Raw genomic sequence first — 57,671 nt, forward strand, 5'->3', positions numbered from 1 at the left:
TGTGGGCGACTGGCTTTATTTTAAACCTGACGGGCAGGTAAAAGGGCAATGTCATTATAAAGAAGGAGTTGGAGAATACACGGAGGTTTATCCGAATGGTAACCTCAAAGTCAAAGGGAGCCTCGTCAATGGGGTGAAAAGTGGGGTTTGGGTGATGTATGCCGAAGATGCCTCAGTGATTGGCTATCATCAGGCGTCTGCCAACGAACCTTTGCAACAGGCACTGACCGTGGAGGAATTCACCAATGCCCAGCCGCAGCAAACTGCCGCACCTGCCCGGGTGAGCCACAAACCGGATTACCGATACAAGAAAAAAAGTTCCCGCTACTTTTTGCCACGGCTGAATGAGTTCCGGGGTTTTATCGTCAGCATTGCCCCCATTAATACTTTTGCAGGAGAACTTCCCCTGAGTATGGAGTATTATATTCAGGAGCGACATGGTATTGAAATGAGTGTCAGTTTACTTCGAGAACCATTTTTCAGTACGCATAGCCAACTGCCAAGAGGAACACTCTTTGATCTGGGCTATGCAATTAGCCTTCGGCAGAAGTTTTATCAGCGGAATAAACCATACGGTATGCTGTATTTTGGGCATGAGATTCGGTACTGTGAGAATTTGCATGCGGTGGAGGTACTGGATGATGCCGGTGCCCCACTGGAACTTCAGGTACAGGAACGGAAAGTGCAATATGCCCTCTTATTGGGCGACCGCCTGATCGTCAGTCCGCAATCCACAAGAAAAAATCACCGGCCTTCTGTGCGATTTACATTGGATTGGTACATTGGCGTCGCTGCGGGCCCGCGGTTTATTTGGCGCAATTACGATGCTCAGAGCGATTATGAAGACTATTTTTCGACAATAACCACAGATTACTTTCCTGTGGACTTCCGCTTCGGTCTGAGCTTTGGTTTGGTGTTTTAATAGGATAGGATTATTTTAACATTTATTGACTTATAGTTCATTAACCTACTACTGAATCACCACTAATCTAATTGTCTGCACGATGAAAAAATTCATTATAGTTGGAATGCTGTTGTTGGCCGTTGTCATTGTTACTCCCTCGTTTATTGCTGAACGGGATTATGCCCCCGTTGACCCTCACCTGATTCTTGGGCAGTCTATCCATTTTTTGGGGAGCACACAAGGGAAGGCCTATATCGTGATCGGCTACAGGGATGAATATGATTCGGAGGTGGACAAGCAATGGAAAGATCAGGATTATGTGGTTTTTCTTTATACCACTGAGCTTGGCGAATTTAAAACAAGCACCATTCACCGCAATGCGGTAGTCAAAAAATAATTAAGTCGTATTTCTGACAAAAGAATTGTTTTTCATATCAAAAGCATGTTTCAGATGGTTAATCTCTCGGAGGACCTTAACTATGATAAAAAAACTGTTGTTATGCTTTTGTTTTATTGGACTGATTTGCGCACCTACTTTTGCTCAAACCGACCAACCCATTACCATTAATGGACTAATTCTCGACGCAGAAACCTTGAGCCCCTTGGGTAATACCAACTTACTTGACATTCAGGAGAATAAGCGCTACGGGAAATCAGCCCAGGACGACGGCCGTTTTGTCATCAGTGCCATGCCGAACGATACAATTCACTTCTCAAGGGTAGGCTTTAAATCTTCTTATGTTGTGGTGCCACAGCAAGTGGTGGGTAATGAGTATGCCGTGATTCAGATGCTTGAACCCGACACAACGATGCTGGCCAATGTAACGATCCTTGATTACCCGACACTCGAAGATAATATTGATAATGCCATGGCGTTGGGAAGTGTAGATTCGGTGTCAGTTCCGAACGTTACCATTGTAACGGTATACCACCAGGAGCGAAATGCCTATTTTGCACAGGTATATCAGCGATTCACCAAATACTGGATGCATCACAATTATAATATCCCTAAAAATCAGTGGATCAACCCCTGGGTGTGGCGACGATTCATCAAAAATGAGCAAAGCAATAAGTATGCTTACCTGGAAATGGAAGATATGTACAACGCTGGGCCAAATCGCGACAATATTGAAAACCAATATATCCCCCCATCACGATCAATACATTATGAAATGATCCTCGCTGATCTGGAAGAAAAGGAATAGGGAGATTTGGCGGTGAAATCGATTTGTGGAGGATTTCGCTTAAATGCGGTCCAGGTCAGGATGGATTTCGAACCTGTCCTGATCCAAGTGTGCAGGGAAACGATCCCTGACCCCCTGAAGTACTTCATAAGAAAGGGTGACTACCTCAACAGATTGCGCAGTGCCCTGATTATGGATACTGAAGCCCTTTGGGCCATAGGATTGTGATCCGCCCTGATAATTCAGCCCATTGCCATCTTGACCAATACGATTGACGCCAATGGTGTAGGCCTGATTTTCAATCGCTCGGGCAGGCAGGAGGGTGTTCCAAACATGGTGTCTGCTTTCTGGCCAGGAAGAAGGATAAATGAGGACGTCATAATCCATGCTGCCGCCAGGATGTGAGATATTTCTTGACCAGATAGGAAAGCGCAGATCGTAGCAGATCAATGGACATATACGCCACCCTTCAAGCTCTACAATCAGTTTTTCATCACCAGCATGAAATGCCAGATGTTCCTTTCCCATACGGAACAGGTGTCGCTTATCATAAAAAAGAAAAGAGCCGTCTGCTTTCATCCATATCAGGCGGTTATAATAAGCACCACCTTCTTTGATGATGTAACTTCCTGTCACCACACAATTGTGCTGTGTCGCCAAGAGTTTCATCCATCGGAATGTTTTGCCATTCATATGTTCGGCCACGGCCTGATTATGCGTAAAACCAGTGTTAAACATTTCTGGCAGGACAATCAAATCAGCTTCAAACGCTTGGGCGCTGATCAATTCCTCTAAATGAGCCAGGTTGGCATCAATGTCTTCCCAGTAGAGGTCAGCTTGTACAGTAGCGATTTTCAGATCCTTTTTCATGAACATTCAAAGAAGGGAGTAATATATTAAAGTGTGAAATAGGGATTTTTTTTTCAATCAAACGATGATCCACCTCATGATTGGTGGTTAAACAAAAAAAATCCCGATAAAAAGAGCATTATCGGGATTTTTTGAGCCTATTCAGGGCTTTAAAATAAACAGTATCCTTACTTAGGGAACTTCATACGGTAATCGTGTGGAGCAACGCCCTTGGCAATATTGGTCAGTTTTTTCTTTAACAAACGCTTCTTGAAAGGGGTGAGGTAGTCGGTGAAAAGGATGCCTTCTACGTGGTCATATTCATGCTGAACGATGCGCGCACGTAAGCCATCAAATTCCTCTTCATGTTCCTGCCAGTTTTCATCGCGGTAGCGAATGAGTACTTTTTCTGGGCGCATGACAGTTTCGCGAATGCCAGGAATACTCAGGCAGCCTTCTTCGAAACCCCATTCTTCACCGTATTCCTCGATGATTTCCGGGTTGATGAACACTTTTTTGAAGCCTTCGCATTTTGGGTCTTCCTCTGCCATCGGCGAACCGTCAATCACAAAAATTCTCAAATTTTCATTGACTTGTGGGCCTGCTAAGCCAACCCCTGAGGCTTTGTACATGGTTTCAAACATGTTGGCAACCAATGCCTGTACTTCCTCATTGTTTTCTTCAATATCTACGGCTAACTTTTTCAATACCGGCATGCCATAGGCGGTAATCGGTAAAATCATTTGTGTATGCTTTGTAAGATTGTAATTAATTTTCAATTCGTCGGTATCGGGCACTTTGGCCCTACTTTAGATTAACTCCAAAATACACCAAAGCGTTTGTTAATTTTTATTTCCTTCCCAACGGTTGCGGTGGCTATTTAACTAAGGTAATGCCTTCTTTATCGAGGGTGATTTTGCCTGCCTTATACAAGCCTCCAAGTACTTTTTTAAAGGTACGTTTGGACATCTGAAAAACCTCTTTAATTTCTTCCGCATTAGATTTGTCATGGTAAGGTAAAAAACCTCCAGCTTCTTCAAGCTTACCAATAATATCATCTGTAGAATTCACTACGGCCTCATAACCTTCCTGTTGCAGGGTCAGGTCAAGTTTTCCGTCCTCACGGATGGTCTTGATGAAACCTTCAACACGGTCGCCAGGGCGCACGAATTTAAATACCTGATTGTCAAAAAGCATTCCTTCATACTGCCCATCAACAACTACCGTATAGCCAAGTGGCGTTTTACGATAGATCATCATGTCAACTTTTTGTCCTTTTTCCAGCCCTTCGAGATCACGGTTGAAAAAAGATTTAATCTTTGAGGATGCGATGATGCGGTCGGATTTATGATCATGGATGATCTGAACGACATACTTGCGCCCTTTCTCCATGTTTTCATCCATTTCACTCTTAGGAACCAAAAGGTCTTTATCAAGACCCCAGTCTAAAAATGCACCAAATTTGGTGAGATCCACACACATTAGTGTAGCCATTTCCCCTACTTCAGCCTTCGGGGTTTGTGTGGTGGCGGTCAGACGATCCTTAAAATCTCGATAAATGAATACCGAGAGCTCTTGTCCGATTTCCATATCGGATTTGACAAATTTGTTTGGCAAAAGGATATCCCCCTGATCAGAATCAAGGATTAATCCAAATGGAATTTGTCGTAAGATCTTAAGCGTATTTGTTGCTCCGATTTTTAACATTCTACAAAGATACGAAAAAACGTGGCATCCATTCGTTCCGATACTAATAATTATCAGATATATTCCCCAGCGGTTATTCTTCTTCGGAAGGCAGTTCGCCGTCGGTGAAATCCACCGTTATGCTGAATACGCCCTGTTTTACATTAAAAGAGTGGTTGCATTCTCCAGTACCGAAATTGATCTGTCGGGTGTGGCCCTGGTATCGTAAAATCTTTTCGCCTTGCGAAGGCATCAGGAAGTTTTGTGTCAGGCAGTTGTAAGAATGGAGTAGGGCGTTGTTTTCCATAACCTCGACCTGATAGTCTTCTCCCTTTGCCGTAACCCCCGTGCTTTCTCCCCAGGTTTTGCGCTCAAGTCCAATATAGGTATCGTCCGCGACGTTGGAAGTCTGCGTAAATTCACCGTTTCTTTGGGTACTGAGGCTGCCGTTGGTCATGACAATATTCTCCTGCTGAAGGCGGTAAATCTTGGCATCAATGGTGTCTGATTCAGAAATGTTCTCCAAATACTGGGTGCCAAAGAAGTTGTAATCATTGACACGGTAATTATCAAAATCGATCCTCAGCTTGGCACCGCGTTTGTGTGGGAATGCTTTGGGGGAGTCAATGCCACCACTGTACGTGATGATGATTTTCCCACTGTGGTTGAGTTCCCGAATCAGGCAGTCCTCATTAAAATCAAGGGTCAGCTTGTTTAAGTTGGGGTCCCAGATGGAGGTGTAACAATGCGGATTCTCCTCGTCCTCTTTGGTGTCCAAAGCCACAATGGCTTCATCGGTGATACTCATGGCATCGTACAGCAAAATATCTAACTGAAGGTCTTCGGCAATACTGCCGTCAGAGAATAAATCGGCAGCTGATTCCAACTTGTCAATGGGTGAGCATGAGCTTATACAGAGGCAAATACAGAGCAGCAGGCTAAAAAAACAGGGATAAAAAGTGGAGGCTGATTTCATGTCAAAATAATTTTCAGTGGGGTAAAATGGGAAATTAAAAATCTGTTTTCGGGCGATCGCTGGCAGGTTCGGCGCTGTTGTCCTGTTCCTGGTCGTCTGCGGAAAGCCCTTTTGGAGCCAAAGGGGAAAGTCGTATTTTGAGTGTTTTCGTATTATCTTTTCTGCGTTTTTTAAATGGGTTGAAAGAGCGCAACAGGTCCTCGAAGGAGTTGAAGGTCGCCGTGTGCAATAAGGAGACCCCCGTAGTGGTGGTGTTGGCTTGGTTCAGGGAAGCATCGAGGTTGGAATAATTATTTCGGGTGTACATTTTTACCCGATATTTCCCTGAGGGTGTCAGTAGATATTCCACCGACCAGTCACCAGCGATAGAGGCAAAATCTACCTTCGATTGCTCATTGGTGAAACCGCCGTCGCGAGAAACCCGCAAGCGCCCATCGAGGAAGGTATAGCCCAGCCGTAGCTGGAAGGTATTGACCGCATCGGCATCCATTTGCCCCAGATCCAGGGCTATGGAGAGGTTGTCGTCCACCTGATTAATCCAGTAACTCAGCTGGTTGGAGACAAACTCACTCAGACTGTTACCCACCGTATTGGAGGTGTTGAAGGAGTTGGCAGGGGCCAGCGATCCGAGGACGATGAGTGAGAACACCTGACGTTTCATTTCCTGCTCATTAACATGAATGTTGTTTTTGAAACCATTCACATAAGTGTCAAGGCTGATATTTGACCCGTTGCTTGCCGTAAAGGTGCTCGGGTATTTATCCAGGTTAATATCGAAGCTAAGCTCGGGCTTCATCATCGGGCCATTGAGTTTCAGCAACACTTTGGCAGGGTAACGACGACGAATTTCTGGACTTTCCGCATAAGTGGTGTCCACAATGGCCGTCAGGTTGGTGAGCTGGTCATATTCAGCATCGATATGCAATTGCGCCTGATAGGGGTCGCCATTCCAGCTGATGGTACTCTCGGGCTTAATGATAAATTCTTTGTTGATAATATTGGACAAGGTGAAATTATAGGACCCCTGCGTAAAGGAAAGGTCACCGAATACACTCATGTCGCCCTGTCGGTTGATCTTCAGCTCGAGGTTTCCATTTCCTCGGCCCTGAATAATATCTCCCGCCTGCAAATCAAAAATCAACTGCCCAAAGGCATCGGGCGTTACCTTAAATTTAAAGTCATAGTTTACACCTTTAACCTGTACCTTTTTCACTTCCTGCTGAAAAACATTTTTCAGGAAATCAAACTCGTTCTTTCGGGCCTTAAAGGTGATGTAATCCTGATTACCGACTTCCTCTGAACTGGACTCCAGCGGGATATTGAACTTGGTGTTTTTGCGCGTCTCCATATTGGCCGAAATATTAAAATTGTCGATCGGGCCAAAGAAGCGCATATTCCCCGAAGCGTATGCTTTACCGTAATACAGGCTGTTGTCTTTTGCAGTGGTGTTCAGCACCATCAGGTTATTGAAATTGGCATTGATGTTAAAGTCAAAATTTCGCAAGCCATGGTGCGTGATCTCGCCTGTCACATTACCAAAATTCCCCTCGGTATCTCTTACCGACAAGCCCTGAAATACAAATTTGTCGGGCTGAATCAGGATGGCGCCATTGGCACGGTAGCGGGTCTGTAGATAATCGACTTTTACCGTAGCGGTATCAATCATCATTTTTCCGTTAATCACTGGTTTGCTCAAATTGCCTGTTACATCGACAAAGCCCGAAGTGGTACCATTGAAATCAGAGGCATAATCCTTCAAAAATGGCTCTGCCACGGCGATGGGCAGGTCTTTGATTTTAAGCGCCAAATCGAGGGTCTGCTTCTTTCGATAAGGGTAATAGGCTCCTTCGAGGGTCAGGAATTGCTGACGCTTTCGGCTTCCGCGGAAGGTAATGTCAAGCTTTGATTCGTCGTTATCCCAAATAGCCTGCCCTTTCATTCGGCCCAGGGGCAAATCGTTGAAGCTGAAATTATCGATGAAAAGGCGATTCTGGATCAGTGGGACGGTGTAGAAATTTTTCATCGTCAGGGAACCGTTGAAAATACCATCGACTTCGGTGTCAATAAAATTTTCAAGGTGGTTGAGCTCGAAATCCTCTACAATCAACTGAAACTCCTTGTTGGGCTGCTCAGAAATCCCTCCTTTTATGGCCAGTTTCTGACGGCTACTCTGAAGAACCACATGACTGAAATCGATATTCTTGCCATTGAGCGTAATGGTGTTTTTTGGATCGAGCTGCCAGTCGTCGCCAAAAATATGGAGCTCTGGCGCTTTGGTGCTCATAATGGTTTGCCCATCCAGAAAGTCGAGGTGACCAATGAGGTCCACTTTGTTTTTTGTTTTATTTTGTTTGATCTGAAAAAGGTAGTCCATCTTACGGTCAAACCAGTTCAGCTCGGTTACCAGGTTGTTGGTATTCAGTGTTTTGAAAAAGGTCTGATGATCGGAGGTCATGGTAATGACTGCCTCAGGATCAGGCTCATTGATCACTTTCGATGTTTTCACGGAAAGCGAGGTGTTGGAGAGCGCATTCCCCTGCCAGTTCAGGCTGTCAAGATAGGTGTCCATGGTCAGGTTATACGAATAACCGATCAGCATTTTTCCATGAATATTCGCCCCCGAGGTCATGTAGAAATTCGGGTAAAATAACCGCATGATGGGGTTGAAATCAAAGAAACGAACATCAAAATTAATGTAGGACGGGTCGCTGTAATCTACCGCAGGCTGTTGGCTGTAATATCGCTTGAGCTGTTGAGGGTCATTTTTTATGGCCATCATATATTCCTTGCTCATTTTTGGAATGCTCGCCCATAGAATGGAAGGCTTAAAGGTGCCATCAATACGCAACTGCCCGAAATCAGAGTACAGGTCCAGGGCCCTGAAATTGTCGGAGTCTTTGGTCGAGGTAAATTTGAGGTGGTTGAAATCCAGCGTGTCGCCATCATAACTGATGGAGAAGTTCTTCGCCTGTGCCGTACCGAGCAGGTCATCCATTTTCAGTCCCTGAAAATCAAGGTTCAGGTTGCCTTTCATACTGGCCGAAACGCCCTTGACAATATTCATGGTGTGAAGGTCGGCAAAAGGGATTTCAGCATTGATCTTCAGGTATGGATTTTTATTCCCCAGATTAATGGCTCCGTTAATCGTCGACTGAAAAGAAGAGTCATTGACCACCATATCGCCGATGAATATCTCACGGGAAAATCGGGCTTTGGTATCAATATTATGGTAATCATAACCATAAATACCCACATGTTCGGCTTTGGCTTTCAGGTTGAAATCCGCCGTAGAGACGGTCAGTCCTGTGCCTTCAATATCTCCTTCAAGGGTTACATTTTGAATGTACTTGGGGTTGTCAATCACCCGCCCGAGGTTAAAATCTTTGGTAATCAGATGCCCTTTATAATAGGGTTTGCCTCCTTCGGGAATTTTGAAGTTAATATCTGAAATGATCGAGCCCACGGGCGCGTCAAATTTTCCGTTGGCTACAAAATCCAGCGGGAAGCCTGTAAATCGACCATTGAATTTCACATCGTCCAACTCTTTCAGTGTACGGTTGGGGCTGTTGCCAATATAGGGGTACAGGTCCTCGATATTAATGCGTGACCGCTTGAAGTTGGCATCAATGAAAGTATCAAAAAACTGGGGGAGCCCACTGAAGCTGATCCGTCCGTGGAGGTGGGAATTGCTGCCAAATTCAAGGTCGAGATTTCGAATGTCGAAATTGGAAATGGGACCCTTCCAATGTCCTTTGAAGTGATAGGAATCCAGATAACCCCGCATAAAAGGGAGTACCTGCGCAAGGTCCCTGGAGGTCAGGTAGGATTGCTTGACCTCGGCATCGATACTGATTTTCCGCATGAAGTCGGAATAGTCCTGCCAGCCATTGTAATAAAAGTTGAGGTCGCCCTTCAGTCGGCTCTCACCAACATACAGGCTGGTTTTGTCGAGTTTGAGTGCATGGCGACAGATCATAAAATCCGACCGCATATCCAGAATAGGCATATCACTGGTAACCTCGTGGCCCTGCATGCTTTCGATTTTCATGGCAATGGTGTCCTGATCAATTCTGAAATCAGTAACTTCCCCAAAAATATCTTTTACGGTAAAGTTGTGGTTGTCAAAGCCAAAATCAACGGAATCGATTTGCGGATTCTGCATCCTGAAAACAGAATTCTCCACCGTAATTTTTCCGATTTTCAGGTGGATATGGGTGCTGTCGTTGGGGTCGGGAGGGCCAGCGAGTCCATTGAGGCCATCGACCCATTGGTTGAGGCCAAACCGACCGTCGGATTGGGCGATGAGCTGGACATCGGCACCACGGATGTTGGCTTCGTTGAAATCGAGCCCACCATTGATCACCATATTCCAGAAGCCAAAATTGGCGTGCAACTGCTTCACATAAATGACAGGATTTTGGAGGGAGTCGAGGATTTTTACATCATGAAGTACGGCCTCATCCACCCAGCTGAACTCCACCCTCCCAACACTCATTGGGGCGTGGATTTTTCCGCCGATTTTCCCGAGGTAATAGTCGGTCAGTTGGGTCTGGAAGAAGGGCAAACGAAGCAGGCTAACCGCGATGATCCACAAAAAAATGCATACGGTAACCGCCCAAAGGAAAACTTTGAGTGCTCGGCGCGCGATACTTTTTTTGGGAGCAGGTAACTGTTCAGTATTTGTTTCTTCCATGAATAAGCAGTGTTGCACAAAAATAGGCTAAAAAATGTGGATTTTTGCCCTTCAAAGATAATTTTAACACGCTTTATCAACTTTGTGCTGTTATGAATTCGGCAATACATTGATTATCTTTGCAAACTGTCCAAGAAAATGGCGTTGAACGCCGAGAGAAGAAGAGTTTTATTTTCCCCCAGGGAATCCAAATACATATAAATGGAACATATCACCATTTTAGCCATAGAGTCATCTTGTGATGAAACCTCCGCATCTATCGTACGCGATGGGGTGGTACTGAATAATGTTGTGGCCACGCAAAAAGTACATGAAGAATATGGCGGAGTAGTGCCCGAGCTGGCCTCAAGGGCGCATCAGCAGAATATTATCCCTGTTGTGGAGCAGGCGTTCCGTGAAACGGGAATTGCCAAAGAGGAACTGACGGCGATCGGTTTTACCCGTGGGCCAGGTTTGCTCGGCGCCTTGCTGGTGGGTACGGCCTATGCGAAGTCGATGGCTTTGGCGCTGGATATTCCACTGATAGAGGTGAACCATATGGAGGCACATATTTTGGCGCACTTTATCGATGAGCCACGCCCGCCCTTTCCATTTCTGTGCTTGACCGTGAGTGGTGGGCACACCCAGATTGTTTTGGTGAAAGACCACCTGACCATGGAAGTGGTTGGGAAAACTCAGGATGATGCCGTCGGGGAAGCCTTCGACAAGTCGGCCAAGCTGTTGGGCTTGCCCTATCCTGGTGGGCCGATGATCGACAAGTATGCGCAATTGGGGGACCCGCACAAGTTCGAGTTTCCTGTTTCTGAAATGGAAGGTTACAATTATTCCTTCAGTGGAATAAAAACGGCAATTTTGTATTTCTTGCAGCGTGAAAAACGTAAAGATGAACAGTTCATTGAGAAGAATTTAAATGACATTTGTGCAAGTATTCAGTTTACTTTCATTAAAATGCTGATGCAAAAACTCAAGCGGGCAAGCCGAGAATTGAAAGTTCCCCATATTGCTATTGCAGGAGGGGTTTCTGCCAACAAAGGGCTGCGTCAGGCATTGGAAGAGGAAGCGAAAAAAAGCCGCTGGACGGTTTATTTCCCCGATTTCGAATATTGTACTGATAATGCTGGTATGATTGCCATTGCGGCGCATTACAAATATGAGGCGGGAGAGTTTTGCGAACAGTCCGTTTCTCCTGATCCGAGAATGAGTATTTAATATTCGTTTATTTTATTGGCTGCGGATAAATGGCGTGTAAAGGATGATCTTATTGAGGTTGATCGGCTTTCTTTTTAGTAAGGTGCTGATCATCAGTTTTATCCGATAGATTTCATTTGGCTGTGGGCAAGACTAAAGACTATTATTTGATATGCGTTTACCATTAGTAATTTGGGGACGAAAATATTAACCATTGATTTTTTTATGGCGAAGCAAAAGAATAAAAAAGATAGATTCAGTAACAATATCAATATCAAAAACCGCAAGGCGAGGTATGAATATGAGGTGATCGATAAACTTTCGGCAGGGATTGTGCTGAAAGGCTCAGAGATCAAATCGATTCGTGAGGGGCAGGTAACCCTCGGCGATGCCTTCTGTGTTTTTCAAAAAGGGGAGTTGTTTGTTCGACATATGCACATCAGCCCCTATTCACACGGGAACAGTGAAAACCATCAGGATACCCGCGAACGGAAACTGTTGCTGAATAAAACAGAACTGCAAAGATGGGAGCAGAAAATGGACGAGAAAGGGCTGACGATCGTTCCGTTGCGCTTGTACTTGACTGGCAAAGGGCTGGCCAAAGTGGAGGTTGCACTGGCGAGAGGTAAGAAGCTTTTCGACAAACGTTCGACCATTAAAGACAAAGACGTGAAGCGCGATTTGGAGCGTGTAAAATATTGATGAAAAGGTGGGGGAATCCTCACCTTTTTTTTACCTCCAATTTTAGTCAGTAGCTGATCGTAATGCCTTGTGCCTACGCAATGAGCGTTGATGGTCTCAGTGGCCACAGGGCTTTTATCAGCATCATGTCATCAACTACTATTTCATTCATTTAATCAAACTAATCAACAGCATGAATTACGGACAATGCCAATTACCAATTGTTCCAGTAAGAGCCACCGCCAGCGATGCCGCAGAGCAAGTTACCCAGTTGCTTTTCGGAGAGGGCTACCGCGTGATGGATACCGCCAAAGAAGGCAAATGGATACAGATCCAGTCGTTGCAGGATCAATATGTAGGGTGGATTGACCATCGCCAGCATTTTGCCACCGAGCAGCAACCACAGGCGGGGGAATATATTCTTTTTGAACCTATGGTTCGCCTCGAAGAAGCCTTTATAATGGCAGGGGCAACTTTTTCTGAACCAAAGCCCGAACATGCCTCTTTAATTAAGGTAAAAGATAAAAGATGGGATGCTGACCTGATTGCTGGCTGGGCTTACCGCTTGTTGGGTTGTCCATATCAGTGGGGAGGCAAAACCATGGCAGGCATTGATTGTTCTGGCCTTACGCAGCTCGCTTATGCGATAGGGGGCTATGCCATTCCGAGAGATGCCAGTGAGCAGGTGAAGCTTGGTAGCGGGGTGGCATTTATCGACCGAAAAGCTGGGGATCTTGCTTTTTTCAGCAATGAACAAGGGAAGATCAACCATGTGGGGCTGGTTACCCAGGAAGGAGAGATTATCCATGCCTCGGGCAAGGTGCGTGTCGATAGCCTGACGGTTGCGGGGATATATTGTGTGGAGGAAGACCGATTGACGCATCAACTTGCGGAGGTGCGCAGATTGATAAATTAATTTATGAAGCAATATCAAAAGAAACAGTGGCTAATAGGAGTGAGTGCCCTTTCCATCGGGGTGAACTTACTGCTGTTTGCTGTCAAGTATTATGTCGGTACTGCCGATAACTCCATTGCACTGATTGCCGACGCCTGGCATACACTTTCAGATTCCCTGTCGTCCCTGATATTGATGCTCTGCCTGCAGCTGGCCACCAAGCCTGCCGACGGGGACCATCCTTTTGGACATGGACGAGCGGAAATTCTTGCCAGTCTGACCATCGGAGGGATGTTGCTGGCCGTGGGGGTGTTGCTGGGTTTTGAAGGCTTTGAAGCCCTCTACCATCAATCGCACCCTAATTATTCCGAATGGGCAATTTATGTCACCATTGCCTCGATTGTGGTGAAAGAGCTGGTGGCACAAATCAGCTTTTATGTGGCGAAGAAGTACAATTCTTCTGCACTGAAAGCAGACGGCTGGCATCACCGTTCCGATGCCCTGACCTCGCTGGTGGTCCTGATCGGGATTTGGCTCGGTCAATATTTCAGCTGGCTCGATGGTGTGCTCGGTATTGGGGTAGGAATCGTGATTCTGTTTTCCGCCATAGAAATTTTGAAAGAGAACATCAATCACTTTTTGGGGCAGGATGTCCGCCCTGAACTGGTAGAGAAGGCTTCCAATATCTGCGATAATATTGCAGGGACTTCGGTGGATGTTCATCACGTGCATGTGCATGACTATGGGGAACATAAGGAGATGACCCTTCACGCTCGTCTGCCTAAGCACTTATCGTTGATTGAGGCGCATGATATGGTAACAGAAATGGAGCGTGCACTGGCCAACAAGCTCGATGTGGAGGTAACGATTCATATGGAACCTTACCTTACCGCTCCTGACTAATGCCCGCTGCGGTACTTCAAAAGTGCTGCAAAAGAATTTAAAAATTCGTAGGATGGCGCTATGGGGCTGTTGCATAACCATAAATTGATTTTGTCCCACGAAATTTTATTTGTCACTGTATGGGCTGACCTGCGTGTCTGCCCGAATCATCATAAATTTTGTGTGGTTTGGATACACACATAGGTGCATCCGCAATGTCATTAAGTTAAGCGCATTATCCTGTATAGACGTTATTTTTAACGTCTAATTCAATGGTGATTTTATAGGTTTCCTCTTAGATTTATTCAAATTGTTACGTGAGTCGTTAAGAATAACGCCTCTACGAGCATTTCAAATTTAGACCTGTGTCCCTCAAAATCCTTAACTTAATGACATTGGGTGCATCCGTACAGCTCACGAAATAAAATTTTGCACTAAATGCAGAGAGCTGAGTTGTGCGACACCCCCACGAATAGCAATTCCCTCAAATAACGATCATCTGTGGGCCATAAAATAATCATGTGGTATTTAAATACCTCTTATAGCATGTTCCCTGCGGATACTGAAAGAGGCTGTCGCTTAACTTCATTCAGCAGCTTGTTTTCCAACAGCATTGGAAGGCAGGAAGCCGGAAAGGAGTGAGGCGGAAGCCTCTTTTTTTTGTTTATATGCTGAAAGTACCATTGCTGAATTCATCACTCCAAGAATAGCTGAAAATCCAAAATTTCAGGAAATGGCTGTTTTAAGCTTTTAAACGCCGTTTTGGTGTCGTAGTTTGAAGTCAAATAAATAAGTTTAACGGTTTGGATATATGCGACAAAAAATGAAATCAGTAAAGTATAGTGCAAAAAAAAGCATCTTTAAAATAAAGATGCTTAAAGTGGGGGGAGCAGGATTCGAACCTGCGAAGTCGAAGACAACGGATTTACAGTCCGTCCCATTTGGCCGCTCTGGAATCCCCCCAGAACTACACTATAATAGTGTGATCAATAAAATTATACAAAACCGATTGTTTTGTAAATGAGCCAAGGAGGAGAATTGAACTCCCGACCTCTTCCTTACCAAGGAAGCGCTCTACCCCTGAGCTACCTCGGCTTAATCTTGAGCGGGCGACTGGGTTCGAACCTGCGACCTACAGCTTGGAAGGCTGTCGCTCTACCAACTGAGCTACGCCCGCTTATATGCGATTAAGCAATGTGGGGGGAGCAGGATTCGAACCTGCGAAGTCGAAGACAACGGATTTACAGTCCGTCCCATTTGGCCGCTCTGGAATCCCCCCAGAACTACACTATAATAGTGTGATCAATAAAATTGTACAAAACCGATTGTTTTGTAAATGAGCCAAGGAGGAGAATTGAACTCCCGACCTCTTCCTTACCAAGGAAGCGCTCTACCCCTGAGCTACCTCGGCTTAATCTTGAGCGGGCGACTGGGTTCGAACCTGCGACCTACAGCTTGGAAGGCTGTCGCTCTACCAACTGAGCTACGCCCGCTTATATGCGATTAAGCAATGTGGGGGGAGCAGGATTCGAACCTGCGAAGTCGAAGACAACGGATTTACAGTCCGTCCCATTTGGCCGCTCTGGAATCCCCCCAGAATTTGCACTACAAAAGTGCGATCAATATTTTAAAATTACAAACCTGTTGTTTGTAAAAAAGAGCGGGCGACTGGGTTCGAACCTGCGACCTACAGCTTGGAAGGCTGTCGCTCTACCAACTGAGCTACGCCCGCTTAAATGTGATTAAGCACATTGTGGGGGGAGCAGGATTCGAACCTGCGAAGTCGAAGACAACGGATTTACAGTCCGTCCCATTTGGCCGCTCTGGAATCCCCCCAGAACTACACTATTAATAGTGTGATCAATAATTTGAATTACAAACCTGTTGTTTGTAGAAAAGAGCGGGCGACTGGGTTCGAACCTGCGACCTACAGCTTGGAAGGCTGTCGCTCTACCAACTGAGCTACGCCCGCTTAAATGTGATTAAGCACATTGTGGGGGGAGCAGGATTCGAACCTGCGAAGTCGAAGACAACGGATTTACAGTCCGTCCCATTTGGCCGCTCTGGAATCCCCCCAGAACTACACTATAAAAGTGCGATCAATAATTTGAATTACAAACCTGTTGTTTGTAGAAAAGAGCGGGCGACTGGGTTCGAACCTGCGACCTACAGCTTGGAAGGCTGTCGCTCTACCAACTGAGCTACGCCCGCTTAAATGTGATTAAGCACATTGTGGGGGGAGCAGGATTCGAACCTGCGAAGTCGAAGACAACGGATTTACAGTCCGTCCCATTTGGCCGCTCTGGAATCCCCCCAGAACTACACTATAATAGTGCGATCAATAATTTGAATTACAAACCTGTTGTTTGTAGAAAAGAGCGGGCGACTGGGTTCGAACCTGCGACCTACAGCTTGGAAGGCTGTCGCTCTACCAACTGAGCTACGCCCGCTTAATGCGATAAAGCATATTGTGGGGGGAGCAGGATTCGAACCTGCGAAGTCGAAGACAACGGATTTACAGTCCGTCCCATTTGGCCGCTCTGGAATCCCCCCAGATGCATTATAATGAACAATCACTTTTCAAAAACTGATTCCCTAAAAAGCGCTTGTGGCGCACAAAGGTAGAACAATTTTTTATTTTTGAAAGCCGATTGCTTCAAAATTTTTCCTTTGAAATCTTGCGCTGTTGTTGCGTTCGTTTCCTTAAGGGATTGCAAAAGTGGTGTCTTTTTTTGAAAAGTCAAACTGTATGGAAGAAAAAAAATGGGGCTGCGGAAAGGTGCAGGGCTAAGTGGTTGAATTTTAGGGGAAATTTCAGTGAATTTTTTTTCAACTTTTTTTCCTTTAGTTTTGGCATAGGGCATGCCTGAAATGGGGCCTCTGTGCTGGTTTTTTGTTTTTGCTTTAGCATTGAAGATGTTAAGGTGTTTAATTATAGTGGTTTAGTGTTTTGAGTAATTTTTCTGATCAGTTTTCTGAAAAAATCCGCTTTCACGAGGTGAAAAAAGCCGAGTGGCAGCGTAAATTTTATTTTTTGGTAGTCATTAGGCTGCTTATAGGCTTGGGAATGGCTTATTCCCTTTATCATATTTTATATTTTAAAGCGGTTTATCCCGCTTTGTATTTCTTCTTTGGCGGCCTGGCGGTATTCCTGACGATGGTCAATTTATCAATTCGGGTAAAAAGAAAGCTGCTTTATCACCGCAAGGGTGTGGCTTTTTTTGAGAATGAGGTCGGCATGCAGGCACATGAATTAAATCAGTTGTTTGCCGATGGAGAAGGCAAGGAGTTGGCCGATTTCGCAGTGGACCTTGATTTGCTGGGTGCAGGCGGGATTTTTCAGCGACTGAACCACAGCGTTACTCCCAATGGAGAAGAAACCTTGCTGAAGTGGATGCGCTGTGAGGCGGTGGATCAGGAGCAGGTGGAAGCGCGGCAGCGGCTGGTTAAGAAAATCAGTGAGCAAGCCGACTGGATGACTGCCTTTCTGGTGGAAGGACTTTCCGAGGATTTGCATGAGGCAGGTGCGATTTCCATGAAAATGCCCGAAAAATCACGGAAGTGGTCGTCGCTGTGGCAGTGGGTTACTTACCTGTTACCTGTGTTGGGGGTGTTGGCCGTGGGGCAATATTATATTTATGATTCTAAAATGATCGGCTGGGCAGCGGTGATTTTGTCGTGGGGAGCAACGAGCTATTTTGGTAAAGACCTGAAAGCGCACTTTGAATTGATTTCGCAGAAGGTGGCTTTGTTTTACCGCTATGGCCGCATGATGGATCTGGTGGAAAAGCTGGAGGCTGACGGTCTGCTAAAAGCGCATAAAGCAAGTTTGAAAAGCGCTTCGGAAGCCGTAGGTGCATTGCGTTCGGTAGCCTCTCTGGCCAATCAGCGGCAAAATGCTTTGGCATATATCATTGTCAATTCCTTGTTTGGGCTTGACTTGCAGTGGTACAGCAGGCTGATGAAATGGGAGCAGAAATATGGCGCTCAGTTTGACGCCCAATTACAATTATTAGGTGAGCTGGATGCGCTGGTTACCCTCGGCTGGTGGCAATATACCCACCCTCATTATACCGTCCCGACTTTTGGTCAGCGGGTGGATATCAGTGCTTTGGGGCATCCGTTGATTCCGCAATCGAAATGCGTAACCAACGACTGGGGACTTTCTGAAGAAAATCGACTGATATTAATTACAGGCTCAAATATGGCGGGGAAAAGTACCTTTTTGCGTGCCCTCGGGGTAGGGATGGTGCTTTCGCAGATGGGAGCGGTAGTCTATGCAAAGCGTTGGAATATGCCTATTTTGCAGTTGCTGAGCAGCCTCCGACATTCTGATTCCCTGCAGGAACAAACCTCTTATTTTTATGCGGAATTGCTCAAGTTGCAGAAGGTGATGAGGCTGGCGGAGCAGCGCCCGTCATTGATTTTGCTGGATGAAATTCTGCGTGGAACAAATAACGATGATAAGTTTGAGGGCTCGGCAAGGATTATTGAAAAGCTCCGTCGACATGAGGGGCTGACCTTGTTGGCCACGCACGATACGGCGCTATGCCTTCAGTATCATGGGCTGAAAGATATTGTGCATTACTGTTTTGAAAGCCAGATAAAAGGCGGGGAACTGACCTTCGATTATAAAATAAGATCAGGGCAGGCTAAAAATAAAAATGCTACTTTCCTGATGGAGCAAATGGGTATTGTTTAAACATTGCAGGTGCAAGGATTGCCTTGCACCTGCCATTTTTTTCGGCCATTAAAGCCGTTTATTTTTTGAGAAAGTCAGTGATTTTTTTCACCATCACCTCGTTCAGTCGGCGGTACGATTCAAAGGTCCATCCGCCTACATGAGGTGTAAAGAGTACGTTCTTTTGTGCTTGCAGCAGATCGAGTGCTTTGCGCTGGGGGTCGGTCAGCTGATTGAATTTTTCAACTTCCAGCACATCAAGGCCTGCGGCGATCAGTTTTCCTGATTGAAGGCCGTCGTTCAGCGCCTCGAAAGGAACAATTTCCCCCCTTGCGGCATTTAAAAAGTAGAGGTTCTTTTTGAATTTGTTGAAAAAGGCAGTGTCGAGCCATCCGCGGGTTTCTTCCGTGAGTGGCGTGTGAATACTCAGGATGTCGGTTTCTTCAAACAGCGTTTCCAAACTGACCTCCTGCGCATATTGGTCACTGAAATCGGATTTGTATTTGTCATAGGCAAGCACCTTGCAATTGAAGCCGAGCAGGCGTTGCGCAAAAGCACGGCCCATATTGCCATAGCCGATAATGCCGACGGTCTTGCCCATTACTTCATGCCCACGGTTGCCCTCCCGATCCCATTGATTGGCGCGCACTTCCGTATCTGCGGTATTGAGTTTGTTCATCAGGCTGAGTAACATTCCGAGGGTATGCTCCCCGACAGCGTCTCGGTTGCCTTCAGGGGCATTGATCAGGTGAATGCCTTTGGCTTTGGCGTAGGCTTCGTCGATATTGTCCATCCCTGCGCCAGATCGAGCAATGAATTGAAGGTTGGGTGCCGTTTCGAGCACTTCTTTGGTGAAACGCATTTTAGAGCGCACCATGACACCGTCGTATTGGTGTAAAATGTCGATCACTTCTTCTTTGCTGATTGCTGGGCGGTAATCTGCGGTAAGGTTATTTTCTGCCAGCAAATCATGAATGGAGTCATGGAGCTGGTCAATGATTAATATTTTCATAATAGCAGTAGGGACGTTGCATGCAACCTCCGAACAGTAACATGCAACATCTCCACATTAAGATTTTCAAATTATAATAACAACAAATGAGCGACCGTGAAGTACACTGTCAGCCCAAGCAGGTCATTGGCGATCGTAATAAATGGTCCTGAAGCCATGGCGGGGTTAACGCCCATTTTGTCAAGTACCCAAGGGGTCATGGTGCCAAGAATTGAGGACAGCATCACGACGGTGTAAAGGGCAATGGCGACCACAAGGGAAAGGGCCATGGATTGACCCATTGCCATGTTGATGCCAAAAACAATCAGGTTCAGTACCAGACCGTTCAGCAATGCTACACCAAATACCTTCAGCAGACGTACCGCCAGACTCTCACGAATTGCGAGGGGATTGGCCAGCGACTGCACCACCAATGAAGAGGATTGCAGTCCAACATTTCCGCCTGTGGCTGTAATTAATGGAATAAAGGCCGCAAGAACAGGGATAATGGCCAGGTCGTCTTCGAAGCTGGCAATGAATTTTGCAGCAAGCATTCCTCCGCCCATCCCGATGATCAGCCATGGCAGACGAGAACGGGAGAGTTTCCAGATGGTATCATCCTCTTCCACATCCTCCGAAATACCAGCCATCAGGTTACGTTCATCTTCGGCGGCTTCAGTAATTACATCCACGACATCATCAATGGTAATTCTTCCGACCAGGCGCCCACGGGCATTAACAACGGGCAGTGCTTCCAGGTCGTATCGTTGCATAATTTCAGCAACTTCTTCCTGCGAGCTGTCCGTAGATATGGTATTGACTTCCTGTTCAAAAATATCGCCTACCTTGGTGTGGTCTTTGGCAAGAATCATCTCTTTCAGTGATACTCGGCCAAGCAGTCGGTCAAAATCATCCACCACATATACCGAGTAGATTTTTTCGACATCTTCTGCCTGTCGGCGAATTTCCTCAATCGTGCGCACGATATCCCACTTGTAGTTGGCTTTGATCAGCTCTTTGGCCATCAGTCCGCCAGCGGTATCTTCATCGTAGCGCAGCAGGTCGAGGATGTTCATCTGCGCTTCTTTGTCATTGATATGGGCAATGACTTCGTCGCGCATGTGGTTGGAAATCTCCAGTAATAAATCCACCGCATCATCAGATTGCATGTCCTGAACGATCGGGGCGAGTTCTTTGGGGCTGAATTCCGCAACAAAAGGAAGCATGACATCCTCATCGAGCTGAGCAAGAATTTCTCCAGCCACATCATGATCCAGAAGCATCAGGATGTACTTGGAGTCTTCCCCGTCCAGTTCTTCGAGGACCACCGAAATATCGGCAGGCTCTACCCCACGAAGCGATTCAATAATGAATCGGTCTTCATGGCTTTGTGCGGCTTTTTCAAGTTTAAGAACAAACTCTTTGGTTATTTCGAAGGGTGTTGCGAATTCCAATCTGTTTCAATTTTTTGGGTGAGTAAAACGAAATCTGCCACGGTCAATTGTTCCGCGCGTTTATCCAGCATTTCCCACGCCCTCAGCTCGTCTGATAAATTGAGGGGCTTGAGTGAGTTTCTCAGTGTTTTTCTGCGGTTGTTGAACCCTTGCTTCACAACCCTGAAAAACAGTTTTTCATCACAGTCCAAAGCAGCGGTGTCGTTCCTGCGAAGGCGGATAACGGCAGACTCCACTTTTGGTGGTGGGTTGAATACCCCTGGAGGTACCGTGAACAGGTATTCCACCTCGAAGAAGGCTTGCAGCAATACGCTGAGGATACCATATACTTTGTTGCCGTGCTTGGAAGCGATGCGCTGCGCCACTTCCTTCTGAATCATGCCTACGCACTCAGGGATCAGGTCTTTGTTCTCCAGCAGTTTGAAATAAATCTGCGTGGAGATATTATAGGGGAAGTTACCGATCAGTGCAAATGGTTCGCCACCAAAGTGGGTCGCGAGGTCCATGCGCAGAAAGTCACCAGAAATGATCTTGTTGCCCAGTGTTGGGTATTTCTTTTCAAGGTATTCAATGGATTCTTTATCGATATCGATCAGGTGGGTGTCAATGTCGTTACGCTCTATCAGGAAATCAGTAAGTACGCCCATTCCTGGGCCGACTTCCAGGGCCTGTTTGTAGCCTTTGAAGCCTGTAAGGCCGTCAGCAATATTTTTTGCAATACTCAGGTCAGTAAGGAAATGCTGACCCAGATGTTTTTTTGGTCTGACGTTATTCATATCATTATTAATAAATTAGTGGCTGCCTGCCACATGGCTATGATCGTTTTCAATAGCTAAAATAATCCTTTTTCTGTGTGTCATTCCTTGTAGGAAAACACGTCTTTTTCAAAAAAAGCATTAAATTGCATCCTCAAAAATAGATAAATTACCCTTATCATGCACTATTGACCACCGTTTATATGGTTTGGCATGCAGGGGAATGTTTTTTAAACCCGAATTAATCGTCAGTTCAATGAGGAAAAATACCACCGTAACGGAGATGAAGCCTAAAGTGGGGATTTCAATTGGAGATATCAATGGGATTGGCCCTGAAGTTATTGTTAAGGCATTAGCCGACAGCCGCATCCTGAATTACTGTCTTCCCGTGATTTATGCGTCGCCCAAAGTGGTTTTGTTTTACCGTAAGCGTTACAAGCTTGATGGTTTTTCGTTCCACCCTGCGCCGTCCATCGATAAGCTGCAGGAGGGAAAGGTGAACCTGATTCAGGTATGGAATGAGCCTTTGGAGATTACGGCAGGTAAGTCCACCGAAGTTGGCGGGCAATTCTCTTGGATGTCCCTGAAAACGGCTGCGGAAGATTTGAAAGCGGGCCATATTGATGCTTTGGTGACTGCCCCAATTAACAAGCAGAATATCCAGAGTGAAGATTTCGATTTTCCAGGGCATACAGAATACCTTACCCAGGTGGCTGGTGCTTCAGATTCCCTGATGCTGTTGTGTAACAACGAAGGCTTGCGCGTAGGGACGGTTACTGGCCATATTCCAATTTCCAAAGTGTCTTCTTCGCTGACTCCCGAGCTGCTGACCACGAAAATGAATATTTTCATTGACAGCCTCAAGAATGATTTTGGTATTGCCAAGCCGAAGCTTGCGGTATTGGGGCTGAACCCCCATGCTGGTGAAGAAGGATTGCTTGGTGCAGAAGAGGAGCAGGTGATTCGACCGGTACTGGAGCAATTTAAAAAAGAAGGTAATCTGATTTACGGGCCGTTTCCTGCGGATGGTTTCTTTGGTACAGGTGCCCACAAGAAATTTGACGGCGTGCTGGCCATGTATCACGATCAGGGTTTGATCCCTTTTAAGTATGCTTCTTTTGATTCTGGTGTAAATTATACTGCAGGATTGCCAATTGTTCGCACTTCGCCCGATCATGGCACGGCTTATGATATAGCAGGGAAGGGAAAGGCAGATAAAGAGTCTTTTTTGGAGTCCTTGTTTATGGCGATTGATATTTGCAATAATAGATACATCAAATCGCAACAAGTCCACCGCCCGAAGGTTTCAGTGGAGGAGATGGACAGGAAAATGAGTCGTCGCAGGGATTTGCCTGCAGATGAAATTGACCGCTCGTTAGAGAAAGACTGATGATTTTGTCCCTGTTGAAGGATCATAAAGTGTGATTTGCATAAAAAATCCTTCATTGTTAAAATATTCGTGGGCAGAAGGCGTGACTTTTTAAAATTAATTTATAAATTTGCGTCCTTGTTAGAGAAAAGCAATGAAAACGCTTAAGCAATTTGATATAGATATCTTTCAATTGGGCTTGGGGGAACATGAGTTCTCGTTGAGTTTTGACGATACTTTATTCGAGCAATTTGAATTTAGTCTTGTAGAGAAAGGTAATGGTGTGGCGGACATTCGTTTGACGAAAGGTTCAAGACACATTAGCATGGATTTTGCAATCGATGCTACGGTAGAGCTGATCTGTGATCGCTCTGTCGAACCCTATGAAGAAGAAATCACGGTAGAAGATAGCGTGTTTTTTAAATATGGGGACGAAGAGGAGCCTTATGATGGCGAATTTGCGGTGATCACTAAAGATACCCTGCGGATCAACGTCATGGAGTTCGTCTATGAGTTCCTAACCTTAGGGCTGCCAATGAAGCGCCTTCACCCTCGATACCGTGAGGAAGAAGAGGAGGAAGATTTGTTGGCGGAACTACTGCCTGACCGTCGGGAGGATGGCAAACTGGTGTACCAGTCAGATGTGGATGAAGAGTCTGAGGAGACTACGGATGAAGCTGAAGATGACGACCAGCCTGTTGACCCGCGCTGGGAGGCATTAAAAAAATTGAAGAAAAAATAGTTGGTGAATCCTAATAATTATTTAGAGCAATGGCACATCCTAAACGAAAGATCTCCAAAACAAGAAGAGATAAAAGAAGAACACATTATAAAGCAGAGCCTGTAACGTTGTCTGTTTGTCCTACAACAGGAGAAACTCACGTACGTCACCGTGCATACTGGTTGGAAGGTAAACTTTACTACAAAGGTCAGGTTTACATCGAAAAATCAGAAGCTGCGATTTAATTGTTTTCTACGAAAACTTTCAAAAAGCCCCAACTTATTAGATAAGTGGGGCTTTTTTTTGCCTTAAACGTTCCTTCGCCAAATATGGGGGAGAACATTGATGAATATTTTCGAGAAATCAATCATTTTTCTTCTATATTTGTCAATTACTATTAGTGATGGTTTCCTGCCCGACTTTTGGGAAGGAAGCTTATTTTTATTGGAGGCCAGGCACAGTAAGCGTGCTGGGGAGTTTCCTCAAAAATACTTTTAGTTACGGCCTGCATACCGTCCCTGAGTAACTATTTTTTATTTGCTGAGGTCCTGTATGCGGACGGTTATTATTTGATTAATTAGCAGATTTGCTGCAAAGCATAAAGACTTTACCTTCAGGCATGAAAAAATTAAACGCAATGGTGTCGGGAGTTCACGGATATGTTCCTGACTTTGTGATGGACAACAAAGAGTGGGCGAAATATGTGGACACCAATGACGAATGGATCGTTTCCCGAACAGGAATTAAAGAACGTCGATTCTTAAAAGGTGAAGACCAAGGGTCTTCGGTAATGGGTATTGAGGCCGTTAAAGGCCTTTTGGAGAAAACAAACACCGCCCCTGAAGAGGTGGATTTGGTGCTTTGCTGTACTGTTACACCAGATATGTTCTTTCCTGCGACGGCAAATATCATTGCCAACGGGGTAGGTGCAAAGAATGCTTTTGGTTTTGATTTGAATGCTGCATGTTCTGGCTTTTTGTACGGTTTGGTAACAGGGTCTCAGTTCATTGAGACTGGAAAATACAAAAAAGTGGTTGTGGTCGGTGCCGATAAAATGTCCTCGATCATTGATTATAACAACCGCTCAACCTGTGTGCTTTTTGGTGATGGTGCCGCAGCAGTAATGCTTGAGCCTACAGAAGAAGCAGTGGGTGTTATCGACAGCGAATTACAGGCTGATGGTGTCGGAGAGCCTTACTTGCATATGAAAGCAGGAGGTAGCCGCCGTCCTTCAACCCATGAAACCATCGACGCCAACGAGCATACCATCCATCAGGAAGGGTCTACGGTGTTTAAATTTGCAGTAACAAAAATGGCTGATGTTTCTGCCGAGATTGTTGAGCGCAACCAGCTTGCTCCTGAAGAAATCTCTTACCTGGTGCCTCATCAGGCCAACTTGCGAATCATTGATGCCACTCGCCGCCGTGTAGGTTTGCCAGTGGAGAAGGTGATGATGAACATCGACCGCTACGGCAATACCACCAACGCCACTATTCCTTTGTGTTTGTGGGATTATGAGAAGAAACTCAAAAAGGGTGACAACCTGATTCTTGCAGCCTTCGGTGGCGGCTTCACCTGGGGGTCAGTTTACCTTAAATGGGGGTACGATTCAAAATAATTGGCTTCTATTTTGCTGAAATAAAGGATAAACCTTACTTTTATGCGCCGTTGAGAAATAGGTGTATGAATGGTGAGTTTCCTTACTTAGAAAGAAACTATTAGAAAATTTAAGATATAAATAATGGCAACTACCGCTGATATTAAAAACGGATTATGTATTAAATTCAAATCTGGATTATACATTATTACTGATTTCCAGCACGTTAAGCCAGGGAAAGGCCCAGCTTTCGTACGTACGAAGATGAAAAATGTAGTGACAGGAAAGACGATCGATAATACGTTCTCTTCTGGTCATAAAATTGATCCAGTACGTATTGAGCGTCGTCAGCACCAATTTTCTTACACCGATGATTTCGGTTTGAACTTTATGGACACCAATACTTGGGAGTCTGTAAATCTTCCAGTAGAGTCTGTAGATAATGCCGACTTGATGAAAGAAGGCGAAATGGTAGAGATTTTATTCTTGGCTGAGGAAGAGCGTCCATTGCTTTGTGAGCTTGCTGCTCATGTGGTTTTGGAGGTAACTTACACTGAGCCAGGTATTAAAGGCGATACCGCGACAAATGCTACTAAACCAGCCACCATGGAAACTGGTGCTGAAATTCAAGTACCCCTATTCATTAACCAAGGGGATACGATAAAAGTCGATACGCGTACGAGATCGTATGTGGAACGTGTAAAAGTATAATAACCCTATGAAACCATCAGAGATTAAAAGCCTGATTGACTTTATCTCTAAGTCAGGACTTAACGAGGTAAAAATTGAAACGGAAGAATTTAAAATTTCTGTCGTTCGTGAGCCAGAGCAACCTACTCGCGTAGTAGAAACCGTCGCTGCAGCAGCAGCTGCGCCGGCAGCCGCTCCAGCACCCGTAGTGTCCCAGGTACCAGCCTCAACTCCTGCGCCGGCAGCAGCGCCAGCAGCAGAGACCAATGCTAATTTGGTAACGATTAAAGCACCAATGATTGGTACTTTTTACAAGTCTGCCAATCCAGAATCTCCAGCCTTCGCGAATGTAGGTGACAAGATTTCGGCAGGTCAGACGGTATGTATCATTGAGGCCATGAAGCTTTTCAATGAGATTGAATCTGAAGTAAGCGGTACAATCGTAGAAATTTTGGTAGACGACGCTACTCCTGTAGAGTTTGATACCCCACTTTTCTTGGTAGATCCGACGAAATAATTTAAAAGCCTGGACTACGGTTTGGGCTTTTTTTATTCACTGGTGCGCCCTGCTGATTTTTGGGTACCCAATGTCGGACATTTTTATTGACCTTAAATTCAATCATCGTGTTTAAGAAAATTCTGATTGCCAATCGCGGCGAAATCGCCATGCGTGTGATTCGCACCTGTCGCGAGATGGGCATCAAAACGGTTGCAGTTTATTCTACTGCTGATAAGGAAAGTTTACATGTGAAATTTGCAGACGAAGCGGTATGTATCGGTCCTGCACCATCGAACGCTTCTTATCTGAAAATTCAGAATATTATCTCTGCGGCGGAAATTACCAATGCAGATGCTATTCACCCAGGTTATGGATTCTTGTCTGAAAATGCAGAATTCAGCCAGATCTGTCGTGATTATGATATTAAATTTATCGGTGCTTCTCCTGAAATGATTCAGGGGATGGGCGATAAAGCAACCGCCAAAGCGACTATGAAAGCCGCAGGTGTACCGACCATTCCTGGTTCTGAAGGCCTGTTGGATTCTGTAGAGCAAGGTCTTGGATTGGCCAAAGAAATGGGTTACCCTGTAATCCTTAAAGCTACCGCCGGTGGTGGCGGACGCGGAATGCGCCTGGCCAACAACGACGATGAGTTTGTAAAAGGATGGCACGATGCCCGCCGCGAATCTGCGGCAGCCTTTGGTAATGACGGCCTTTATTTGGAGAAATTCATTGAAGAGCCTCGCCATGTGGAAATCCAGGTTTTAGGCGACAGCACGGGAAGAGCGATTCACCTTTCTGAGCGTGATTGTTCCATTCAGCGTCGTCACCAGAAGTTGGTAGAGGAAACCCCTTCTCCGGCTTTGGATCAGGATTTGCGTGAGCGTATGGGCCGTTCGGCAGTGAAAGCTGCAGAGGCGGTGAAGTACGAAGGCGCAGGTACGGTAGAGTTTTTGGTGGACAAGCATGGAGATTTCTACTTCATGGAGATGAACACCCGTATTCAGGTGGAACACCCTATTACTGAAGAGGTAACTGGAGTGGATTTGATCAAAGATCAGATCAAAATGGCGGCAGGTCAGCCAGTTTCGGCTTCCGATCGTTACCCTGAGCGCGTGTCTATGGAGTGTCGAATCAATGCTGAGGATCCAGGCCGTGACTTCCGTCCGTCACCTGGAAAAATCACCAACCTTCATTTCCCTGGCGGACGTGGTGTACGTGTGGACTCGCATGTTTATGCTGGCTACACCATTCCACCAAACTACGATTCGATGATCGCCAAATTGATCGTTACGGCACAAACCCGTGAGCGCGCCATTATTCGTATGAAGCGTGCATTGCAGGAGTTTGTCATCGAAGGGATCAAAACAACGATTCCTTTCCACCTCAAGCTGATGGATGACCCGACCTTCAAGACGGGACATTTCACCACCAAGTTTTTGGAGGATTTCGACTTCGAATCTTTGAAAGATTAAACAAAATAGCAAATATGGTAGGGCCTGGCTTATGCGCCTGACCTAAAATATTATAAATAATTTAAACCGATAGGCTCCTGCTTATCGGTTTTTTTGTTTTTAAGATCATGTTGTAAGGAATTATAATCCATGATTACCTTGATTTAGAGGGTTGCCGTGATTTTTTTATTTTGGATATTGATTTGAGTGCATCACAGTAGGAGGGTAAACACTTTTGCCATCAGGGGCTGTCGCACAACTCAGTTCTATGGATTTAGCACAAAAGATTATTTCGTGAGCTGTACGGATGCACCCGTGTGTGTATCCAAACGATACAAAATTTATGATGATTTGGGCAGACACACAGGTCTGCCCGCAATGTCATTAAGTTAAGCGCATTATCCTGTAGAGACGTTATTTTTAACGTCTAATTCAATGGTGATTTTATAGGTTTCCTCTTAGATTTATTCAAATTGTTACGTGAGTCGTTAAGAATAACGCCTCTACGAGCATTTCAAATTTAGACCTGTGTCCCTCAAAATCCTTAACTTAATGACATTGGGTCTGCCCGTACAGTGGCCAAATAAAATTTCGTGATATAAAATCAGGTTATGGTTGTGTAACAGCCCCTGATAGCGCTTACCTGAATTTTCCTATCACGAGACAGAGTCACGCGATAGACTCCCTGAAGGTCTTATGCACTCTATTGATTTGTAATCGACCTTTGTATAAACCTCTTCAAAGAAACCTGTGGGTAATAAATATTTCTTCATTGACCAAAAACTGCCATTCATTGATTTTTTTGGAAAGAATAGTAGCATCCATGTATCTTTAAATCATGAAGCAAAAAAGTCATCCTTTATCTCAACATTCCCGCCTTGGCGAGCTGATCGGCTATTCAGTGTTGCTGTCCCTTTATTTTTTGATCATGTGGTCGTTCTTTGCGCAAAGGTTACCCAACTTCCTTTCTGCCTACAAAGCGATACTGATCATTGTCGGCATGACCATCGTGATCGCCATAAACATCAAATACCTGATTCCCCACTTTCTGCATGACAGGAAATGGTGGCTATATTTCGGGGGCGCCTTGCTGGCAGTAGTGGTGGTGTCCTATATTTATAATCATTTGGATCAGTCGCTGATGGAACATTATTCCAATTTGATTGACCGGCGGGAGATGCGCCGATACCGCAGGCCGAAATCAAATTTGAGTTATCCGCTGAAGCAAATTGTGCATTATACCGTCTTTCCGCAATTCATGCAGTTTTTGCTGGTGCTGTTCCTTTCCACGGCTTTTGAAATGACCAAATACGCTTTTCAGAAAAGCAGAGAGGCCGTCGCCCTACGAGAACAAACATTGCAGTCGGAGCTTAACTTCCTGAAGTCGCAGATTAATCCGCACTTTCTTTTCAATGCCTTAAATAATATTTACACGCTCGCTTACCTAAAATCCGACAAAGCGCCAGAAATGATTCTCAAGCTGTCGGATATGTTACGCTATATATTATATGATTGCAAGGCAGAACTGGTGCCTGTGGATCGGGAGGTGCAGTATTTGCAGGATTATATTCAGCTGCAATTATTGAAGTCTGAAAGGCCACTCGATATTGAGCTGCAACTACAGACGCCGCTGAGTGGTGCCACCGTACCGCCCATGATATTCATCCCTTTTGTGGAAAATGCCTTCAAACACAGTAAAATTGAAGATAAGCAGGGCTGGATTCGTATTAATTTGTTTCTTGAAGCTGAAGCCCTGATCTTCAGGGTGGAAAACAGCAAGCCGTCTCAGCCGTTCCGTAAGGACAATGTCGGTGGAATTGGCCTGAGAAATGTCGAACGGCGGCTGTCGTTGCTTTACCCGAATTCCCATCAGCTTGAGGTAGAAGATGACCAAGACCGCTTTTTGGTACATTTATCCTTGAACCTTCCTTCAAAAAAATAATCGCCATGCAAAAGTTAAAATGCCTGATTGTAGATGATGAGCTGCTTGCTCGAATGTTGCTGAAAGATTATGTGAGCAAGGTGCCCAACCTTGAGCTTATTGATACTTGTGAAAGCCCCTTGGAAGCCATTGAACTGCTGAAAAGCACCGATATTGATCTGCTTTTCTTGGACATTCAGATGCCTGACCTTACAGGATTTGAATTGCTCAATGCCCTTGCCAAGCCGCCGATGGTCATTTTCACGACCGCCTATGCCGAACATGCCGTGAAAGGTTTCGAGGTGCAGGCGATCGATTATCTGCTGAAGCCTTTTTCGCTGGATCGTTTCATGAAGGCCGTCGCGAAAGCGGAAGAACTGATGAGCCTGAAAGAGGTTGCGCCGACCACGACACCTGCTGCAACGGAAGACTTTTTGATGATTAAGGAGGATTACAAATATCACCGCATTAATGTCAGTGATATCGCCTATGTGGAAGGGATGCGCGAATATGTGCGTTACCATACGCCGACGATGAAAGTGATGGCATTGCAGTCGCTGACCAAACTGATGGACAAACTGCCACAGGGGAAATTCATGCGGGTGCACAAATCTTTCATTGTCAATATGGACTTTGTAGAAGGTCTTGATGGCAATCAGCTCAAAATCCTTGAGCAGTATGTGCCGATCGGAAAAACCTATAAGGAGGCGGTGCTTCATCGGCTTGGTCTTTAGTGCGGCCTTGTTCAGCAACCGTTTGAAATCAGTTGTATGCTGCTCCTCAAAATATGGTTTTTATCGAACTCGATTTAAATAATTTAGGGTGATTATGCGGAAAATAATGGATTTTTTTACTTATTCATGGAGAAAGACAATCTACATCATATTATTTGTCTGAATAACACCTATTTTTGGAAGTGTAAAATTTTTGTGCAGCAGTGAAGCTCCTGCTTCGGTCTGCTGTATGGATTTGTTCTTACTTTTTTCCAGATATATTTCCCATCAAAAAATCTCATGGAACAACAAATTATTGAAAAAGCGCAATCATGGTTGAACATGAAAATTGACGCTGACTCTAAAGCGAGCATCGAGCAAATGTTGAATGCCGAAGACAATACCGAACTGGTAGATTCTTTCTACAAAGATTTGGAATTCGGTACGGGCGGTATGCGAGGAATTATGGGTGTCGGTTCGAACCGTATGAACCAATACACCATCGGTAAGGCTACACAGGGCTTGTCGAATTATCTATTGAAAACATATCCTGGCGAGCAGATCAGTGCTGCGGTGGCTTACGATCCACGCAACAACAGCCGTTTCTTTGCTGAAATTACAGCAGCGGTATTCTCAGCCAATGGTATCAAGGTATATTTGTTCAGCGAATTGCGTGCAACTCCTGAACTATCGTTTGCAATCCGCCATTTGGGTTGTAAATCTGGGGTCGTGATCACCGCATCGCATAACCCGAAAGAATACAATGGCTTTAAGGCTTATTGGAATGACGGTTGCCAGGTAACGGCGCCGCACGACAAAAATATTGTGGCAGAGGTGAATGCCATTGCTTCTATTGATGAAGTGAAATTCGAGAAAAATGCCGACTTGATCGAGCCGATTCTTGAAGAGGTGGATGATGCTTTCTTGAAGGAAATTAAAGCGCGTTTGCTTTCTCCTGAGGCCATCAAAAACCAAAAAGACATGAAGATTGTCTTTACGGGAATTCACGGAACAGGAAACACCCTGACGCCGCGATTGCTTTCAGAAATGGGCTTTGAGAATGTGCATGTGGTACAGGAACAGGCCGTGATCGATGGTAACTTCCCTACGGTAGTATATCCAAACCCAGAAGAAGCAGAGGCTTTGTCGATGGCATTGGCTAAAGCCAAGGAACTGGATGCGGAAGTATTGATGGGGACAGACCCTGACGCCGACCGTGTGGGTATTGCTGTGAAAAATCACAAAGGTGAATGGCAGTTGCTGAACGGTAACCAGACGGGTGCCATGTTGCTGGCTTACGTTTTGCGTCGCTGGAAAGAGCTGGGTAAAATTACGGGCAAAGAATTTACCTGTTCGACCGTGGTAACGACTGGCTTGTTGGAGAAAATGTCCAAAGCGGCAGGAGTGGAGTACTTCAATGTATTGACTGGTTTTAAATTTATCGGCGAGAAAATCAAAGAACTCGAAGGTCAGAAGACGTTCATTGGCGGCGGTGAGGAATCTTACGGTTACCTGTTCGGAGATTATGTGCGTGATAAAGATGCCATTCAGGCTTGTGCGATGGTGGCGGAAGCTATTGCGTGGATCAAGGATCAGGGGCTGACTGTTTTTGATTTCTTGATGGAAGTGTATGAAGAGCATGGTCTGTATTTGGAAAACCTGATCTCTCTGACCAAAAAAGGGAAAGCAGGGGCGGATGAAATTCAGGCGATGATGGCCGCTTACCGTGAGAATCCTCCGATGGAAATCAACGGATCGAAATTGGTGAAACTGATCGACTATCAGGCGTCTACCGTGAAAGATGTTGCGACGGGAGAAGAAACAAGCATCGACTTGCCAAAATCTAACGTACTACAATTCTTCACAGAAGACGGATCAAAAATCTCTGCCCGTCCATCAGGTACAGAGCCAAAAATCAAGTTCTATTTCTCTGTTAATACACCTTTGGCATCAAAAGATGCTTTCGATGCTACTTACGCTTCCCTTGAAGCACGTATCGAGGCGATTAAAAAGAGCATGGAGTTGGTGTAATTGGTGTAAGGGAAATCAACCCGCAGATTACACATATTGTCACAGATTTTGAAATTCAGGTATCGGGTGCTGGTACGCACCCTGAATTTCAATTTATACCACCAAATAAAATGAGGTTTTGGTAGGGTCAGACCGATGTGTCTGACCTAAACATTATTTTCCAGGATATTTTCGGGCGAACACGTGGGCTCGCCCGCACCAAACAGTACAAAATTTTGTAAGGTAGCACCAAGTTACGGTTGTATGATGACCCTTGATAGCCAAACATAAAATGAAGCCTGTTGCGGATTTTACCGTGATGGGCTTTTTTTGTTTTATGTCATTTGTGAATGTAGGGGGCTGTTGCATAACCATAAATTGATTTTGCCCCACGAAATTTTATTTGTCACTGTATGGGCTGACCTGTGTGTCTGCCCGAATCATCATAAATTTTGTGTGGTTTGGATACACACATAGGTGCATCCGTACAGCTCACGAAATAATCTTTTGTGCTAAATTCATAGAACTGAGTTGTGCAACGTCCGTACCGTCAGGTACAAAAATATTCGATAGCCTATTGCTGTAATCCTTAAATAACGCCCTCAATTTTTATGAGAACCCTTTAAGACAATAATAGAAGTGATCTCAGATTTTCGATGGGCGATATCCGATTTGCGAAACAAAAAAATCATATGATCATTAGGGAAGTTTATTGTCCCCCCAGCATCCCCATCAAACAACAAAGTTCCGTGGCAATCCTCAGGTTGTATTCCGAATAGATGCGATCCTCCTCCATGGTGCCATCCACCTGGCGGATATCAGGAAAGATCAGCGAAAGCGTTTGTTGGGCGCCTGCAATTTCCGGATAATTGTCTTTAGCGGCCTGAGAGGTGACCACCGCAAAGAAGTCCGTTTTCGGATTGGCATAATCGTCCAGCAATTTGGAGAATACAGCCACGGGCGCATCACCCTCATGGTAAAACGCCTGATAACGGGCATTCTCCTGATAATCGAGGCGATTCACAAAAAGACCGGCGCGGTTTAACGCATTGATGGTGTTGTTGTGAATAGATTCTTCCTTCATGCCACCAGAATATATTTTCAGTTGCTTCAGCCCAAAATGCATCGCCCAGCATTTTGCCCAGATTTGTGCAAAGATACCACTGCGGGAATTGTGGGTGTCTACAAATAACAATTTGGTTTCCTCCGTTAAGGCAGGACGAAGCGCCTCGGCGATCAGCTGGATTTCACCTTTTCTTTCTTGATCTATATTGGCTACCTGTGCCAGGCATTGTTCTTTGAATTTTTGGATCATAACGGTTCATTTTTATAGCGCGGTGTTTACTCCTCCGCTGTTAGCTTTCAGACATTTTACAAGCCCAAAAAGTTTAGCGGGTCATCAACTCAGTCTTTCTGATAATAAAAGACTGACCATCAAGCATTCCTAAATCTAAGCGGATTCCCGCTTTTTTGCTACCTCTTAAACAATTTTATTATGAACTACTTTAATAAATGACATCGCCTAAACAATAGATTAAAAATAAATTAATGCCGCCTTGTATTTTGTTTTTGTAGGATTAAGAATTATCATTGTATAATTATAGATTCACTATAATAAATAAGCTAATAATACAATTAGGTGTTGCTTATTCCCAATAATAATGCGATAAACATTACTTTTCAGGGAAAAGGTTGTTACACCTGCCGATTTTTAAATACTAATCCTTACATCATCTTCAATCTATGAGGCAGATCAATACTAAAAATAGCATTCTAACGAAAATTGATATTCGCATGAGGAAATTAATACTTTTGTTGTTGGTAGGCGTGTTGCTGCCGAGTGTGGGATGGGCGCAGGTAACATGGGTTGGCCCCTTGTATGGTGATTGGGCTGTTGGTAGTAATTGGTCTACAGGGAATGTGCCTGATCAAGATGATGATGTTCAAGTTAATTCGGGAGGATTCCCTATCGTCTATTCCACACCAGCGGTCTGTAATTCTCTTACAATTAAAGGAGGTGGTTATTTCGCAGTAGGGGATAAATATGATTCGTTATTAGCTGGGAAGTTGACTATAGTTAATGATCTTATTGTTGAAAATTCAAGAGGGGTGGTCGGGACATTTTATATCGAGTACCCGCAGAGTGAATTGGTGGTAGGGAGGGATTTGTTGGTTTCTGGAACTATTACTATCGATCCACAAACTAATATTAACTTTAATGGCGACGGTCAGACTGTCTCTGTATTGCCAAATTCTTTACCTTATCAAAATCTTATTTTATCTGGCGGCTCTAAAACTTTACCTTTTTCATTAGAAATAAAAGGAGACTTCATTAGCACAGCATCATCAGTAATCGCTCCAGTAAATGCGACTGATACTTGTACGGTTATATTTAGTGGTACAGCTGTTCAGCAAGCAGCTTCAATTAATTATCGAAATATTAATATTACGCATAGTAATGGTATTGACTTTAATGGAGAGGATGTTACGATTCAAGGTAATATTGATGGTACTTCTACAATTAATAATGCAGGGGTATTGACCTTTGATGCAAGTGTACCTATAAAGCAGGATTTAGGTTCGATGACCTTTACCAATATCGGAGAAATGATAATGGATAATGGAGAAAAATTGTATAAAAGCCCGCTGAACGTGTCAAAGTTAACGATTACTGATGATGCAATCTTGATAACGACACCATCGGTTACCGCTCCAATAATTGTAAATGCTGGAACATTTGATACAGATGGTATTACTGCAACTACAAGTTTTACCAATGCAGCTACAGGAACAGTTGATGTTACGACTTTTACGGTAGGTGCTTTGTCAAGCGCAAATGATTTTATTTGTGATGGTACCTTTACTTCAACTGGTGCAGTAACGGTAACAGGGGGCGAGTTTTCAGCCATAACTATGAATGCATCAAATAATGTGCAGATTTCTGGAGTTGATGGAAGTAGTAGTATCACGACCTTGAATATGAAAGGCTCGGGTACTCCCCAGTTAGGGGTGACTGGTTTTAATCTTGGTGATGTTAATTTTACTGAAACATCCACAACCACGATTGATCCAGCTACAACAGTTGGTGGGGATGTGGTGATAGAAGCAAATGCTACTTTGTCATCAAATGCAAAACTTACGGTTCAAGGGAGTCTTACAAATCATGGGTCTTTGCAACCAGGTGCTGAATTGGAAGTTCAAGGGGGTTTAATAAATAACGGCTCTTTTACTCCAGGAGGGAAGGTAGATGCTAAGGGGAGTTGGGAAAATAATGGTACTTTTACGCATAATAATCAGACGGTGTGTTTTTCTCGAACTTCTGGTGTTCAGAACCTTGAAGGAACCAATTCATTTTATGATTTAGAGTTTAGCGGTTTGGGTCAAAAAACAATAGCAAATGCGGCAGACGTAAATGTGTTTCATGAGTTAAAATTTAGTGGTTCAGATGTGGTTGCCTTAACGACGGGAAATAGCCTTACCCTAAAAGCATCCAGTGGTAATCAAGCTTTTATTGCAGAAACCACTAATGCTCCAAGTATTGTCGGAGATGTTAATGTTGAAATGTATTATCCTTTTACCTCAAAGGGGTATGTACATATTGCAGTTCCTGTTGCGAACATGCCATTGAGCTATTGGAATGGACAGAATGGATTCCAGGTTTATGTTGGTACAGGGAATCCAAGTGTGTTTACCTATGATGAAAGTCAAAGTCCTTCAGGATGGGTAGGTATCACAAGTGTAAATGATGTTATGTCACCAGGTCATGGTGTAAACACCTATCTTTATCAGTCTTTTATCTCTGGTAGCAAGGTTTTAACTTCTCAAGGAGATCTAAGCTTTGGAAATGTGTCTGTTCCATTAACTTATACACCTGCTGCACAGAAGGGATTTAATTTAATGTCTAATCCATACGTATGCCCATTGGATGTAGGGGCTGTTATTGATGGGTTTACAGGAGGAGTGTTGCAAGGAAATGCTATTCAGATTTTAAGTAAAACTTCAGGTAATTATGAGGTCTTTACAGATGGTGATAGTATTGGGGTTGCACAATCTTTTATGGCTCAGGTAACTGCTAATTTCACCTACAACTTTACGGAGTCTATGAAGTCTAATGGGGTCTATATTTCTCCGAGAAGAGAAGTGGTAGATGATAAGTATAAATTGACGCTTTCCCTTCTTGGGGATGATCAAGTGGATGATAAAGCTTATTTATACTTGTCTGATTCTGATCTTTCGCGTTATTCTTTAGATAAGATTGAAGGTCAAGGGAATAGTGTTGAGTTCGTTTCACCATTAAGAAACCGAGTGATTGAAGTCAGTAACTTGCCACACCAAGAGGATACTTTAATGTTTCCATTAGTAACTCAATACAAAAGGCGATTGAGCGGTGTGCAAGAGTTTAAGTTAGACGGTACTGAGGATTTAATTACCTTGGGCTTTGTTGTACAACTTTATGATGCTCATGAGGATAAATACATTGGTGTTGAAGATTTGAAAAGCGGTTACTCTTATAATGTTGATACAGATAGTGAACGAAGTGCAAATCGATTCTCATTGGTTGTTCTAAGAGAAAAAGAAGTGTTGAGTTCGGATAACAAGAGAGTTTGGTTTTCTCCAAACCCTGTACATTCAGGAGGTGCTTTAAGGTTTTTGGATCCATTGAATCTTGGGGAGTGTAAAGTCATTGTTTGGAATCAACAAGGACAAGTTGTAGATGAGTTTTATTCATTGAATCAACAAATAATTAAAAGGGCTTGGTTAAATACTCCAGGTATTTATATATTGAGATTGGTAACACCTGATGGGGTTTATTCTGAAAAAATAATTGTTAATTAGATGAGACTTATTTTTATATTTTTATTTTTATTTGGGTTAAGTTTTACGGGCTTTTGCCAAGAAGGCAACCCAGATCCACCAGGTAACGAAATTCCCATAGACGGCGGAATTTCCCTGCTCGCGCTTGGCGCTGGAGCATTGGGAGCCTACAAGCTGAAAAAGAAAAAAGCCGAAGAAGAAATAGATTAATGATAATGAAAGCCTCCAGGATTGGGGGCTTTTTTGTGTGTGAGGCTATCACGAGAGGGACTCTCGCGATAGGTGGGCTGTGTTGTTGGGGGATTTGTGCGGACGTTGCGTGCAACATCCGTACCGATAGGTGAAACATATCATCCCTTTTTGTTAGGTGTTTGGCTGTTATGACAGTGCTTGACGTGTGGTGTTGAGCGAGCCGTGAGACGTAATGAATTACGCCTTTACAGGAGGCCAATTAGTAATAGGGGAAAGTAATCTGTGTAACCTGTGAACAAATATATTCACCAATTTTCTCGTCTATCATGCAGACGTTAAGAATAACGTCTCTACATGATGCCGTTGATCGATAAAAAAAATCTGTGGAAATCGGTGTCGTCTGTGGGGCGCTCCCATTACAGCAACTTTTGTAGGGGGCAGAATAGTGATTTAAAATTTATTTTTTGTAGTTTTAAGGCAAATCCAATTTATAGAACCATAGCGGTCGGATTTTCATTTATATTATTTTATCAATTACTTTTTTAATGCGTCAATCTTTGGCTATGCTGAAACCAGTCTTGTTATTGGTTTTATTTTGCTCGATGTTTTCATCCTGCATCACGCGCAAGAAAATCACTTATTTACAGGATGCTGAAGGGCGGAAAGGGCTTCCTACTGATGAGGTTATTCGCTCTTTTGATCGGACGTCCTATGATTTTAAGCTCAAGGGGGGCGACCTGATTTCCATAAAAATAGGCTCCCTGACCTCAACGGAGTACGATTTCATCAATCAGTATGCAGTGCAAATGGGGAGTTTCATGTATTTGAGTCGGCAGACCATGCAAAATAATTCCGCAGGAGGGCAAACTGGTATGCGCCAGCAGCAGATGATGAATCAGATGGGCGGACAGATGGTTGGTGATGATGGCAAGCCTATTGCGCAGGGGGATCCTCAGGCGACAGGCTTTCTGCTGAATGATGCCGGGGAGGTTAATCTGCCCAAGATTGGCCTGATCAATCTTGAAGGGCAAACACTGGCCGAAGCCGAAGATATTATTGAAGAGAAATTGAAAGGGCTTTTTGAAGCTCCACAGGTGCGGGTACAGATCCTTAATTTCAGATTCACCGTTCTGGGTGAGGTTGATCACCAGGGGGTATACACCACTTATAAAGATAAAACCACCCTTTTTGAAGCCGTTGCAATGGCAGGTACGCCAGGTGAGTTCTCGGATCGTTCGGAATTGAAGATCGTCAGGGAGCATGGCGGACAGACAGAAGTGGCCTATGTAAATTTGCTTTCTGAGGATTTTCTGAAATCTCCCTACTACTATATTCAGCCCAATGATGTGATCGTTGTGCCGCCAATGGGTGCGCGCTCGTTCCGTAAATATGGTATTCAGGATGCCTTGACGACGGTGACTTTCCTGACCTCTATTGTTTCACTGATCGCTCTGATCCGCACAATCCAAGAATAAGCTGGTATGATGAATCAACAAAATCAGCCTGCAGGACAGCAGGGAAATGAAGATATGATGCGTTTGTTGTTCAAGGTTTTGGACAAGTGGTATCTGGTTTTGGTATGTGGTTTTATTGGCTTGCTTGCGGGCTGGCTGGTCAACCGGTATACGATTCCGATTTATTCAGTGAATAGTCAGCTGGTCAGTAAGAAATATGAAAACTCCAAGGCAAACCCATTGATGGGTGCGGCATTGGATGGGAACAGCATGTTTACACGTCAGCCAGACTTCCTGTTGGAAATGGCTTTGATCAAGTCCAAAGACAATGTTCGGGAGACCCTGAAACGACTGAATTTTGGCGTGTCCTATTATGTGCAGGGAAGAGTGAAACTGACGGAATCTTATCCTTATGGGGCGATTCATCTGGAGTGGGACAGTTCTTCCATGCGTGTGCCTTATGATCAAATGCTGATCATTAAGGATGTGCAGTCTGATGGTACTTACCGACTTGTTGCGGAAGACAATGAGCTGAATGCACTTTTGGCGGGGCACCAATTTCGGTTTAATGAATGGGGCGCTTTTGAAGGTTTTCGTTTTAAACTGAAAACCTCCAAAAGGGACTTTCAAACCTTTAATGAGCAGGAACAACATTTCATAATTAACTCCCCAGGGGCACTTTTGGGCTATTATCGTTCGCGCATTAACTTATCATGGACAAAACAAAACTCCTCGCTGATTGATGTGAATATGACAGGTCCTAACCCGCAGAAGGACCGTGATTTTCTGAATACTTTTTTTGAGGTGGTGGTTGAACATGCTTTGATTTCCAAGAATCAATATGCCACCAATTCGATTAATTTTATTGATGGGCTGTTGAACGATGTGGCAGATAGCCTGGGTCGATTTGATCAGCGGATTGACAGCTTTCAGGCAGGTAACTGGAAATATATTGCAGGGTCTGAGCACCTGTTTGAAAAGGTGGAGGAGCTGCAAAAAGAGCAGTTGGCCATAGGACTGAAAGAGCGCTATATTGATTATCTCGAAGATTATTTGATTGAGCACCGCACGGAGGAAGTTTTTGCGCCGAATGTGGTTGGACTGGATATCCCCTTGCTGGATGATCTGGTGCAAAAATATGTTGAAGTGAAACTGCAGGAAAAGCTCAATAAGGTGGAAGCCAATGCAAACAATCCTTTGGTGAATAAAGCTGTGGAGCGCAAGGCAAGACTTGAAAACAATATCCTGGAGAATATCCGTTCGATGCGTCGTGAGTTTACTCAAAATAAATCGGAGCTTGAAGGGAATAAAAATAATTTGCTCGCCAATGTGGGGAATTATCAGTCTTCTTCGAGAAAACTGACGAAGATGAACAGTATTTATCAGGTGAATGAAAACCTGTATAATCTTTTGCTGGAGAAGAAAACAGAAGCTTCTATTGCGCGGGCCTCAACCACTTCAGATTATGAGGTAGTGAATGCCCCAGCGATTAGTTATCTCCCCTTGGCACCGAATACCAAGAAAAATTTGATGATGGGCGGGGTAGTCGGTTTGGCTATTCCAATAGGGCTCATTGTATTGCTGGCCTTCCTGAACCAAAAGTTGGAGTACCGTGAGGATGCTGAGCGCCTGACAGGACTGAAAACCATTGGGACGATTGGTGAAAGTGATGACCGAAATGCTGCATTTACCAGGCCTAAAGGGCATTTGGCGGAAGGCTTCAGGAAGCTGCGTGCCAACCTCAATTACCTGAACAGTTCGGGCGAGGGGGCGAAAACGATTCTCGTTACCTCAACAATTGCGGGAGAAGGGAAGTCTTTCAATTCTGTGAATTTGGCCTATACCTATGCTTTGGCAGGGCAGAGGACCCTGCTTGTTGGTGCGGATTTGCGCAAACCTACTTTGCACCAGTTTTTCGAGGTGGATAAATCGGATGGGTTGTCCAACTATCTTGCGGGACATCGTGGGCTCAAAGAGATCATTCGGGGAACCGCCTGTGAGGGACTTGACCTTGTGGTGAGCGGTGATATTCCACCGAACCCTGCAGAGTTATTGCTGTCAGATAAAATGGAGGATTTTCTGAAGGTCGCACGCTTGAAATATGATGTCATTGTGATTGATACGCCTCCAGTATCGTTGGTGTCGGATACCATTCCGTTGTTGCCGTGGGTAGATCATTATCTGTTGGTAACGCGTTACAATAGATCCATTAAGCCGAGCTTGGCGCATGTGGGCGAATTTATTCCTGAGGAATACCGAGTGCATTTCCACCTGATTTATAATGGTATGCCCAAACGCAAACGTGGTTACGGATATGGCTACGGCTATGGAAACTACGGACACGGTTACCAATATGGTTATGGCTATGGTTCGGGCTATTATGAAGAAGAAGCGGAGAAACCAGGCTGGTTTGGTCGCCTGTTGAAACGATAGTAATTTGAAAGACATGTTCCTAACGTCATCTGGTAAGGTATGTATTCTTTAGATTGATTCAATCCGAAGGCTATTAAAGGGAGAGTAACACAAAATATTATTCCTTGACCTGTACGGATGCACCTGTGTGTATCCAAACCACCCAAAATTTATGATGATTCGGGCAGACACATAGGTCAGCCCACAATGTCATGAAGTTAAGCGCCTTACCCCGTAGAGACGTTATTTTTAACGTCTAACACAACGCTGATTTCCCTTTGATTTATTCAAATGGTTACATGAGAGATAATGAATTAAGCCTTTACATGCATTTCAGATTTACACTTGAGTTAGCCCAAAATCCTTAACTTAATGACATTGGATCAGCCTATACGGTGATCAAATAAAATTTCGTGATACAACATCAAATGGTGGTTATGCGACAGCTCCAGGCTATTGGAAAATCCCCTTCATGGCTGATGTGCCGAAGGTACATTTTCATTAGCCTCGGGTATTTTACCCGTGGAGAATATGTCACAAAATAATAGCTGGTCATGAATTTAGGAATAGCAGCTTTGCAACACTCCTTTAATAATAAATTTCGGTTTGAATACAGTATTGCACCCCTTCAGGGTTATCGGTTTTTGGGATGATATTTCGAGGGGTTTCACCCCTCGCTATGTTATATAACCCCTTCGGGATATAAAATAGATGTTTTAGACATACACCTAATACCCCTCGACTCACGCCTCTCTGTATTCCCTTTGTTTAATCTGCTGTATAGTCATGATGTCGAGCAAATGATAGACTGTTTCTTAACTTAATGACATTTCGGATGCACCTGTGTGTATCCAAACCTCCCAAAATTTATTGATGTTTCGGGCAGATACATGGGTCCGCCCACAATGTCTTAAGTTAAGCGCCTTTCGCAGTAGAGACGTTATTTTTAACGTCTAACACAACGATGATTTCCCTTGGGTTTATTCAAATGGTTACGTGAGACATAATGAATTAAGCCTTTACATGCATTTCAAATTTACACCTGAGTCAGCCCAAAATCCTTAACTTAATGACATTGGATAAGCCCATACAGTGATCAAATAAAATTCGTGATATAACATCAAATGGTGGTTATACGACAGCTCCAGGCTATTGGAAAACCCCCTTCATGGCTTATGTGCCGAAGGTACATTTTCATTAGCCTCGGGTATCTTACCCGTGGAGAATATATCACAAAATAATAGCTGGTCATGAATTTAGGAATAGCAGCTTTGCAACACTCCTTTAATAATAAATTTCGGTTTGAATACAGCATTGCACCCCTTCAGGGTTATCGGTTTTTAGGGTGATATTTCGAGGGGTTTCACCCCTCGCTATGTTGTATAATCCCTTCGGGATAAAAGCTACCGGAAAGCCTATTTTCAGTATAAGTCCTGCTATTTTGATTTGATCTGTGGACAATGCAAATCACACTGTATTTTACAGACGATGCCATTTGCCCGCCGTTCTTGATGTTAAAGCCCTAAGCTACACGTAAAAAAAATAATCTGTGGTAATCGGTGTAATCTGTGGGTAAAAAAATAAAAGCAAACTCAAAAGCGAGCCAATACCACCCGCTCTCCTGTCAGCACACCTGTACACTACTTTTACATCTTACGAATCGCCACTTTTTTAATGCTGAGCGTCAGGGCCTGCCCGAGTTGTTCAACACGCAAAATCACCTTTTTCTTCCCCTGAAGACTCACAATTTCCGCAGGGAAATCCGAAAATGGGCCATAGGTAATCCACACCTTTTCTCCAGCCTCAAAATCATCGCTAACTGCTTCAATTTCCTCCTCTTCACCAATCAGGAAGCGCATCACATCAATTTCCGCAGGCGTTACTCGTGCAGGTTGCCCCTGAAACTGAACAAACCAACTTGCTCCTTTGGTGTTCAGTGCTTGCAGGTATTCCCGGTCATCATTCAGATGGACAAACACATAGGAGTTGAACAAAGGGACTTCTACCCATTTTTTGCGGTCACTCCACTGACGCAATACCTTATGCAAGGGCAGGAAAACTTCCAGTCCTGCTTCCTCAAGTCTTTCTGCAACTACCTTTTCTTTTCTTGACGCGGTGTACAGCACATGCCAGCCTGCTTTCATAGTAATGTTGTTTTTTTATTGGGAAGCGAATTTAAGTAAAAAAATGCAATTGTGGCCTTTTAAATAAGGATACCTTCTTCTTTCCTCAAGATTGGTTACTTGCCAAATCTTGTTTAATTTTATCGCCACGCAGGGCGGTAGCACCTGTCGATATTTTGAGCAGAAATCATTATGAAAATACTAATTGTCATCGGGACGCGTCCTAACTTCATTAAGGTGACCCAGTTCAAGCGCCTTGCGGCGGCGCATTACCCACAGTTGGAGATCAAGATGGTGCACACTGGGCAGCATTACGATGAGAAAATGGCCAACATCTTTTTCGATCAGTTTGAGCTCCGTCCGGACTTTTTCCTGAATATCCCAGCGGCAAGCCCTACGCGGCAGCTCGCAGAGATCATGATTCGGATGGAAAACCTGATCGATACCGAATTCACGCCCGACTTGATGATCGTTCCTGGAGATGTAAACTCAACCCTTGCTGCGGCTTTGGTTGCCAATAAAAAAGGGATAAAATTAGCGCATCTGGAAAGTGGTTTGCGCTCTTTTGACCGCGAGATGCCGGAAGAATGGAACCGCCTGTTGGTGGATGAGATGTCAGATTTTTATTTTGTTACTGAGCCCAGCGGCTTGAAATATTTAGCTGGGGAAGGGAAAAAAGGGCAGTGCTTTCACGTGGGCAACACGATGATTGATACGATGGTGGCTTTTGAACAGGAGATTCAGCAGAGTGATGTCCTCAGCCGCCTGTCGATCGGTGAAGCCGCTTTTGCGCTGATGACCATTCATCGTCCTTCAAATGTGGATACTGCTGATGGCATTCGTACGCTGATCCATTTGCTTCGTTACCTGAACGACCGCATGAAAGTGGTGTTCCCAATTCATCCACGTACCCGAAAGCGGATTACCGACTTTGGATTCGAACAGGATTTTCAGCAGCTCAAAAATATCATTACAACGGAGCCATTGGGCTATTTTGATTTCCAGAAACTGGTGGCTTCCTGCGATATGGTCCTGACCGACAGCGGCGGGATTCAGGAGGAAACCACCTTCAGGGGCGTGCCTTGCCTGACCTTGCGAGAAAATACCGAGCGCCCAATCACTGTGGAGACTGGGACCAATACCCTGGTGCCTTTTCAGCTCGATGTGCTGCAATCCTATATTGATGCCATACTCCGCAAGGACTACAAAACTGGGGAGTGTCCCGCTCTTTGGGACGGTAAAGCCACAGCGCGAATTCTGGCATGTATTGCCTCGCACAGTTCTTAGTCGTGGGCAAATTTAGGGATTTTGGAAGCGGTAAAATTGAAAATTTTCTTACATCACAATGCGGTATTGAAGGTGACTGAAAAACGGGTGTAGCAATTGGTGGGAGATTAAAATTTGGTCAATCTCTAACGGGTCGACTTAAAAAACAGTGATTTTAACTTCGATAATTCACCTGTAATATAATGGGTTAGCTCAATAAGGTTTTAATGATTGATATTGTTTGTTTAAATAATCAAACATGATAATTGGCAAGTGCTAAGCAAGCCCTTTATTTACTGCATATTACCTTCAAAAGGCTGCTTCCTTAATATTAAAATCCTAATTTTATTTAAATCGGGGTTGATTATTCAACCTTAAAGTATCATCTTGCACACTTAACGGACTTCATCTAATCGTATTTTTTGGTCCAATATTTCAATCCAGCATCAACTCGACCATGACAAAAAATGGGACTGAGGAGGCGAAGCTGTGCAGGAGCCGAAAAGTATCTGATTACTTGCTAATGGCGTGGAAATAGCAGCCTATTTCCCACCAAACACGGGTAACACAAAATTCATTATTCAATTTCTCATGCAAGATTATAAAATTGCCATCATTGGCCTTGGTTATGTCGGACTGCCATTGGCAGTAGAATTTGGTAAGTTTTTTCCAACAATTGGTTTTGATATTGACCAGCAGCGAGTAGCAGAGCTGGCCAATGGAGAAGACAAAACATTGGAGGTTTCTGCTGAAGAATTGACAAAGCCTGCATTTTTAACCTATACCAATCAGGTAGAGGTTTTGGCTGACAGTAATGTGTATATTATTACTGTTCCTACCCCAATTGATGTGCATAATCATCCTGATCTTACGCCTTTGAAAAAAGCCTCTGCAACCGTAGGACAAGGGTTGAAGAAAGGGGACATTGTGATTTATGAATCGACGGTTTATCCGGGAGCAACAGAAGAAGATTGTGTGCCGGTATTGGAGCAGGTTTCAGGACTGAAATTTAATGAAGATTTCTTCGTGGGTTATTCCCCTGAGCGTATTGTGCCAGGCGATAAAGAACGCACCCTAACGAAGATCCGCAAGATTACTTCGGGTTCAACCCCTGAAGTAGCCGAGCAGGTCGATCAATTATACCAAAAGATCATCACTGCTGGAACCTATAAAGCACCGTCTTTACGGGTAGCAGAAGCTGCCAAAGTAATTGAAAATTGCCAGCGTGATGTCAATATTTCTTTCGTCAATGAGTTAGCACTGATCTTTGATAAAATGGGCATCGATACCCGAGAGGTGTTGGAAGCCGCAGGTACCAAATGGAACTTCTTGCCTTTCCGTCCAGGATTGGTAGGAGGACACTGTATCTCCGTTGATCCATACTATTTAGCCATGAAAGCCGAGCAGTTGGGGCACCACCCGGCCGTGATCCTTTCAGGCCGCCGTATCAATGACCAAATGGGCGCCTTCGTAGCCTCAAAAGTAGTCAAGTTGATGGTGCAAAAAGGAATTCCTGTAAAAGACGCACCCGTCTTGGTCTTGGGAATCACCTTTAAAGAAAACTGTCCAGACTTGCGGAACTCCAAAGTTATCGATGTGATTACTGAACTGAAAGAATTTGGTTCAAGTGTGGAGGTCTATGATCCATGGGCAAGCAAAGAAGAAGTTCATCACGAATACGGACTGTCGCTGATTCCAAGCATCAATAAAAAATACAGTGCCGTAATCTTGGCTGTGAACCATAATGAATACCTTGAAATGGATGTTCAGGAATTGCTTTATGATAAAGCAGTTGTGTTTGATGTGAAAGGTGCGTTGCCGCGGGACATCGTGGATGCAAGGCTTTAAATATTTGTCCACAGATTACACAGATTAACACAGATTTTTTTTAGTTAATCTTTCACTGGTCGTAGGCTCCTGTCTACGATCTGATAAATGATCCGTGTAATTTAGGGACGTTGCATGCAACATCCGTACCGTCAGGTACAAAAATCGACACCTGCTCTTGTATCCCACAGCTAAAGCAATGGGCTACCAAAGTCAAACCCATTAAAATGGGTTAGCATGTCATTAATATTAAAAATGGAGACTTGATTTAACCTTGGCATTCCAAAGAAAATCAAGCCTAAACTGCTTTAGCAGGTTTCACGCTGTTAGGCCAAGGATTTATCCTTGGTGAAATTAGATACACCATCAAATAATTTGGATGTTGCGTACAACGTCCGTACAGAAATACGCGAAGCAAAGCCATATACAGCCAAACAGAAAAAAATAATCTGTGGAAATCTGTGGACAATAAAAAACCATACAATATTTACGGATTTGCTGGGCCGTGATTACGACCAAACCATAACATTAAGTCTCATCATTATTACATTCCTTTTTTAATTTGGAAACACTCAACCCAACTGCCCCAACAATAGACAACAAGGAGCAAAAAGAAGAAAATTGGGATTTGGTCATGCGACCACAATCTCATCTTTTAGATATTGACTTTAAAGACCTTTGGCGCTATCGTGATCTGCTTTATATGTTCGTAAAGCGCGATATCGTTACCGTTTATAAACAAACCATTCTTGGGCCCATATGGTTTTTTGTACAACCGATCATGACTACCTTGGTGTATATCATTGTTTTCGGTCGGATAGCAGGAATCAGTACTGATGGTATTCCCCAGCCTTTATTTTATTTGGCAGGGATTACGCTTTGGAACTACTTTGCTGACTGCTTCAACCAAACCTCAGATACCTTTACCCAAAATGCAGCCATCTTCGGAAAGGTTTATTTCCCAAGATTGATTGCGCCGCTATCAAAAGTAACTTCTGGTTTGATTAAGTATTTGATTCAGTTTTCACTGTTTTTGGCAGTATATGTTTTCTATCTATTCCAAGATGTAGGCATAGAAGCACACTTAACTATATTGTGGGTGCCATATTTAGTTATATTGATGGCAGGTATGGGTTTAGGCTTTGGAATTATTTTTTCCTCCATGACCACCAAATACCGCGATCTTAAATTCTTAATTACATTCGGCGTTCAACTGTTGATGTATGCCACCCCAGTGATTTACCCAATGAGTACTTTGGATGGTAAAATGAAAGAATTGATCGGCTTAAATCCTATTGCCTATATCATTGAAGGCTTCAAATATTCTTTTTTAGGAGCGGGAGAGTTCAGTTTGGCAGGTATCGGCTACGCAACAGGATTTACATTGACCTTATTAGCCATGGGGATTATCATCTTTAACAAAGTGGAGAAATCGTTTATGGATACCGTTTAGACTCTACCATTTATGTGGATCATTTTAACATTGATTTCAGATTTTCGATGGTCGATATCCGATTTACGAAATAAGAAACCTGTGGATATCTGCGTAATCTGTGGACAAAATCTCCATTTCAATTTTCATTCCTATTCATCTGTGGATAAAACCTATATCATCTTCCAATGAGTGATACAGTAATAAAAATAGAAAATCTTTCTAAAATATACCGCCTCGGCGAAGTAGGTACGGGAACCCTTTCCCACGACCTCAACCGCTGGTGGGCACGCATGCGAGGTAAAGAAGATCCTTTCGCTTTGGTCGGTCAAACCAACGACCGCACCAAGCAAGCCGAAAGCGATTATGTTTATGCCTTGAAAGACATCAACCTTGAAGTAAAACAAGGAGAAATCCTTGGCGTTATCGGTAAGAATGGCGCAGGAAAATCAACCTTGCTAAAGATCTTATCCCGAATTACCACTCCTTCTACGGGTTCAATCAAAGTAAAAGGACGTATCGCCTCACTATTGGAGGTGGGAACGGGTATGAACCCCGAAATGACTGGGCGTGAAAACATTTACTTGAATGGTGCTATCATGGGCATGAGCCGTGCGGAGATCACTCGTAAATTCGATGAAATCGTTGATTTCGCGGGTTGCGCAATGTATGTAGATACTCCTGTGAAACGTTACTCCTCTGGTATGCGTGTGCGTTTGGGCTTTGCTGTTGCTGCTTTTTTGGAACCCGAAATTTTGGTAGTGGATGAGGTATTGGCCGTCGGTGATGCTGAGTTTAAGAAGAAGGCGATTGGGAAGATGCAAGATGTGAGTACAAATGAGGGACGGACGGTGTTGTTTGTGAGTCATAATATGGCGAGTATTAAAAGCTTATGTACAAGAGGTATAATTTTAGAAAATGGTTGTCTTACACTGGAGGATAAAATTGAGAGTGTAACAAAAGCCTATATTAAATCAAATGTAGAGGTTAAATCCCCAATTCTAGGGAGTCTTGAGCGTAAAAAAGGGTATGGTGTTTCTGCTAAATTTGTCGGCGCAGAAATACTCAGTGCTACTGAGGAGGTAGTGAAAATTCTAAGGTTTGGTGAACCGTTTAAGATTAGATTGAAAATTATAGCTGATAGTTCTATCCAAAATTTAAATGTTGGGGTTAGATTTGAAAATACATCGGACGTTTTCATAAGTAGTTGCCTGAGTGGAGATAGTGGTATGTATTTTTCAGCGGAGGCTGAAAGTGAAAATACAATAGAAGTAAGGTTTGATAGTTTAATTTTAAATCCAGGAGATTATAAAATGGCATTGTCAATAAGGCAAGGAAATGTTTTCGTTGATCAATTGACTAATGTTCTTCCTTTTTCGGTTGATGAATTACCTTATAGAAATAGTTTTATACCAAATGGAGCATGGGGATTAGTAGCCTTCAAACCAATATGGAACAACCTGTAAAGAGTCTTTTTAGGATTTCTTCCCAGAACGAAGGTGTTTTGTCTGCTGAGATTCAAAATCTATTTGAGCCCTTGAGAGAATTTGGTGGAATTCAGATCTTCATTCATGGGAGTTATGCTGATAACACAATGACAGCATTTTCTGATATAGATGATTTCATTGTAATCGATGATGTTAATTTGTCGAAAATAGAATTACAGGAAATTGAAAGTAAACTAAAAGAGATTGAGGAGAAATTTTATGAGTTAGATCCTTTGCAACATCATGGTCATTGGAAGGTTTATACATCAGAGCTAAAAGATTATAATAATGGAGTGATTCCTTTATTTATATTAGAAAGTGCTATTTGCATAAAGGGTGAAAATAAAATTGAGGCATCAATTAATTATTTTAATACATTTAATACTTTAAGTGGGAGTATATCGGGATTTTGTCGCTGGATTGACGTATTATTTGATGATTATTTCCATGATAGATTGAATATCTATAATTTGAAACGATTAGTGGGTTCAGTTGTATTATTAGTCCCTTTACTCAATCAAATTAAGGGAATAAATATTGATAAACGAACGGCTATTCTAAATTCAGGAGATCTATTTAGTTTGGATGCTCAGAAGTTAATTCAATGGGCAACAGATCTAAGAAGTAATTGGGGGGAATTAATATATTCGGGTAGTTTTCAGGAGTTTGTATCTAAACAACCGGTGGTAGGTTTGGAAAATTGGCAGAAATATGCAGAAAGTAATTCTCCAGTTTTATCAGCCTGTCAATTATCGAAAATTAAGCCATCTAAGGGAATGGTAGAAAATTTCATTACCGAATGTGTAACTCATCTTGATGAAAGTACATTAGTTCCTCTAAAATCCTCTGATTATGTACAAGCTTATGAGCTAGTTGAAGAATATTCTATTGAATTAGGAGCACTCGCCGTGGGCCAGTTTGGCCAAGTTAAAAGCCCTGGTATATCGGATTTAGATGTATTTATTTGCTTTGAGGACAAAGATTATAAGATCGCACAGGAGAAAGTGAGATTATTTATCGAACACAGCAAGGAGTTTTGTCATGTTTTCACTCATCCTCCAATATGTGTCGCAGAATCGATGATGCCATCTTTACCGTATTTACATACAATTAATAACCTTAAGATTCAGTATAAAAAGAAAAATTTTGATTTTAAGCCAATTTTATCTGAGAAGTATATTGATTTGCTGAATATATTGTGGACAATTTTTATTTTGCCAGGGTTAGGATCAGTACAGCAAGATTTAAAATGGTTGCCTCTAAGAGGGTTGTTTCTGCGGTTGAAAAATGCACATACTTCAATAGATAATTTGAGTGCTTTGTGTCAAATTTCAACGGATGCTCAAGCCGAAAGTAATATGTTGCGTGATATGGTTTTTAACTCTTTTTGTGAAACTCGTTTGAGTGTTGAAAAGAGTATTAAATTTACATATGAAAAACTCTCTAATTTTGGAGTGTTAAAGAACAGTTCGTCTTGTGTGATTGGTAGGAGATTAATTCTTCGGGAGGGAACATATTCAACATTAAAAGTAGGAGGTTTAACAGTTTACTCTTTGCCTCCTTTATTATATCGATTATTGAAGGATTATTTTTATGGACGAAATAAAGAGCTTAAATTATACCTATCAGCTTTAAATGATGTGTCAAAAATCGCAAATGATTTAGGGGCTAATATGCCGGTAGTTTCTCTGTTGCGAGAATATGAAGGTATATCTACATTGTCCTTTAAAAAAAGAATAGTATTTGGGGCATTGTCTTATTTTCCGTATTCCGTATTAACCAAAATTATTCGTTAATGAGAGTATTGTTTTGTGCCTATGATAGGGCTGGACATGTTACTACAGGGCCAAATGCATGGCTACAGCGTTTGATTCCTGATCTTTTGAGTTGTGGTTTAGATATTATTACTCATTTTTTTTACAATGATGCTGAAAATGAGTGTCCTACAGTTGGATATTTTAAGGAAAATAATATTCCTTATGTTTCAAGTAGTATAGGGTGTTTTCCATATACCGAAGATCAAGTACGTGAATTATTAGGGGTGATATCCCGTAATGATATATCTGTTGTCGTCGCAAATTTAGTTATTCCGGCCTTTTATACTGCTAAATATTTGAAACGATTTAATATTCCAGTAATACCAGTTCTTCACTCAGATGAACCGCATACAAGAGGAGTAATAACTCAATTCATAAATAATGTACAAGGTAATATTAATTGTAGTGTTTCGGTGTCCGAATTGATAAATAGTTATGTAAATATAACTAACAAAAGCAAACATAAGGTGATACCTTGTGGGACACCTGAGAGTAATATAAAAGCTAAGGTATTCCAAAATGAACTTAAGATAATCTACGCAGGGCGAATTGAAGTAGAGCAAAAACAAATACTGTATTTGGCAGATGCCTTTATCGAGTGTTCGACATGTTGTGAAAAAACAAGTTTTAGTATTTATGGGAATGGACGCTATCAAGATGAACTCAAGGCCCTTTTAGCAACTTCTTGTGATCATAAGGTAGTTTATAAAGGAGCTGTTTCCCCTTCAGAAATTCAGAATGTAATGTCTCAGCATCATGTTTTTACATTAATGAGTGATTATGAAGGAATGCCAGTAGCGCTTATGGAAGCGATGGCTTGTGGTGTAGTTCCTGTCTGTTTAGCTGAAAACAGTGGTGTAAATGAAATTATTATAGATGGTTTCAATGGGTTAATAGTAAAGGACAGAGGTAGAGATTACCGAGCGAAACTAAGGTTGCTTTTAGAGGATCCAGAATTATGGTCAAGGTTGTCAAATAATGCAATAAAGACAATCGAGGAGAGGTATAGTTCAAAGGTGACTCATCAAAAATGGGTCGATTTATTAAATTCATATAGACAAAATGAGGTTGAAAAAATTTCGACTCCTAAAACTATAGAATTGGATGGGCCTCCTTTATTGTACAGTGATATAAGAAAGCCTTCTATATTTATTCAGGTTAAACATAAATGGTCACGGTATTGGTTACAAATTAGATTAGCAATTAGACCCCGTGCGCGACTTCGTGAGGTGTTAAAAATATTTATTAAATGAAAGTAGCCTTTTTTTTAGATAAATTTCCTACGATTTCTGAAACTTTTATACGAAACCAAATTACTGGTTTGATTGATTTAGGACACGAGATAACTATTTTCTGTCATCCTAATGAAGATCCTGATGTTTGGGAGTTAGAAGATGTGAAAAATTATCAATTGAGACAGTATATTGTTGATAGATCTTTTAGCATCCCAATGAATAAATTTAAAAGATTATTTATTGGGATTCAAATTATTGCTAAATATTGGAGTGTTAATTATAGGCAATTAATTGAATCATGTAATTTTTTTAAATATGGAAAAAAATCAGTTGATTTGACATTTTTATTTCGAATAAGCCCGTTTTTAGGTCATTCATTTGATATATTACAGTGTCATTTTGGGCATGTAGCAAATCAAGCAGTGATATTAAAGCAAATGAAATTTGATTTTAAATTTCAAGTTATGTTTCATGGTTTTGATATTCGATTAGGTGTCGCTTCAGGGGGAGAGGTATATAGGGATTTGATATCCAATGTAGATAGAGTCCTAAGTATTTCTTTTTATAATAGGAAAAATTTAATTGACTTTGGTTTTTCTGAGCATCAAATTATCCATCACCCAGTGGGTGTTGATGTGAATATTTTTTCGAAGAAGAATAAGTACCACCAAAAGGATGAAATTAATATACTTAGTATTGGTCGATTGGTGGAAGAAAAAGATTATGATTCAGGTATTAAGGCAGTTAGCGAGCTAGTTCAGGAATATGGATATGATGTTACTTATAATATTATCGGGGAGGGAGTGCAAAGGGCGGATTTGTTGTCTTTAGTGAATGAATTAGGTATTGAGGATAGAGTTCATTTTTTAGGCGCAAAAGACAGAAATGAAATAATTCGTTTGTTACACATGTCTGATATTTTTTATTTACCAAGTAAAGCAGAAGCTTTGCCCGTAGTTCTAATGGAGGCTTTAGCAGTTGGTTTGCCTGTTGTGGCAACTGACGTAGGATCAGTAAAGGAATTAGTGGTTGATGGGGTGTCAGGTTTTTTGGCGGAGAGCCAAGATATAAATTCGTTGATTTGTCAACTAAACAAGTTAATTGAAGCTAAAGCTGATTGGGAGATAATGGGCGAGAAAGGTAGTCATCATATTTTCTCGAATTATAATATTAATGAATTAAATAAAAAATTAATCTCATATTGAAGTCAAAAATTTTAATGATACCTACTTATTGGCCTATAGAAAGTTCGCCAATTGTTGGTTCTCAAGTGTTAGAGCAAACTGAGCTGATGTCTGAAGAGTATGATGTTCAGGTTTTATATTGTATGCCTGGGATGGGATTGAGAAGGTTTTTATTTCACATTTTCTTCAGTTTTATTTTAAAAGACAAGGGTTATTCATTTGTTAAAGGGCTTTTATCTGCAAAAGTACCAACTTTTGGAGTATATTATTACCAATCAAATTTTTTTTCAGATAAAATAAATGATTATTTTAGGAATAGAGCTTATTTTTTTGTATTTGATAAGTTGATTAAAGGTGGTTGGGAGCCAAATTTGCTGCATTCAAGAGGCTATGAACATGGGGGGGTAATAGCATCTTTGTTAAGGGATAAATCAGGCATTCCTTTTGTTCATACTGAAAATACGGCTCTATTATTAGATGATTATTTTGATACTAATCGCCTTAAAGTTTACAAGAGTGTTTTAAAATCTGCAAAAATGGTTACGACAGTTAGTCATTTTATGAAAAGAAATACTTTAATGCATGGTTTTTTGCAAAAAGATAATGTTCAGGTGATAAATAATCCTGTGGACAGTTCTTTGTTTAAGCCCATTAAAAAAAATAAAACAAATGAAAAATTTGTTATTTGTATCACAGGTTATGATTCATATATTAAGGATTTCGATACCTGCTTTAGGGCAATTCGTACGTGTTTATCTTTAGGATATATTAATTTTGAGCTTAAGGTTGGTGTGACATATGGTTCTTTTGAGAATTTAGAGGTTATAGCTAATCAATATGGGATTTTAGATCATTGTACATTTATAAAACAAGTTTCTCGCAGTGATATGCCAGAATTTGTAAATTCTTCAAATGTTTTCATTAGCACAAGTATAATTGAAACATTCGGTATTGCAACATTAGAGGCAATGTTTTGTGGAATTCCTGTAATTGCAACTAAGAATGGAGGGATTGATGATTTTGCGAAGGAGAATAATTCAGTGTTGATAGATGTTGGTGATTATATTGCCTTAAGTGATGCTATTGTTGCTATTTATGAAGAAAGGATAAAATTTGATGCCGCGACTATCGTAGATTCGGTAATTCATAAATTTGATGAAAAATCATTTTTGAATAAAATGATTAGCTTTTATGGTGATCATATTTAAACTATATAGTCCTGTATGTTTTTTATATTTTTTAAGCGCAAAATAGAAGCGTTTATAGATGAATTATTTCACTTCTTTAAATTTCTATTACCGGAGAAAGAATTAATTATTTTAGATGATTTATACCCTCATCCTATTTCTGTTTTTCGAAATATTGAATTTCAAGCGTATTTGAATTCTTTTGATAAAGTGTCCATATACAGTTCCGGAGATGCTTTGGACGCAGTGCATGATAATAGAAATATTGGCGAAGTAATTAGGAGTTATGATAAGCAGGTTTTGCAATTTACTCATCACAAATTACTCAAGAGTAAATTAATTTATTCTCTTTTTCTAAATGTAACCTATGGGTTTTTACCTTATATAGAGCGAAATAGAGTCCCATTTGTCTTTACTTTATATCCAGGAGGTGGTTTTTATCTGAATGATAAACAATCTGATGAAAGATTAAGGGTTATTTTCGGCAGTTCTTATTTTAGAAAAGTTATTGTTACACAAAAAATCACCAGGGATTATTTGTTAGAGAAAAAAATGTGTGAACCAGGTTGTATTGAGTTTGTTTATGGGGTGGTTTGTGCGCCTCATATTAAGTCTGTATGGCAAGATAAATTGTTTTACACCAAGGATAAAAGTACTTTTGATATATGCTTTATAGCGAATAAGAATATGGAAAAAGGATATGATAAAGGATATGATCTTTTTATCGATAGTGTTCGAGATTTATGCTTTACTTATTCCGATGTTAGGATTCATGTGATAGGGCCATATGATGAGTCTGACTATGATGTAAGAGGTATGAAAGTCCAATTTCATGGTTTTATGAATCAAAATCAATTTTTAACTTTTTTTCAAGATAAGGATATTATTCTCTCACCCAATAGAGCATTTGTACTTCACCCCGGTGCTTTCGATGGGTTCCCCACTGGTTCCTGCACGGAGGCGAGTGCATGCGGTGTGGCTATGTTTATAAGTGATCCTTTAAATCTAAATGTTGTTTACCAAGATACTTTAGATTGTTTACTTGTAGAAAATGAAGTAGACTGGATTAGTGATCGTTTAAAATATTATCATAATAATCCAGATGAGCTTTATGAGATGGCATATAATGGATTTAATAAGACTCATAGTGTTTATGGTGTTGAATCACAAATTCGTCCACGAGTTGAATTATTAAAAAAAGAATTGAGTAGAGTTTAGTATGATACAAGTTACATCACCTTATCTTCCACCAATTGAAGAATTTAATTATTATACGACAAAAATTTGGGATAACAAATGGTTGACAAATAATGGTCCATTAGTGAATGACTTTGAATTAAAATTCAAAGACGAATTCAATTTAAATCATTTTCTTTTTGTGAACAATGGAACTATAGCCTTGCAGTTGGCAATTAAGGCTTTAGGATTAGAAGGTGAAGTTATTACAACTCCATTTTCTTTCATTGCTACTACTTCGTCAATTGTTTGGGATAATTGCAAACCCATTTTTGTAGATATTAACCCGAATACATTTAATATAGACCCTAATAAAATAGAGGCGAGTATTACGAAAAAGACAAGTGCTATTTTAGCTACGCATGTTTTTGGTAATCCTTGTGATATAGAAGCAATAAGTGAAATAGCCTCAAAGCACCACCTTAAAGTTATTTATGACGCCGCCCATTGTTTTGGCGTACAATACAAAGGTCGTTCAGTCTTGGAGTTTGGAGATATAAGTACAATAAGTTTTCATGCGACTAAACTCTTTCACACTACTGAAGGAGGGGGGGTGTTTCCAAAATCTGCTGAACTGACACAAAAGTTGGCAAGCATGCGAAATTTTGGTTTTAAAACAGCTGAGTCATTTGATGGGGTAGGAATAAATGGTAAAAATTCTGAGTTTCACGCAGCTATGGGTTTGTGTAATCTAAAGTATGTTCAGGAAATACGATCAAAACGTAAAGAACAGTTCTTGTATTATGTGGAGAAACTACGTAATCTCAACGTATCCTTTCAGGGTATTCATGAAGACACTGATTATAATTATGCTTATTTCCCTATTCTATTCAAATCAGAGCAGGCATTGTTAAAGGCCAAGTCTGAGTTGGAGTTAAATTGGATTTATCCTCGGCGATATTTTTATCCATCTCTTTCTACTTTGGGGTACGTTGATAAACAACATACTCCGGTTTCTGATGATATTAGTCAGCGGATCTTATGTTTACCGCTTTATCATCAGTTGACCGTAGAAGAGCAAGATTATATATGTAGAATACTTCTTCGAGCACAAAATAATTAAGAAATGGTTGTTATTGGTGCTGGCGGACATGCTTCCGAGACTTTGGATGTTATTCTGTTGAATGAATATAATGAGAAGTTTGCGTTTTTTGATGATGTGAATGACTTAACTAAATGGCCAATTTCTTTTGAGCATTATGGGAAAATTC

43 protein-coding genes and 15 tRNA genes (2 of these 58 cut by a window edge) are annotated in these 57,671 nt (G+C 42.5%); 33 read left to right on the forward strand and 25 right to left on the reverse strand.

The features are described 5' to 3' along the window. The 3 genes from AABK40_RS04445 to AABK40_RS04455 all read left to right on the forward strand — a co-directional run. On the forward strand, positions 1-922 hold the 3' portion of the coding sequence (locus tag AABK40_RS04445; RefSeq protein WP_338397739.1) for a toxin-antitoxin system YwqK family antitoxin. Its footprint begins 938 nt before the window's first position; the window shows 922 of its 1,860 coding nt (coding positions 939-1,860); its start codon lies off the left edge, out of view; it ends in the stop codon at positions 920-922. A gap of 82 nt (positions 923-1,004) precedes the next feature. Beyond that, a complete protein-coding gene (locus AABK40_RS04450; protein WP_332922587.1) occupies positions 1,005-1,301 on the forward strand; it encodes a hypothetical protein in 297 nt (98 codons plus the stop codon). A gap of 82 nt (positions 1,302-1,383) precedes the next feature. Beyond that, complete coding sequence (locus tag AABK40_RS04455) at positions 1,384-2,109, forward strand: hypothetical protein (RefSeq protein ID WP_338397740.1); 726 nt, start codon at positions 1,384-1,386, stop codon at positions 2,107-2,109. 39 nt (positions 2,110-2,148) lie between these two features. Here the strand turns inward: AABK40_RS04455 and AABK40_RS04460 are convergent, their stop codons facing one another. The 5 genes from AABK40_RS04460 to AABK40_RS04480 form a co-directional block, all read right to left on the reverse strand. After that, positions 2,149-2,958, reverse strand: coding sequence for an amidohydrolase (locus tag AABK40_RS04460; RefSeq protein ID WP_338397741.1), 810 nt, complete (start codon positions 2,956-2,958; stop codon positions 2,149-2,151). Between the two features lie 167 nt (positions 2,959-3,125). Continuing rightward, entirely contained in the window at positions 3,126-3,680 is a 555-nt protein-coding gene (def, locus tag AABK40_RS04465) for a peptide deformylase (protein ID WP_338397742.1), read from the reverse strand. Between the two features lie 133 nt (positions 3,681-3,813). Continuing rightward, positions 3,814-4,644, reverse strand: a complete 831-nt coding sequence (locus tag AABK40_RS04470; RefSeq protein WP_332922583.1) for a CvfB family protein — start codon at positions 4,642-4,644, stop codon at positions 3,814-3,816. Between the two features lie 73 nt (positions 4,645-4,717). Further along, the gene (locus AABK40_RS04475) at positions 4,718-5,509 is read right to left on the reverse strand and encodes a hypothetical protein (RefSeq protein WP_338397743.1); all 792 of its coding nucleotides are present in this window, start codon (positions 5,507-5,509) and stop codon (positions 4,718-4,720) included. 124 nt (positions 5,510-5,633) lie between these two features. After that, positions 5,634-10,292 (reverse strand): translocation/assembly module TamB domain-containing protein, encoded by a 4,659-nt coding sequence (locus AABK40_RS04480; protein WP_338397744.1) that lies wholly within the window; start codon positions 10,290-10,292, stop codon positions 5,634-5,636. Between the two features lie 201 nt (positions 10,293-10,493). Here AABK40_RS04480 and tsaD point away from each other — a divergent pair, with 201 nt between their 5' ends. The 4 genes from tsaD to AABK40_RS04500 all read left to right on the forward strand — a co-directional run bounded on the left by tsaD (position 10,494) and on the right by AABK40_RS04500 (position 13,959). After that, a complete protein-coding gene (gene tsaD, locus AABK40_RS04485) occupies positions 10,494-11,501 on the forward strand; it encodes a tRNA (adenosine(37)-N6)-threonylcarbamoyltransferase complex transferase subunit TsaD (RefSeq protein WP_332922580.1) in 1,008 nt (335 codons plus the stop codon). A gap of 204 nt (positions 11,502-11,705) precedes the next feature. Further along, positions 11,706-12,182: an SsrA-binding protein gene (gene smpB, locus AABK40_RS04490; RefSeq protein WP_332922579.1), complete on the forward strand. Its 477-nt coding sequence runs from the start codon at positions 11,706-11,708 to the stop codon at positions 12,180-12,182. 172 nt (positions 12,183-12,354) lie between these two features. Then, positions 12,355-13,077, forward strand: coding sequence for a C40 family peptidase (locus AABK40_RS04495; protein WP_338397745.1), 723 nt, complete (start codon positions 12,355-12,357; stop codon positions 13,075-13,077). 3 nt (positions 13,078-13,080) lie between these two features. Then, positions 13,081-13,959 (forward strand): cation diffusion facilitator family transporter, encoded by an 879-nt coding sequence (locus AABK40_RS04500; protein ID WP_332922577.1) that lies wholly within the window; start codon positions 13,081-13,083, stop codon positions 13,957-13,959. 860 nt (positions 13,960-14,819) lie between these two features. On the opposite strand, the gene AABK40_RS04505 is transcribed toward AABK40_RS04500, so the two are convergent. The 15 genes from AABK40_RS04505 to AABK40_RS04575 all read right to left on the reverse strand — a co-directional run bounded on the left by AABK40_RS04505 (position 14,820) and on the right by AABK40_RS04575 (position 16,491). After that, a tRNA-Tyr gene (locus tag AABK40_RS04505) sits at positions 14,820-14,901 on the reverse strand. A gap of 60 nt (positions 14,902-14,961) precedes the next feature. Continuing rightward, positions 14,962-15,033 (reverse strand) — tRNA-Thr (locus tag AABK40_RS04510). A 9-nt stretch (positions 15,034-15,042) separates the two neighbouring features. Beyond that, positions 15,043-15,115, reverse strand: a tRNA-Gly gene (locus tag AABK40_RS04515). Between the two features lie 20 nt (positions 15,116-15,135). Beyond that, positions 15,136-15,217: transfer RNA gene (locus tag AABK40_RS04520), tRNA-Tyr, on the reverse strand. A 60-nt stretch (positions 15,218-15,277) separates the two neighbouring features. Next, positions 15,278-15,349: transfer RNA gene (locus tag AABK40_RS04525), tRNA-Thr, on the reverse strand. 9 nt (positions 15,350-15,358) lie between these two features. Then, positions 15,359-15,431: transfer RNA gene (locus AABK40_RS04530), tRNA-Gly, on the reverse strand. 20 nt (positions 15,432-15,451) lie between these two features. After that, positions 15,452-15,533: transfer RNA gene (locus AABK40_RS04535), tRNA-Tyr, on the reverse strand. Positions 15,534-15,597: 64 nt separating this feature from the next. Next, a tRNA-Gly gene (locus tag AABK40_RS04540) sits at positions 15,598-15,670 on the reverse strand. A 22-nt stretch (positions 15,671-15,692) separates the two neighbouring features. Next, a tRNA-Tyr gene (locus tag AABK40_RS04545) sits at positions 15,693-15,774 on the reverse strand. Between the two features lie 63 nt (positions 15,775-15,837). Further along, positions 15,838-15,910, reverse strand: a tRNA-Gly gene (locus AABK40_RS04550). A gap of 22 nt (positions 15,911-15,932) precedes the next feature. Continuing rightward, positions 15,933-16,014, reverse strand: a tRNA-Tyr gene (locus AABK40_RS04555). Between the two features lie 62 nt (positions 16,015-16,076). Further along, a tRNA-Gly gene (locus AABK40_RS04560) sits at positions 16,077-16,149 on the reverse strand. A 22-nt stretch (positions 16,150-16,171) separates the two neighbouring features. Beyond that, positions 16,172-16,253: transfer RNA gene (locus AABK40_RS04565), tRNA-Tyr, on the reverse strand. 62 nt (positions 16,254-16,315) lie between these two features. Beyond that, a tRNA-Gly gene (locus AABK40_RS04570) sits at positions 16,316-16,388 on the reverse strand. A gap of 21 nt (positions 16,389-16,409) precedes the next feature. After that, positions 16,410-16,491, reverse strand: a tRNA-Tyr gene (locus tag AABK40_RS04575). Positions 16,492-16,888: 397 nt separating this feature from the next. Between AABK40_RS04575 and AABK40_RS04580 the strand changes: the two genes are divergently transcribed. Beyond that, positions 16,889-18,640 carry a MutS-related protein gene (locus AABK40_RS04580; RefSeq protein WP_338397746.1) on the forward strand — a complete coding sequence of 584 codons (1,752 nt, stop codon included), beginning with the start codon at positions 16,889-16,891 and terminating at the stop codon, positions 18,638-18,640. A 58-nt stretch (positions 18,641-18,698) separates the two neighbouring features. On the opposite strand, the gene AABK40_RS04585 is transcribed toward AABK40_RS04580, so the two are convergent. The 3 genes from AABK40_RS04585 to rsmA form a co-directional block, all read right to left on the reverse strand. Then, a complete protein-coding gene (locus AABK40_RS04585) occupies positions 18,699-19,631 on the reverse strand; it encodes a 2-hydroxyacid dehydrogenase (RefSeq protein ID WP_332922309.1) in 933 nt (310 codons plus the stop codon). Positions 19,632-19,702: 71 nt separating this feature from the next. Continuing rightward, positions 19,703-21,064: a magnesium transporter gene (gene mgtE / locus AABK40_RS04590; protein WP_332922310.1), complete on the reverse strand. Its 1,362-nt coding sequence runs from the start codon at positions 21,062-21,064 to the stop codon at positions 19,703-19,705. Continuing rightward, entirely contained in the window at positions 21,037-21,840 is an 804-nt protein-coding gene (rsmA, locus tag AABK40_RS04595) for a 16S rRNA (adenine(1518)-N(6)/adenine(1519)-N(6))-dimethyltransferase RsmA (protein ID WP_332922311.1), read from the reverse strand. Before rsmA ends, mgtE begins: the two co-directional genes overlap by 28 nt. A gap of 235 nt (positions 21,841-22,075) precedes the next feature. On the opposite strand from rsmA, the gene pdxA reads away from it, so the two are divergent. The 10 genes from pdxA to AABK40_RS04645 all read left to right on the forward strand — a co-directional run bounded on the left by pdxA (position 22,076) and on the right by AABK40_RS04645 (position 32,814). Continuing rightward, entirely contained in the window at positions 22,076-23,209 is a 1,134-nt protein-coding gene (gene pdxA, locus AABK40_RS04600; protein ID WP_332922312.1) for a 4-hydroxythreonine-4-phosphate dehydrogenase PdxA, read from the forward strand. 133 nt (positions 23,210-23,342) lie between these two features. After that, positions 23,343-23,930, forward strand: coding sequence for a YceD family protein (locus tag AABK40_RS04605; RefSeq protein ID WP_332922313.1), 588 nt, complete (start codon positions 23,343-23,345; stop codon positions 23,928-23,930). A gap of 29 nt (positions 23,931-23,959) precedes the next feature. Further along, complete coding sequence (gene rpmF / locus AABK40_RS04610) at positions 23,960-24,154, forward strand: 50S ribosomal protein L32 (protein ID WP_332922314.1); 195 nt, start codon at positions 23,960-23,962, stop codon at positions 24,152-24,154. Between the two features lie 374 nt (positions 24,155-24,528). After that, the gene (locus AABK40_RS04615) at positions 24,529-25,527 is read left to right on the forward strand and encodes a beta-ketoacyl-ACP synthase III (RefSeq protein WP_332922315.1); all 999 of its coding nucleotides are present in this window, start codon (positions 24,529-24,531) and stop codon (positions 25,525-25,527) included. Between the two features lie 123 nt (positions 25,528-25,650). After that, on the forward strand, positions 25,651-26,217 hold the full coding sequence (gene efp, locus AABK40_RS04620; RefSeq protein ID WP_332922316.1) for an elongation factor P: 567 nt from the start codon (positions 25,651-25,653) through the stop codon (positions 26,215-26,217). A 7-nt stretch (positions 26,218-26,224) separates the two neighbouring features. Continuing rightward, the gene (gene accB / locus AABK40_RS04625) at positions 26,225-26,713 is read left to right on the forward strand and encodes an acetyl-CoA carboxylase biotin carboxyl carrier protein (RefSeq protein ID WP_332922317.1); all 489 of its coding nucleotides are present in this window, start codon (positions 26,225-26,227) and stop codon (positions 26,711-26,713) included. A gap of 107 nt (positions 26,714-26,820) precedes the next feature. Next, a complete protein-coding gene (accC, locus tag AABK40_RS04630) occupies positions 26,821-28,170 on the forward strand; it encodes an acetyl-CoA carboxylase biotin carboxylase subunit (protein ID WP_332922318.1) in 1,350 nt (449 codons plus the stop codon). A gap of 817 nt (positions 28,171-28,987) precedes the next feature. Further along, positions 28,988-30,091 (forward strand): sensor histidine kinase, encoded by a 1,104-nt coding sequence (locus AABK40_RS04635; protein WP_338397747.1) that lies wholly within the window; start codon positions 28,988-28,990, stop codon positions 30,089-30,091. A gap of 5 nt (positions 30,092-30,096) precedes the next feature. Continuing rightward, positions 30,097-30,804 (forward strand): LytR/AlgR family response regulator transcription factor, encoded by a 708-nt coding sequence (locus tag AABK40_RS04640; protein ID WP_338397748.1) that lies wholly within the window; start codon positions 30,097-30,099, stop codon positions 30,802-30,804. A gap of 279 nt (positions 30,805-31,083) precedes the next feature. Beyond that, a complete protein-coding gene (locus AABK40_RS04645; RefSeq protein ID WP_338397749.1) occupies positions 31,084-32,814 on the forward strand; it encodes a phospho-sugar mutase in 1,731 nt (576 codons plus the stop codon). A gap of 688 nt (positions 32,815-33,502) precedes the next feature. Here AABK40_RS04645 and AABK40_RS04650 read toward each other — a convergent pair. Next, positions 33,503-34,108 (reverse strand): low molecular weight phosphatase family protein, encoded by a 606-nt coding sequence (locus AABK40_RS04650; RefSeq protein WP_338397750.1) that lies wholly within the window; start codon positions 34,106-34,108, stop codon positions 33,503-33,505. 428 nt (positions 34,109-34,536) lie between these two features. Here AABK40_RS04650 and AABK40_RS04655 point away from each other — a divergent pair, with 428 nt between their 5' ends. The 4 genes from AABK40_RS04655 (at position 34,537) to AABK40_RS04670 (ending at position 41,687) form a co-directional block, all read left to right on the forward strand. Further along, positions 34,537-37,629: a T9SS type A sorting domain-containing protein gene (locus AABK40_RS04655; protein ID WP_338397751.1), complete on the forward strand. Its 3,093-nt coding sequence runs from the start codon at positions 34,537-34,539 to the stop codon at positions 37,627-37,629. Continuing rightward, positions 37,630-37,818: a PID-CTERM protein-sorting domain-containing protein gene (locus tag AABK40_RS04660; protein ID WP_338397752.1), complete on the forward strand. Its 189-nt coding sequence runs from the start codon at positions 37,630-37,632 to the stop codon at positions 37,816-37,818. 545 nt (positions 37,819-38,363) lie between these two features. Beyond that, positions 38,364-39,275 (forward strand): polysaccharide biosynthesis/export family protein, encoded by a 912-nt coding sequence (locus AABK40_RS04665; protein WP_338397753.1) that lies wholly within the window; start codon positions 38,364-38,366, stop codon positions 39,273-39,275. A 6-nt stretch (positions 39,276-39,281) separates the two neighbouring features. Then, complete coding sequence (locus AABK40_RS04670) at positions 39,282-41,687, forward strand: polysaccharide biosynthesis tyrosine autokinase (RefSeq protein WP_338397754.1); 2,406 nt, start codon at positions 39,282-39,284, stop codon at positions 41,685-41,687. Positions 41,688-43,312: 1,625 nt separating this feature from the next. Here AABK40_RS04670 and nusG read toward each other — a convergent pair. Beyond that, entirely contained in the window at positions 43,313-43,810 is a 498-nt protein-coding gene (gene nusG / locus AABK40_RS04675) for a transcription termination/antitermination protein NusG (RefSeq protein ID WP_332922327.1), read from the reverse strand. A gap of 171 nt (positions 43,811-43,981) precedes the next feature. Here nusG and wecB point away from each other — a divergent pair, with 171 nt between their 5' ends. From wecB to AABK40_RS04730, 11 genes are all read left to right on the forward strand, one after another. Further along, entirely contained in the window at positions 43,982-45,076 is a 1,095-nt protein-coding gene (gene wecB / locus AABK40_RS04680; RefSeq protein WP_338397755.1) for a non-hydrolyzing UDP-N-acetylglucosamine 2-epimerase, read from the forward strand. Between the two features lie 570 nt (positions 45,077-45,646). Next, positions 45,647-46,903 (forward strand): nucleotide sugar dehydrogenase, encoded by a 1,257-nt coding sequence (locus tag AABK40_RS04685; RefSeq protein WP_338397756.1) that lies wholly within the window; start codon positions 45,647-45,649, stop codon positions 46,901-46,903. Between the two features lie 541 nt (positions 46,904-47,444). Continuing rightward, positions 47,445-48,335, forward strand: coding sequence for an ABC transporter permease (locus AABK40_RS04690; protein WP_338397757.1), 891 nt, complete (start codon positions 47,445-47,447; stop codon positions 48,333-48,335). A 167-nt stretch (positions 48,336-48,502) separates the two neighbouring features. After that, positions 48,503-49,780, forward strand: coding sequence for an ABC transporter ATP-binding protein (locus AABK40_RS04695; protein ID WP_338397758.1), 1,278 nt, complete (start codon positions 48,503-48,505; stop codon positions 49,778-49,780). Further along, positions 49,765-51,597, forward strand: coding sequence for a nucleotidyltransferase domain-containing protein (locus AABK40_RS04700; RefSeq protein ID WP_338397759.1), 1,833 nt, complete (start codon positions 49,765-49,767; stop codon positions 51,595-51,597). The genes AABK40_RS04695 and AABK40_RS04700 overlap by 16 nt, the downstream gene beginning before the upstream one ends. Then, positions 51,597-52,871, forward strand: a complete 1,275-nt coding sequence (locus tag AABK40_RS04705; RefSeq protein WP_338397760.1) for a glycosyltransferase family 4 protein — start codon at positions 51,597-51,599, stop codon at positions 52,869-52,871. Before AABK40_RS04700 ends, AABK40_RS04705 begins: the two co-directional genes overlap by 1 nt. Continuing rightward, complete coding sequence (locus tag AABK40_RS04710) at positions 52,868-54,058, forward strand: glycosyltransferase (protein WP_338397761.1); 1,191 nt, start codon at positions 52,868-52,870, stop codon at positions 54,056-54,058. The genes AABK40_RS04705 and AABK40_RS04710 overlap by 4 nt, the downstream gene beginning before the upstream one ends. Continuing rightward, the gene (locus tag AABK40_RS04715) at positions 54,055-55,245 is read left to right on the forward strand and encodes a glycosyltransferase (RefSeq protein ID WP_338397762.1); all 1,191 of its coding nucleotides are present in this window, start codon (positions 54,055-54,057) and stop codon (positions 55,243-55,245) included. The genes AABK40_RS04710 and AABK40_RS04715 overlap by 4 nt, the downstream gene beginning before the upstream one ends. Before the next feature lie 15 nt (positions 55,246-55,260). Then, positions 55,261-56,442, forward strand: coding sequence for a glycosyltransferase family protein (locus AABK40_RS04720; protein ID WP_338397763.1), 1,182 nt, complete (start codon positions 55,261-55,263; stop codon positions 56,440-56,442). A 1-nt stretch (position 56,443) separates the two neighbouring features. Next, positions 56,444-57,523 carry a DegT/DnrJ/EryC1/StrS family aminotransferase gene (locus tag AABK40_RS04725; RefSeq protein ID WP_338397764.1) on the forward strand — a complete coding sequence of 360 codons (1,080 nt, stop codon included), beginning with the start codon at positions 56,444-56,446 and terminating at the stop codon, positions 57,521-57,523. A 3-nt stretch (positions 57,524-57,526) separates the two neighbouring features. Beyond that, positions 57,527-57,671, forward strand: the start of a protein-coding gene (locus AABK40_RS04730; RefSeq protein ID WP_338397765.1) for an acetyltransferase. The gene runs 473 nt beyond the window's last position; 145 of the gene's 618 nt are visible here — the first part of the coding sequence; the start codon lies at positions 57,527-57,529; its stop codon lies off the right edge, out of view.

Origin of the sequence: Persicobacter psychrovividus (assembly GCF_036492425.1) — a bacterium.
Classification (GTDB): domain Bacteria; phylum Bacteroidota; class Bacteroidia; order Cytophagales; family Cyclobacteriaceae; genus Persicobacter; species Persicobacter psychrovividus.

Excerpts from the sequence above, each read along its gene's own strand:
- AABK40_RS04665 (WP_338397753.1), top strand. The coding sequence starts at position 38,364 with ATGCTGAAACCAGTCTTGTTATTGGTTTTATTTTGCTCGATGTTTTCA.
- AABK40_RS04640 (WP_338397748.1), top strand. The coding sequence starts at position 30,097 with ATGCAAAAGTTAAAATGCCTGATTGTAGATGATGAGCTGCTTGCTCGA.
- AABK40_RS04720 (WP_338397763.1), top strand. The coding sequence starts at position 55,261 with ATGTTTTTTATATTTTTTAAGCGCAAAATAGAAGCGTTTATAGATGAA.
- AABK40_RS04470 (WP_332922583.1), bottom strand. The coding sequence starts at position 4,644 with ATGTTAAAAATCGGAGCAACAAATACGCTTAAGATCTTACGACAAATT.
- accB (WP_332922317.1), top strand. The coding sequence starts at position 26,225 with ATGAAACCATCAGAGATTAAAAGCCTGATTGACTTTATCTCTAAGTCA.
- wecB (WP_338397755.1), top strand. The coding sequence starts at position 43,982 with ATGAAAATACTAATTGTCATCGGGACGCGTCCTAACTTCATTAAGGTG.
- AABK40_RS04450 (WP_332922587.1), top strand. The coding sequence starts at position 1,005 with ATGAAAAAATTCATTATAGTTGGAATGCTGTTGTTGGCCGTTGTCATT.
- AABK40_RS04460 (WP_338397741.1), bottom strand. The coding sequence starts at position 2,958 with ATGAAAAAGGATCTGAAAATCGCTACTGTACAAGCTGACCTCTACTGG.
- AABK40_RS04585 (WP_332922309.1), bottom strand. The coding sequence starts at position 19,631 with ATGAAAATATTAATCATTGACCAGCTCCATGACTCCATTCATGATTTG.
- efp (WP_332922316.1), top strand. The coding sequence starts at position 25,651 with ATGGCAACTACCGCTGATATTAAAAACGGATTATGTATTAAATTCAAA.
- rsmA (WP_332922311.1), bottom strand. The coding sequence starts at position 21,840 with ATGAATAACGTCAGACCAAAAAAACATCTGGGTCAGCATTTCCTTACT.
- AABK40_RS04685 (WP_338397756.1), top strand. The coding sequence starts at position 45,647 with ATGCAAGATTATAAAATTGCCATCATTGGCCTTGGTTATGTCGGACTG.
- AABK40_RS04700 (WP_338397759.1), top strand. The coding sequence starts at position 49,765 with ATGGAACAACCTGTAAAGAGTCTTTTTAGGATTTCTTCCCAGAACGAA.
- AABK40_RS04705 (WP_338397760.1), top strand. The coding sequence starts at position 51,597 with ATGAGAGTATTGTTTTGTGCCTATGATAGGGCTGGACATGTTACTACA.
- AABK40_RS04710 (WP_338397761.1), top strand. The coding sequence starts at position 52,868 with ATGAAAGTAGCCTTTTTTTTAGATAAATTTCCTACGATTTCTGAAACT.
- tsaD (WP_332922580.1), top strand. The coding sequence starts at position 10,494 with ATGGAACATATCACCATTTTAGCCATAGAGTCATCTTGTGATGAAACC.
- AABK40_RS04480 (WP_338397744.1), bottom strand. The coding sequence starts at position 10,292 with ATGGAAGAAACAAATACTGAACAGTTACCTGCTCCCAAAAAAAGTATC.
- nusG (WP_332922327.1), bottom strand. The coding sequence starts at position 43,810 with ATGAAAGCAGGCTGGCATGTGCTGTACACCGCGTCAAGAAAAGAAAAG.
- AABK40_RS04500 (WP_332922577.1), top strand. The coding sequence starts at position 13,081 with ATGAAGCAATATCAAAAGAAACAGTGGCTAATAGGAGTGAGTGCCCTT.
- AABK40_RS04650 (WP_338397750.1), bottom strand. The coding sequence starts at position 34,108 with ATGATCCAAAAATTCAAAGAACAATGCCTGGCACAGGTAGCCAATATA.
- def (WP_338397742.1), bottom strand. The coding sequence starts at position 3,680 with ATGATTTTACCGATTACCGCCTATGGCATGCCGGTATTGAAAAAGTTA.
- AABK40_RS04615 (WP_332922315.1), top strand. The coding sequence starts at position 24,529 with ATGAAAAAATTAAACGCAATGGTGTCGGGAGTTCACGGATATGTTCCT.
- rpmF (WP_332922314.1), top strand. The coding sequence starts at position 23,960 with ATGGCACATCCTAAACGAAAGATCTCCAAAACAAGAAGAGATAAAAGA.
- pdxA (WP_332922312.1), top strand. The coding sequence starts at position 22,076 with ATGAGGAAAAATACCACCGTAACGGAGATGAAGCCTAAAGTGGGGATT.
- AABK40_RS04655 (WP_338397751.1), top strand. The coding sequence starts at position 34,537 with ATGAGGCAGATCAATACTAAAAATAGCATTCTAACGAAAATTGATATT.
- AABK40_RS04455 (WP_338397740.1), top strand. The coding sequence starts at position 1,384 with ATGATAAAAAAACTGTTGTTATGCTTTTGTTTTATTGGACTGATTTGC.
- smpB (WP_332922579.1), top strand. The coding sequence starts at position 11,706 with ATGGCGAAGCAAAAGAATAAAAAAGATAGATTCAGTAACAATATCAAT.
- AABK40_RS04605 (WP_332922313.1), top strand. The coding sequence starts at position 23,343 with ATGAAAACGCTTAAGCAATTTGATATAGATATCTTTCAATTGGGCTTG.
- AABK40_RS04660 (WP_338397752.1), top strand. The coding sequence starts at position 37,630 with ATGAGACTTATTTTTATATTTTTATTTTTATTTGGGTTAAGTTTTACG.
- AABK40_RS04670 (WP_338397754.1), top strand. The coding sequence starts at position 39,282 with ATGATGAATCAACAAAATCAGCCTGCAGGACAGCAGGGAAATGAAGAT.
- AABK40_RS04495 (WP_338397745.1), top strand. The coding sequence starts at position 12,355 with ATGAATTACGGACAATGCCAATTACCAATTGTTCCAGTAAGAGCCACC.
- AABK40_RS04645 (WP_338397749.1), top strand. The coding sequence starts at position 31,084 with ATGGAACAACAAATTATTGAAAAAGCGCAATCATGGTTGAACATGAAA.
- AABK40_RS04635 (WP_338397747.1), top strand. The coding sequence starts at position 28,988 with ATGAAGCAAAAAAGTCATCCTTTATCTCAACATTCCCGCCTTGGCGAG.
- AABK40_RS04725 (WP_338397764.1), top strand. The coding sequence starts at position 56,444 with ATGATACAAGTTACATCACCTTATCTTCCACCAATTGAAGAATTTAAT.
- AABK40_RS04695 (WP_338397758.1), top strand. The coding sequence starts at position 48,503 with ATGAGTGATACAGTAATAAAAATAGAAAATCTTTCTAAAATATACCGC.